Raw genomic sequence first — 56,924 nt, forward strand, 5'->3', positions numbered from 1 at the left:
CCCCCCCTGACGCGATAACGCCCCGCTTGGTTTGACCGAGCGGGGCGTTATGTTTTTTGATTTTTGATCGTAAGAGAGTTTTGGATTTTTTCTAGGTTTGGCGGTGACCTACTCTCCCACGTCTTGAGACGCAGTACCATTGGCGCGCCGGCACTTAACGGCCGAGTTCGGGATGGGATCGGGTGTTTTGCTCGTGCTATGACCACCAAACCGAGGAAAAATCCGTGGCGCGGAGTTTTATGTCCGCGCCGCACATCAGGGGTTTGTCCAAGTCGTTTTGTGTGACTTCTGATTTTTCCAGTCTTGCTTTTACTGGATCGTATCAAGCCTATCGGGCCATTAGTACCGGTCAGCTGAGCGTGTTGCCACGCTTACACCTCCGGCCTATCGACGTGGTGGTCTACCACGGCCCTCAGGGATACCTTGTTTTGAGGGGGGCTTCCCGCTTAGATGCCTTCAGCGGTTATCCTTTCCGGACATAGCTACCCTGCACTGCGGCTGGCGCCACAACAGGTCCACCAGTGGTCCGTTCACCCCGGTCCTCTCGTACTAGGGGCAACTCCTCTCAAGTATCCTACACCCACGGCAGATAGGGACCGAACTGTCTCACGACGTTCTAAACCCAGCTCACGTACCTCTTTAAACGGCGAACAGCCGTACCCTTGGGACCTGCTCCAGCCCCAGGATGAGATGAGCCGACATCGAGGTGCCAAACGGTGCCGTCGATATGGACTCTTGGGCACCATCAGCCTGTTATCCCCGGCGTACCTTTTATCCGTTGAGCGATGGCCCTTCCACTCGGGACCACCGGATCACTATGGCCGTCTTTCGACTCTGCTCGACTTGTCAGTCTTGCAGTCAGGCTGGCTTCTGCCATTGCACTCAACGAGCGATTTCCGACCGCTCTGAGCCAACCTTCGCGCGCCTCCGTTACGCTTTAGGAGGCGACCGCCCCAGTCAAACTACCCGCCACACAGGGTCCCGGATCCGGATAACGGACCGCGGTTAGACATCAAGCAGAGCAAGGGTGGTATCTCAAGGGAGGCTCCACAGGGACTGGCGTCCCTGCTTCGAAGCCTACCACCTATCCTGCACATGCTCGGCCTAATGCCAGTGTGAAGCTGTAGTAAAGGTGCACGGGGTCTTTCCGTCTAACCGCGGGAAGCCTGCATCTTGACAGGCAATTCAATTTCGCTGAGTCGATGTTGGAGACAGCGGGGAAGTCGTTACGCCATTCGTGCAGGTCGGAACTTACCCGACAAGGAATTTCGCTACCTTAGGACCGTTATAGTTACGGCCGCCGTTTACCTGGGCTTCAATTCGGAGCTCTCACTCCTCCTTTTAACCTTCAGGCACCGGGCAGGCGTCAGACCCTATACGTCGTCTTGCGACTTCGCAGAGCCCTGTGTTTTTAGTAAACAGTCGCCACCCCCTGGTTTGTGCCCCCGGATCCAAGTTGCCTTGAACCCGGGCCTCCTTCTCGCGAACTTACGGAGGTATTTTGCCGAGTTCCTTCAACATCGTTCTCTCAAGCGCCTTGGTATGCTCTACCAGTCCACCTGTGTCGGTTTAGGGTACGGTCTGATGGAGGGCTATTTCCAGGAACTGGGTGGCTGCCCGACCAATCCGATAAGGTCGAACAACGTCTCCAATCCGTCACATCCTCCTGGCTCAGGAATATTAACCTGATTCCCATCGTCTACGCATTTCTGCCTCGACTTAGGGGCCGGCTTACCCTGCTCAGATTAGCTTTAAGCAGGAACCCTTGGACTTTCGGCGTGAGGGTCTCTCACCCTCATTGTCGCTACTCATGTCATCATTCTCGCTGGTGATCACTCCACCGGATCGCTCACGCGCCGGCTTCACAGTAAACACCCTATCCTCCAATGATCCCGAAGGATCTAAGGAGGATTGGTGTTATATCACACCACGCTCCGCTACCACTGCATACGCAGTCCTCAGCTTCGGCTCATGGCTTGAGCCCCGTTACATCTTCGCCGCAGGACAACTTGATTAGACCAGTGAGCTGTTACGCTATCTTTAAAGGATGGCTGCTTCTAAGCCAACCTCCTGGTTGTTTTGGTCGTCCCACCTGCTTTCCCACTTAGCCATGAATTGGGGGCCTTAGCTGGAGGTCAGGGTTGTTTCCCTCTCCACTACGGACGTTAGCATCCGCAGTGTGTCTGCCATCTAGTACTCCCGGGTATTCGGAGTTTGGTTAGGATCAGTAAGCCTGTGGGGCCCCATTACCCATCCAGTGCTCTACCCCCCGGGGTATTCGGATGACGCTCTACCTAAATAGATTTCGCGGAGAACCAGCTATCTCCGAGTTTGATTGGCCTTTCACCCCTAGGCACAACTCATCCCGACCTTTTTCAACAGGTGTGGGTTCGGACCTCCAGTAAGTGTTACCTTACCTTCATCCTGGTCATGCCTAGATCACTCGGTTTCGGGTCTGATCCCACATACTCGACGCCCTATTCAGACTCGCTTTCGCTACGCCTACACCTAACGGCTTAAGCTTGCATGTGAGACCAAGTCGATGACCCATTATACAAAAGGTACGCCGTCAGGGCTCGAGGCCCCTCCGACTGCTTGTAGGCGTCCGGTTTCAGAAACTGTTTCACTCCCCTCGTCGGGGTGCTTTTCACCTTTCCCTCACGGTACTGGTTCGCTATCGGTCAGCAAGGAGTACTTAGCCTTCGAGGGTGGTCCCCCGATCTTCAGACAGGATTTCACGTGTCCCGCCCTACTTAATGCGTCCTTCACGTTTCCCATACGGGGCTGTCACCCGCTATGGCCTGGCTTTCCATCCAGTTCTGGTCACGTTTACGGCTCGGCTGGTCCCCGTTCGCTCGCCGCTACTAGGGGAGTATCAATTGATTTCCTTTCCTCCGGGTACTTAGATGTTTCAGTTCCCCGGGTTTGCTCTTTGAACCCTATGTATTCAGGTCCAAAGTACCTGTCTTACCCAATTAGTGTGCGCTACCGCTTCGCTACTTGAGCGCATTTGCTCTCATAGCTCGACCGTCTCACACAATAACCGAGTATCAGGTGGGTTGCCCCATTCGGAGATTCCTGGATCAAAGCTTATTCTCAGCTCCCCAGGACTTATCGCAGAGTATCACGTCCTTCATCGCCTCTTGCTGCCAAGGCATCCACCAAACGCCCTTCTCGCGCTTGATCCGATCCAGAAAGAGCAAGACTGACGTCTCTCGGCGCCAGGCTGGTTCGACCAGCGCCTCTCTTTCGGATCAGAAGTCGTACATTTCCCGTATGATCCCGAAGGACCATACTGTTTGGTTAGTGTACTTGACTTGGACAAAATTGCCGTTTCTGAACCGGCTGCAGTTTCGGAGGCAAATCCGAAGACTGCGCCATCTCATGGCTCAGAGATCATCCCCCACTGGGGCGATCAGCAATTCTGATGTTAACTCTCTTTACGATGTCAATGTGCGTCCGGTTGGACGGTAAAACACTCGGCAGTGCTTTACGATCAAACCGTGCGGTCGTGGTGGAGCGTGTCGCGCCAATGGCGCGCAAAACAGGGACTCGATACGGGGAACCAAGCGGAGCTTGGTGGAGCGTATCGGGATCGAACCGATGACCCCCTGCTTGCAAAGCAGGTGCTCTCCCAGCTGAGCTAACGCCCCATGCGCCCCGAAGGGAATGGTGGGTCGAGGAGGACTTGAACCTCCGACCTCACGCTTATCAGGCGTGCGCTCTAACCACCTGAGCTACCGACCCAAGATACGGGCGGTAGCCCGCGTGACTGGACTGAAGAGATATGTGGACGGCCTGGCCCATGATGTTTTGACATGCAAAGGACATGTCAGTGCTAAGTGATGCACGATCGGGAGCGAACTCCGTGATGCTAGCATCATCCTTAGAAAGGAGGTGATCCAGCCGCAGGTTCCCCTACGGCTACCTTGTTACGACTTCACCCCAGTCGCTGAGCCTACCGTGGCCAGCTGCCCCCTTCGAAAAGGTTGGCGCACCGTCTTCGGGTAGACCCAACTCCCATGGTGTGACGGGCGGTGTGTACAAGGCCCGGGAACGTATTCACCGCGTCATGCTGTTACGCGATTACTAGCGATTCCGACTTCATGCCGTCGAGTTGCAGACGACAATCCGAACTGAGATAGCTTTTTGGGATTAACCCATTGTCACTACCATTGTAGCACGTGTGTAGCCCAACCCGTAAGGGCCATGAGGACTTGACGTCATCCACACCTTCCTCCGGCTTATCACCGGCAGTTTCCTTAGAGTGCCCAGCCGAACTGCTGGCAACTAAGGACGTGGGTTGCGCTCGTTGCCGGACTTAACCGAACATCTCACGACACGAGCTGACGACAGCCATGCAGCACCTGTCTTGGATCCAGCCGAACTGAAGGAATTCCTCTCGGAAAACCGCGATCCAGATGTCAAGGGTTGGTAAGGTTCTGCGCGTTGCTTCGAATTAAACCACATGCTCCACCGCTTGTGCGGGCCCCCGTCAATTCCTTTGAGTTTTAATCTTGCGACCGTACTCCCCAGGCGGAATGCTTAATCCGTTAGGTGTGTCACCGACACGCATGCGCGCCGACGACTGGCATTCATCGTTTACGGTGTGGACTACCAGGGTATCTAATCCTGTTTGCTCCCCACACTTTCGCACCTCAGCGTCAGTATCGAGCCAGTGAGCCGCCTTCGCCACTGGTGTTCCTCCGAATATCTACGAATTTCACCTCTACACTCGGAATTCCACTCACCTCTCTCGAACTCAAGACTACCAGTATCAAGGGCAGTTCCGGGGTTGAGCCCCGGGATTTCACCCCTGACTTAATAGTCCGCCTACGTGCGCTTTACGCCCAGTAATTCCGAACAACGCTAACCCCCTCCGTATTACCGCGGCTGCTGGCACGGAGTTAGCCGGGGTTTCTTTACCTGCTACCGTCATTATCTTCACAGGCGAAAGAGCTTTACGACCCTAGGGCCTTCATCACTCACGCGGCATGGCTAGATCAGGGTTGCCCCCATTGTCTAAGATTCCCCACTGCTGCCTCCCGTAGGAGTCTGGGCCGTGTCTCAGTCCCAGTGTTGCTGATCATCCTCTCAAACCAGCTATGGATCGTCGGCTTGGTAGGCCATTACCCCACCAACTACCTAATCCAACGCGGGCCGATCCAAAGGCGATAAATCTTTCCCCCGAAGGGCACATACGGTATTAAACCCAGTTTCCCGGGACTATTCCGTACCTTTGGGCACGTTCCCACGCGTTACTAACCCGTTCGCCGCTAGACCCGAAGGTCTCGCTCGACTTGCATGTGTTAGGCCTGCCGCCAGCGTTCGTTCTGAGCCAGGATCAAACTCTCAAGTTGAAACGCCGTTGCCAGCGTATCCTTGACGTTCGAACCTCTGCACATCGTTTCCTGACCGGCTAAGATCAGGAACCGTCTCTGTTTGATGTGCTCCAGGTCTCCTTAGAAACCAGAAGCCGCCAAACAGTGAAGCTGACACTCCATTATCGGCAAAAAGCCTAAGAGCGTTGATCTATGTGCAGTTTCGTCCATCGAACGAACCAAACCGCCCACAAATCTCTTCAGTCACCAGCAATGTCAAAGAGCCAGAGAGAACAAAACCAACCGAAGCGCCCAATCCCTTAGGCGCGCCAGCCTGCCCATCCTCTCGATATTGTGTCGAACCGACCGCCCTTCAAGACCCCCGATCCGCCCCGCCAGCGCCCTCAGCGCCGCCGGTGAAGGGGGTTCTACGGATACTGGCAGAGACCCGCAAGCGCTTTTCTTCACCTCCCCCCACTTTTTTCGCAGAAACATGTCAAAGCACTGATACAAAACGCTTATTTCTTGACCGCCCGATACAATTTCCCCGCCGCAGCCCAACCTTACCCGGCGTAAGATCGGGGAATCGGGGGCGGAATCGGTACCGCTATCAGGATCGCCCCAGCCTCCCCCCTCTCCCCTACGTACGCGTACATACGCGCGCGCGTACCGGCGGATAGGGAGCCCCAGCGCCCGCGACGGCAGCCATGCGTCCAAGACACCTTTTACCGATGGGCCGCCCCTGCTAAGAGGCCGCGACGTTAACCAAGGAGGTGTCCGATGGGCTATCGGGTCGTCGTTGTGGGTGCCACGGGCAATGTGGGCCGCGAAATGTTGAACATCCTGGCGGAGCGCCAGTTCCCGGTGGACGAGATCGCTGCGCTCGCCAGCCGAAAATCGCTCGGCACCGAGGTCAGCTTTGGCGACACGACCCTGAAGACCCAGGATCTGGACACCTTCGACTTCGAAGGTTGGGACATGGCGCTCTTCGCCGTCGGCTCCGACGCGACGAAGACCTTCGCGCCCAAGGCGGCCGATGCCGGCTGTGTCGTCATCGACAACTCGTCGCTCTACCGCTACGAGCCGGACATCCCGCTGATCGTGCCCGAAGTGAACCCGGACGCGATCGAGCACTACCGGAACCGCAACATCATCGCGAACCCGAACTGCTCGACCGCCCAGATGGTTGTCGCGCTCAAGCCGCTGCACGACCGGGCGCGGATCAAGCGCGTCGTCGTCTCCACCTACCAGTCCGTGTCCGGCGCCGGCAAGGAAGGCATCGACGAGCTGTGGGATCAGACCAAGGGCATGTACGTGCCCGGGCAGGAGGTCGCGCCCTCCAAGTTCCAGAAGCAGATCGCCTTCAACGTGATCCCGCACATCGACGTCTTCATGGAGGACGGCTCCACCAAGGAAGAGTGGAAGATGGTGGCCGAGACCAAGAAGATCGTCGATCCGTCGATCCGGGTCACGGCGACCTGCGTGCGAGTGCCGGTCTTCGTCGGCCACGCCGAGGCCGTGAACATCGAGTTCGAGGACTTCCTCGATGAAGACGAGGCGCGCGACATTCTCCGCGAGGCCCCCGGCATCATGGTCGTCGACAAGCGCGAGGCCGGCGGCTACGTGACCCCGGTGGAATGCGTGGGCGACTACGCCACCTACATCAGCCGCATCCGCCAGGATTCGACCATCGAGAACGGCCTGAACCTCTGGTGCGTCTCCGACAACCTCCGCAAGGGCGCCGCGCTGAACGCGGTGCAGATCGCGGAACTGCTGGGGAACCGGGTTCTTAAGAAGGGCTGAGGCCTATGGCGCGGCGGTGATTAGCCGCCGCGCCATGATTCTCGGCCGCCACCGCCGCTCTTGCAGCCGAACTGACTTTTCGAGACTTTTTTCGAGCGAGAGCGCTTTTCCAGCGGGTAAGCCACTCACTAGTACGTCAGGAACCGGTCCGTCGCCGTATAGGCCACGATCGGCAGCTCACATTTGGATGCGGATTCGCAGAAACTAGAGGCACGCTCGGATTCCCCTTGCCTTTAAGAAATCTTACATCGTATGATGTGGAAAATCTTAAAGGGGCTGAGCATTGCCGTCATTCAAAACCGTGATCGTCTCCACGTTGGTGGACGTTGAAACCCGCCTCGAGGACTTTGGCGTTACGCGCGAAGAGATCGTGGCTATCGGGCACACTGCGCGCGCTTATGCGGATGACGCCAGCCCTTCTATGCCGTTGAACGCGGCTGGCATGTTGTCCTACATTCACGGTGTAGGCGAACTCCGCCAACAGCTTGTGGGGACCGACTACATCCCCGACCGTGCCTGCGGCGTCGAATCCGTCATACGCCGGGACCGAAGCGTTCGCATCGCATTCCAGAACGTTGATAAAAGCTGCGCCGACATGCCGCCGCTGCCCCGGACCGAGAAGGGCAGCGGTGCCGCTGCCCTTTCCTCCCCATCGCTATTCGAACACGCTGGCATCGAAGCCGGTCCCTTGACCGGCGTTCACGACGGCGTGCGGACGTACTATGTCATGGTCGGCCTTGATGGCAGTGTCGAACTCTCATGCCCGGTGATCGAAAAGGGCAAGTACGTCGATTGGATCGAGCGCATCTACATCTATTCGCCGGAGGGAGATTGGGAGGCTGAGCCTCACACCGATACCGGCCCAATCGAAGACTTCGACATTAGCGTCTCTTTCAAAGACACCTGATGTTTAACGCGGACCGTCTCAGAACAGCCCGCGAAAGGCGGATGCTGACCTCGAAGGGACTCGCGGAGCTTGTAGGCCTGTCTGCGGTGACCTTGTCGAAATATGAAAACGGGCATCCGCCTGATGAGGCTACAGCAAAGCGAATTGCACTGGCGCTTTCTTACCCCATCGATTTTTTCTACCGAGATGCGCCCGAGCGTCTTGATACAGACGCCGTTAGTTTCCGAAGTCTGGCTCGCATGAAGGCGAAGGAGCGCCGAGCCGCGGAAGCGGCTGGGGCGCTCGGCATCGAACTATACGAGTGGATTGACTCACGCTTCAACTTACCCGCTGCCGATCTTATCGATCTGAGCAAAGAGCGCCGCCGCCCGTATGTCGCTGCGCGCCTCCTGCGCCAGCATTGGGGCTTAGGCGACCGGCCCATCGGCAACGTTCTCAAATTGATCGAGGCTAAGGGTATTCGTGTCCTATCACTATCGGAGGCTACCAAGAATGTTGATGCTTATTCGTTTTGGCGTGGCGACCACCCCTATGTTTTTTTGAACCAAGAAAAGACGGCGGAACGGTCTATCTTCGACACCGCTCACGAGCTTGGACACCTTGTCTTGCATCATCATGCGGACTCGAAAACTGACAAGGAAGCTGAAACGCAGGCAGACAGATTTGCCTCCGCATTTCTGATGCCCGAAAACGATGTGATGGACTATGCCCACCTATTCACGGCAGGACAGATTATCGCAGCTAAGAAGCGGTGGAAAGTCTCTGCCATGGCTTTGGCCTACCGGCTTAACTCGCTGGGCTATATTAGTGAATGGAACTATCGTTCTTTGCTTATTGAGCTTGGGAAACGCGGGTATCGCAGTGGCGAACCGGAGGGAATTGAGCGCGAAGTTTCGACCGTTCTCGCAAAGGTTTTAGCCGCTCTTTGGTCCAAGGGCATGACTAAGGATGATATTTCGAGGGATCTGGGGATTCCTTTGGAGGAAATCGAAGCTCTGATTTTTCGGCTGTCGCCAGATAAATTGACCGTCAGCGAACCCGGCAAACCGGCTTTGAGAATTGTAAAATAGATTTGCTACTATGCTGCCTTATAGTCTTAGCAATCGTTCGGTTATGCACTTCCATGTCTGCTGGCAGCGGCCGTCGGCAGATTGCCATTTGTGTGAGAAACCAAACCTTAAAACGGCCATTTCCCCTTGATAAGCCCTCCAGCGCCTTGCTGCTTCGATGGATGGACGAAAAGATGAAACACACCGCATGACCCAATGACCGATCAGGCTGCGGCCGCTCCAGCTGGCCCAATCGGTTAACATTTGGTAAAATCCCGCAAGCTCCCCCAACAATATCAACACCTTAAAAAGCGTCCCACGCGTGGGACGCCCCGTCCCTCAGACCGTGACGAAGCGGCCTTCCTCGGGCAGGTAGTGTTGCAGCGTGCCGGCCCCGATGTCGAAGATCAGCCCGTGGAGCGACAGCCGCTCCGCCTCGACGGCCTCCCGGACGAAGGGGAATTCCCAGAGGTTTTCCAGCGAGACGACCACCGTTTCCCTTTCGAGGGCGCGGAGCTGTTCCGTCTCGTCCGAGATCCCCGCCACCCGCTCGTAGCCCGGCCGCAGGATGTCCAGCCACCTCCCCACGAAGCTCTCCTTCGTCTCCAGTTCCGGCGCCTTCCCCGAGCACATGTGCTGGCAGCCCTGCACCCCGCCGCATTCCGTGTGCCCGATCACGATCACATGCGCCACCCGCAGCACCTTCACCGCGTATTCCAGCGCCGCCGAGGTGCCGTGCGGGTCCCCGTCCGGCAGGTAGGGCGGCACCACGTTGGCGATGTTCCGGTGCAGGAAGATGTCGCCCGTCTCCGCGCTGAAGACCCCGTTCACGTTCACCCGGCTGTCGCAGCAGGCGATGGCCATGATCCGCGGGTTCTGCCCTTCATCCGCCAGCTTCCGGTACCAGATCTTGTTCTCCGCATAGGTCGTCGCCCGCCAGCCCCGGTATCTCGGCACCAGGTACGGCGGCAGCGGCATCGCGTGGATCTTCGTGTCACGGTCGGGCATGGGCGGGCTCCGGCAGTATTTTCAGGTCGTCCAGACAGAGTCTTAGTGCGCGATTTGATGAAATTCGAGGGTATTCTTCCCGCCCGGCCTAACGCTTTGTTCAACGCCTCCGCCCGATACTCCGCCCGCGAGGTATCGGAACATCCAGGACGGCGGGGGTGACAGTGTCTGCAATCTTATCGCTCAAATATTCGGACTCCATCGGGCTGGATGCCGACGTACTCGAGGCACTCTACGATCAACTTGGCCCGTTCAGCGCCGACACCATCGTCAGCGGCGCGGTGGAGGAGCTCGCGGTGCGTCTGTCCGACATCGCGCCGCTCTACCGCGCCGGCCGGATGACGGACCTCGCGCGGCTTGCCCAGAGCATGGTCGCCATCTCGACGCAGATCGGCCTCCGCACGCTCGCCCGCGTCGCCGAAGACGTCTGCCACTGTGCCACGGCCGAAGACGGGACAGCGCTTGCGGCGACGCTGTGCAGGCTCGAACGGATCGGCGATCGGTCCCTAACGGCCATCTGGGATCTCCAGGACATCACGGTCTGAGCCCGGATCGCCACGCATTCCGCCCCTTGCGGCCCCGGCGGGACCGAATACTCTGCGCCCGACTTTGGCAAGACGAATTGAAACCGGACGGACCTATGACGCTCTCCTTCGCCGATACCGATGCCCCCTCCACCGCGTTGCACCTGCTGACGCCGGATGACCTGCCCGCGTGGCGACAGCGGCACTCGGCCGAAGTGTCCTCTTGGATGGAGCGGATCGGCTTTACCGGGGCACTGGGGCAGGCCGCCCTCGTACCTGATGGCGAGGGTGCCATTGCCGTGGCCGGGTACGGCACCCCGGAGAAGCGGGCGCGAGGTCGCTTTCACCTCGCTTCCGCCGCCAAGTCACTTCCCGACGGCGTTTATCATCTGGAAACCGACCTGCCGGCGAACGAATTGGTCGAGGCCGTGTTGGGGTGGCTTCTGGCGGCCTACACGTATGATCGTTACAAACCCACCACCCGGTCCGGAGGCGCACGCCTGAAGGCGCCGGATGGTCTCGACACAAAGCGCATCCTCACCGTCGCGGAGAGCGAGGCCTTCACCCGGGACCTCATCAACACGCCCGCAAACGACATGGGTCCGGAAGAGTTGGAGGAAGCGGCCTGCGCCCTGTTCGACGAATACGGCGGCACACACGAAGTCACCCGGGGTGACGACCTGCTCGCCGCCAAATTCCCGCTCATTCATGCCGTCGGCCGCGCATCGCCCCGCGCGCCCCGCCTGGTGGACCTACGCTGGGGGGAGACGGGACCCGCGCTGACCCTTGTCGGCAAAGGGGTCTGCTTCGACACCGGCGGCCTCAATCTGAAGCCCGGCGGCTCCATGGGCCTGATGAAAAAAGACATGGGCGGCGCGGCAACCGTGCTCGGACTGGCGCGCTCTATCATGGCCCTCAAGTTGCCGCTCCGCTTGCGCGTCCTGATCCCGGCCGTGGAGAACGCCGTCTCCGGCGCCGCCTTCCGCCCGCAAGATGTTCTGACATCGCGCAAGGGCCTGACGGTAGAAGTCAACAACACCGACGCCGAAGGCCGCCTGGTTCTGGCCGACGCCCTGGCGCTGGCCGCGGAGGAGGCACCCGACTGCTTGATCTCCATGGCGACGCTCACGGGTGCCGCTCGGGTTGCAGTTGGGCCGGACCTTGCGCCGTTCTTCACCGACGACGAGAGCATTGCTTCAGCCCTCTCCCAGTCCGGCGCACGTGTGGCCGATCCGGTCTGGCGGCTTCCGTTCCATACGCCCTACGAAGCCCTCGTCGAACCCGCCATTGCGGACCTCGACAATGCGCCGAAGGGGGGTATGGCGGGCGCAATCACCGCGGCCTTGTTCCTGCGTCGCTTCGCGGAAGGCGCGCCAAGCTACACCCATTTCGACATCTACGGCTGGCAGCCCACCGCAGCCCCCGCCCGCCCCGTCGGCGGCGTGGGACAGGGCGCCAGGGCCATTCTGGACGCGCTGCCGGACGTGCTCGGCCTGTGACGGACGATCGCCGCCTTCGGCCAGCCAATGCGCGCGTGGCGGCCAGCGAACTCAGGGGCCACGTGGACGCCCCGACCTATGTCGACGGCACCTGGCACCGCATCATTTCGCCCGTGGCGGACATACTCGATGCGCCGGGCGGGCGGCGAGACCGCCAGTTGCTCTGGGGCGAACGGGTCCGCGTGCTGGAGCGCACTGCGGACCACGCCTTTCTTCAGGCGGCCCGCGACGGTTACGTCGGCTATGTACGAAAGACGTCGCTTGGACCCGACGCGGCGGCGACCCACCGGGTCTCGGCCGCCGCCACGCACCTATATCCGGCGCCGGACATGAAACGCAGGGAGCATTGCGCACTGTCCCACGGATCACGCCTCACGGTTCGCGCGGCGTTCGGGGCGTTCCTCGAAACGGATTGCGGGCATTATGTTCCTGCGTGCCACGTCGCGCCGGTGGCAACTGTGGAGCCGGACCCTGTCGCGGTCGCGGACCTCTATCTTGGCACGCCCTATCTCTGGGGCGGCAACTCGCGCATGGGGATCGACTGCTCCGGGCTCGTCCAAGCCGCGCTTCTTGCATGCGGCTTCCCCTGCCCGGGTGACAGCGACCAGCAGCAGCAGAGGGTTGGAATGGCCTTGCCCGAGGGATCGGAGGCGCGCCGGGGAGACCTGTTCTTCTGGCGAGGTCATGTGGCGCTTGCGGCCAACGCAGAGACCCTGATTCACGCCACCGCGCATGGGATGGCCGTCGTCCGCGAGCCGTTGACGGAGGCCCTTGCCCGCATCGCGGCCTCAGACGCCGGACCCGTCTCTGCGCACAAGCGTTTTCTGACGAACGAGGTCACTCCACCGCGCGGATGAGTTTGCGCTCCAGCACGCGCAGGACGACCTTGAGGTCGTGCCCCCGCTTGAGGATCTGCCCGTCCATGCCGATGACGGAGTACATTCCCTGCTTCTGGCGCAACCTCGGCCGCTTCTCGATCCGGTAGATCGGCGTCTCGGCGGTGCGGCGGAAGATGGAGAAGATCGCGACCTCGCGCAGGCAGGAAATGCCGTAGTCGCGCCATTCGCCCGCGGCCACCATCCGCCCGTAGAGCCCCAGAATCACACTGAGTTCCGTCCGATGAAAGGCCACCTGCTGGGGCAGGTGGCCGGTGATCAATGGCGTCGGTGTTTCCACGTTCATAGGGCAACTCTGGGCCGCGGGCTCACTCAAATCAACGCAGAAATGCGCCACGCCCCATTTCGACCGCAAAATGACCCCGGCCGTTGCACACGGCGCTCACACGCCCGCCACCGTGCTCACGTTAATCTGAACCTGTAGCGAGCGAATGCTCATCCGGTGCCGCGGTCAAATTGCCCCCACCCAGCCGCGGCACCGGAGCTACGTGCACCCCATCCCTCCGATACCTCGATGCACCGGATGCGTGTAGTAGCGGCCGCCGTCTGCAACCCGTCCGACCTGTCCCGCCGCACCCGTTGCACGGGCATTGACGTGCCGTCCGCGGCAGGCTACGCCGCCGCCCTCACCGACCGAGGGGAAACCATGGGACGCAAGCGCAAGGGACGTGACATTTCCGGTTGGGTCATCGTGGACAAACCCGCGGGCCCCACGTCAACGGCTGTCGTCAACAAGGTCCGCTGGGCGTTCGAGGCGAAAAAGGCCGGCCATGCCGGCACGCTCGACCCGGCGGCCACGGGCGTTCTGGCGGTGGCGCTCGGGGAGGCGACCAAGACCGTGCCCTACGTGACCGACGCGCTAAAAGCCTACCGTTTCACCGTGCGGTTCGGGCAGGCCACCAACACGGACGATGCCGAGGGCGAGGTGGTCGCCACCAGCGACGCACGCCCGTCGGACAGCGAGATCGAGGCGGCCCTCTCACCCTTCGTGGGGGACATCCTCCAGGTCCCGCCTAAATACTCCGCCGTCAAGATCGACGGCGAGCGCGCCTACGCGCTTGCCCGCGACGACGAGGAGTTCGAGATTGCCGCCCGGCCGCTCTACGTGGACAGCCTGACCCTGCTTTCCCGTCCCGACGCAGACCACGCGGAGTTGGAAATGGTCTGCGGCAAGGGCGGCTACGTCCGCGCGATTGCCCGCGACCTCGGCGCCGCGCTCGGCTGTCATGGCCACGTGACCTCCCTGCGTCGCATCTGGTCCGGCCCGTTCGATACCGAGGGCGCCCTGGACTGGGCGACGTTGGAAGCACAGGCGAGAACACCGGACATCGACGCCTGGCTGCGCCCCCTTCAGGAGGGCCTCGTGGACCTGCCCGAACTGCCCTGCACCCCCGAAGGCGCGTCCCGTTTGCGCAACGGCAACCCCGGCATGGTCCTGTCCGCGGCAGACGTCGAATACGGCGACACGGTGTGGGCCTCCTACCAGGGTAAACCCGTCGCCATCGGCATCTACCGCAGCGGCGAACTGCACCCCGACCGGGTCTTCAATCTTCCCGCCGACGCATGATCCTCCGCACGCATGTGAAAGGCGACGCGCCGTCGGAGGCGCTCTATTCGCCGTGTGAAGGATACCGGTATACCCTTACCCGCAGATGGACCCAACGCGGCCAGCACCTGCTCTACATCATGCTGAACCCGTCGACCGCCACGGAGGCGGCCAACGACCCGACCATAGAACGCTGCGAGCGCCGCGCCCGGGCCATGGGCTTCGGCGGCTTCACGGTCTGCAACATATTTGCCTGGCGCGAAACCAGCCCGCAGGCCCTCCGCAAGGCCCCCGACCCGGTAGGACCGCAGAACGATGCCGTCCTGCTGGAGCAATGCACGGCCGCGGAAACGATCCTCTGCGCCTGGGGTGCGCATGGCGATCACATGGGTCGCGGCCGAGCGGTGGAGCGCCTGCTTCGCCAGACCGGACGGCCGCTCTGTTGTTTGGGCCTCACGCGAGACGGCCACCCCCGCCACCCGCTCTACATCAGCTACGGCACCCGGCCCGAACCGTGGCCGGAGCAAGCCGGGGCGGCCTGAACGGCAGAACCCTCTTCCTCCCGCCCGGATTTTCCTCTATACGCCCGCATCCGCGCTTCGAATCCGGACGCGGACACCTCCAAGGGCCCTGCTGGACGACATCCCGGCTTGTGCCATGACCCCAAACCCGAAGGAGACCCCGATGTCGATCACTGTTGAAGAAAAAGAAAAGGTCATCAAGGAATTCGCCACCAAGCAGGGCGACACCGGCTCTCCGGAAGTCCAGGTTGCGATCCTGACCTCGCGGATCAACACGCTGACCGAGCACTTCAAGACCCACAAGAAGGACAACCACTCCCGTCGCGGTCTTCTGAAGCTCGTTGCTCAGCGTCGGAAGCTGCTGGACTACCTGCGTGGCAAGGAAGAGGCGCGCTATCAGGACCTCATCAAACGCCTGAACATCCGCCGCTGATCCGGCCACACACGCTTCCACACGACGAACGCCCGCTGCCACAGCGGGCGTTTTGCGTTTCGGGCAGGACCCCGTCGACCTTTCGCCGCCGCAGGGCGTGAAGAGACCAACCCGGTCCTTCTTGTGTCCCGAAATATCCCGGGGTCAGGGGCAGCGCCCCGGTCGCGCCGCCACCAGCCGAGGCGGCGGGCGAACCCCGCCCAACCGGCCGGGTCGGTACCACGACCTGCTTTCCAACTGCCCCAAACTCCTGTATGGCGTCGCAATCTGAGACGTGGTGCGAGCGACCCCGGCACCGTGAAGAAGGATATCAGGGGTCGGCGGCAATGGGGCCGCCATGCAAACGGGAGACCCGGGATACGCCCGGGAGGGCTCCCTATCAGGATACGCTAGATGTTCAAAGAAGTAAGAAAATCAATGCAGTGGGGGCCGGAAACGCTCACGCTGGAAACCGGAAAGATTGCCCGCCAGGCAGATGGCACCGTCATCGCGACGCTGGGCGAGACCTCGGTCATGGCGAACGTGACCTTCGCCAAGGAACCCAAACCGGGTCAGGATTTCTTCCCGCTGACGGTTCACTACCAGGAAAAATACTACGCGGCCGGCAAGATTCCCGGCGGCTTCTTCAAGCGCGAGGCGCGCCCGACCGAGAAGGAGACGCTGACCGCGCGCCTGATCGACCGCCCGTGCCGTCCGCTTTTCGCCCCGGGCTTCAAGCACGAAGTTCTGGTGATGTGCACCGTGCTCAGCCATGACCTCGTCAATGATCCCGACATCGTCGCCATGATCGCGGCCTCCGCGGCGCTGACGATCTCGGGCGTGCCCTTCATGGGCCCGATCGCTGCTGCGCGGGTCGGCTTCGTGGACGGCGAGTATGTGCTGAACCCCGAAGTGGCGGACATGGACCAGCTGCGCAACAACCCCGAGCAACGGCTCGACCTGGTTGTCGCCGGCACCAAAGACGCAGTGATGATGGTGGAATCGGAAGCCTACGAGCTTTCCGAGGACGAAATGCTGGGCGCGGTCGTCTTCGCGCACGAGCAGATCCAGCCGGTGATCGACCTGATCATCTCGCTGGCTGAAGAGGCCGCCAAGGAACCGTTCACCTACACGCCGCCGGATTACTCCGACCTCTACGCCGCCGTGAAGGCCGCGGGCGAGGAAGACATGCGCGCGGCGTACGCAATCCGCGACAAGCAGGAGCGGACCAACACCGTGTCTGCCGTCCGCGAAAAGATCCGCGGCGCCCTGACCGAGGAACAGCAGGAGGATCCGAACCTAGGCTCCGCCCTGAAAAAACTCGAGTCGAGCATCCTGCGCGGCGACGTCGTCAGGAACGGCAACCGGATCGACGGCCGGTCCACCACCACCGTTCGCCCGATCACGGCGGAGGTCGGCCTGCTGCCGCGCACGCACGGCTCGTCGCTGTTCACCCGCGGCGAGACCCAGGCGCTGGTCGTCACCACGCTGGGCACCGGCGAGGATGAGCAGATCATCGACGCCCTGCACGGCAACTTCCGCTCGAACTTCCTGCTGCACTACAATTTCCCGCCGTATTCGGTCGGCGAAGTTGGCCGCGTGGGCTCGCCGGGCCGTCGCGAAATCGGCCACGGCAAGCTGGCGTGGCGGGCGCTTCAAGCGGTTCTGCCCTCGGCGACCGACTTCCCCTACACGATCCGACTGGTGTCCGAAATCACGGAATCCAACGGGTCGTCCTCCATGGCGTCGGTCTGTGGCGGGTCTCTGTCGATGATGGATGCCGGCGTGCCGCTCAAGGCGCCGGTGGCCGGTGTTGCCATGGGCCTCGTGCTGGAAGATGACGGCGCCTATGCGGTGCTGACCGATATCCTCGGCGACGAGGATCACCTTGGCGACATGGACTTCAAGGTCGCCGGCACCGAAAACGGCATCACCTCGCTGCAAATGGACATCAAGGTTCAGGGCATCACGCCCGAGATCATGAAGACCGCCCTGGCCCAGGCCAAGGACGGCCGGATGCACATCCTCGGCGAGATGGGCAAGGCGCTTTCGGAAGGCCGCTCGGAGTTTTCCGCCCATGCCCCGCGCATCGAGACGATGACCGTTCCCACCGACAAGATCCGCGAAGTGATCGGCTCGGGCGGCAAGGTCATCCGGGAGATCGTGGAAACCTCCGGCGCCAAGGTCGACATCAACGACGACGGTGTGATCAAGATCGCCTCCCCCAACGCGGAGGCCATCCAGAAGGCCTATGACATGATCTACTCGATCGTGGCGGAGCCGGAAGAGGGCAAAGTCTACAAGGGCAAGGTCGTGAAGATCGTCGATTTCGGCGCCTTCGTGAACTTCTTCGGCAAGCGGGACGGCCTCGTGCACGTCTCCCAGATCGAAAACCGCCGCCTGAACCACCCCTCCGACGTGCTGAAGGAAGGCCAGGAGGTCTGGGTGAAGCTGCTGGGCTTCGACGACCGCGGCAAGGTCCGCCTGTCCATGCGCGTTGTGGACCAGGAGACCGGCGAGGAAGTCAAGAAGGAGGCCAAGGCCGACGCGGAGTGATCCGCCCGGCTTGGTTATCGTTCAACGGACAGGGACCGCGCCTCGGCGCGGTCTTTTTTATTCCGGTCTGCTTGCGGGGATGGTGAAACGCCAAGTGGCCTTCGGCCGGACGGGGCGTGCCCAAGCCGCCAGCCATGCGCCCCGCGCGAAAGGCTCGCAAGGCGCCTCACGGCTTATCGATGGTCGATAACTGTTTCGGTGAGCTGCCCCGCGGGGTGCGATGGCGCTCAGCGCAGGTTGTCTTCCTCGTGGGCCACGTTGATCCCGAGCGCGTCCATTCCGTCTTCGAGGAAATTGGCAAGTTCGGGCATGCCGCCGAGGTAATCCTCGGTGGGCGCCGTGCGCTCCATCTGCGCTGTCTCCAGCGCCTCATCCAATTCGTCGGGACCGAAGGTCTCCCGGCCGATCCACATCAGAGCGACGAGGCTGATCTGCTCGTCCTCGTTGAGGCCGGAGATGTATCCGCGAAGATGCGGATTGTCCGGCCCGTATTCGCGCGCGAGGGCGATCACCCTGACCACTTTTCCAGTGCTGATATTGATCATCGCTCTTTCCTCCTGCGTGATCCATTTTTCGCCCCGGGCATCGAAAGCGCAAGAAGAACCGTCGCCGCGCCGGGCATTATGCGGCGCAATCACGCAACCAGGCGATAATAGAGGGCGTCCGGGAGGAACTGGGCGAGACGAAACAGCCAGGAGAACGGTCTGGGGAAACTGCAGGAGAATCCGCCGGTCTCCATGTGAGAAAGAACACGGCGCGCGGCGGCGTCGGGTTCCATAAGGAACGGCATGGAAAAGTCGTTCTTGTCGGTCAGCCGGGTACGGATGAAGCCGGGGTTGGCGAGTTGAACCTTGATGCCAGTGCCGCGTAAGTCCGCGTGCAGGCTTTCGGCCAGCCCCATGATCCCGGCCTTCGCCGCAGCGTAACCGACCGCACCAGGCAGACCCCGGTATCCGGCGAGCGATCCGACAAAGACAATGTGGCCGGCCCCCCGCTCTACCATCTCCGGCAGAACCGGGCCGAGAACCCGCGCCGCGCCGGTCAGGTTGGTGTCGCACATCGCGGCGGCCTGCGCGCCGTTGTACTCCTGCGCGCGCATCGGCCAGTAGACCCCGGCGAGGTAGATCAGCCCGTCTACCGGACCGGCAGACTGAGCGGCAGCCGTGCATGCGTCAGCGTCCGTCACGTCCAGCGGCATGGTCTGGCTCGGGCCTGGCAACGATGCGGCAAGGCTTTCGAGCCTGTCGGCGCTGCGCGCGCTCAGCACGAGGTCGTACCCCTCCGCGCTCATCGCCTCCGCCAAGGCGCGCCCAAGGCCTTCGCTCGCGCCGATCAGCCAATACCGACCCTTCGGCGCAGTCATCGCGAAACTTCCTGCGTCGGCGGCTCAGGACGGACGCGATACGTTGCACCCTTTAGCTTGAGCCGCATCGCCTGCCAGTAAATTAGCGCCATCACCCGTACGGAGCCGAAGGGCCGTCGGACACAGGAGGCGAGGATGCCACGGTCTGTCAACGGTTGGCGCGGGCCAGTGAGCGTCGCCATTAGGCCGCCATCCGGGCGGCGATAGTCGATGCGGATGCCGATGCGGTCCGGCCGGATGTCGAACGTGAACCCATAGCCGCCGTCGACCGGCTGATAGGGCGAGACGTGCAACAGTTTGCGGGCCTCCAACGTGTCCTGCGGCCCAATCGGTTCCCGGTCCTCGCGGTGGCAGAGGTAGCTGTGCCGGTCCCCGAAGGTGTTCGTCACTTCGGCGATCACCGCCCGCAGCCTACCCTCCGCGTCATGGCAGAGCCAGAAGCTGACCGGGTTGAACACGTATCCAAGAATGCGTGGCTGCGTTAGCAGCAATATCCGCGCGGCTGCTTCGTCAAACCCATGCGCGCCCAGAACGTCCCGCGCCCAAGCCACTCCACGCCCCTTCCCCGGCGGGCCGCCATGGTCGCGGTCGTGGAGTGCGGCGAGGTTGAAACGGTTGCGGGAAAACAGTCGCGTCGGGGGCGGCTTGGCGTTCGGGTCGATCAGCACGTAATCGACCCCGTAGCGGAAGGAGTTGCTCACCGCTCCGCGGCGGCCATGCCAGGTATGGCCCGCGATATGGTCCGCACCAGTCATTGCGCGGCGGTCTCGAACACCGATTGAGACAGGATCGAGTCCGCCACGTCCGCAGCGCTTGCAAGCCCGTCTTCGTGAAAGCCGTTCTTCATCCAGGCGCCACAGAACCACGTCCGCGCCGTACCGTTGCGCTTGGCCAGAACCTCCTGCGCTGCGAAGGCGCCGAGATCGTAGACCGGGTGCCGTAGCACCGTCTGGTCGTAGATCAGCTCCTCGCGGATGGGCCGGGTGCTGTTGAGGGTGACGAACAGGGGATCGTCCGCCGGAATGGGTTGAAGCGTGTTCATCCAGTACGTCAGGTCGATCCGGTCGCATCGCTTGTCGGGCGCTTCGGCATAATTCCAGGCCGACCAACACGCCCGTCGGTTCGGCATGACCGACGGGTCCGCGTGCAGCGTCACTTCGTTGGGCTGATACGCAATGGCCGAAAGGGCGGCGCGTTCGGCCGGCGCAGGGTCGGCCAGAAGCCGCAACGTGTCGTCGGAATGGGTGGCGAAGATCACGTCGTCGAACCGCTCCCACTCGCCGTGGCGGTCTTTAACCTCTACGCCGCCCGGTATCCGACGTACGGCGGCAACGGGGCTGGACAGCCGCATCTCCGCGCCTCTCTGGCGCAGGTCGCTTTCGAGCCGTTGGACGTACTGCTCCGACCCGCCCCGCACGGTGTACCATTGATGCTGCCCGGAATGGTGGAGAAGCGCGTGGTTCCGAAAGAAGTCGACCATGGCGCGGGCCGGGAAATCCAGGATCCGCGTGACCGGGGTCGACCAGATCGCGCCGGAGAGCGGGGAGAGGTAGTAGTCCCGAAACCATGGCCCGGTGCGAAGGGACTGCAGCAAGCTTCCGATCGTGGCTGAGGGGCCGAGCGTGTCGGCCACAGCCTCGGCACGGCCATTGAAACGAAATATGTCGCGGATCATGCGAAGAAACGCAGGCCGTGCAATGTTGCGCCGTTGCGCGAAGACCGTTCCGATATCTCGTAGGCCATACTCGATGCGGCCCCCTTGAATCGACGCACCGAATGTCATCGTCGAGGGAGCGACCGGAACGTCGAGTTGTTGGAACAGGGTGTTGAGGCGGGGGTAGTTCGGACGGTTGAACACGATGAAACCGGTATCCACCGGCTGATCGCCGCGTTTGCCCGCAATCCGCGTCCGCGCATGGCCGCCCAGCCGAGGGCCGGCTTCGATGAGCACGACGCGGTGATGGCCGGTCAGGAAGTGCGCCGCTCCCATGCCCGAGATGCCGCCGCCGATGATGGCGATCTTTCTTCGGGCCAGCCCGGCGTGATCGAATGGCATGAACGCGTCTCCCATTTAACAGTCTAATTTCACTACGCCCGGGCGACCATCACGGATCATTCGGAATTTTTTCCGCCCTGCCATTGATCCACTCAAAGGGATGCTCCGTAGACAGGACATGTTGGCTGATACACAAACCTTGCCAGTTGCGCCTTCAACGTGGCCCGCCAAGCCCTATAGTCAACGCAAGACGACGTGCGTTGGGCGGAGGGGGCCGTTGCCGGGAAGTGTCGCAGAACAGGCTGATTGGACGGGCCATGTCGCCCGGATCCGCGACGCTGCCGATCAGGCGGCGTTTGCAGAGCTGTTCCTGCATTTTGCGCCCCGGGTAAAGGCCTTCTTGATGCGATCCGGTGCGAACGAAACTTTGGCGGAAGAGTGTGCCCAGGAGGTAATGGCGACACTCTGGCACAAGGCGCACATGTTCGACCCGACCCGCGCCAGCGTTGCCACATGGGTCTTTACGATCGCCCGCAACCGCAAGGTGGACATGCTCCGGAAACAGAGGCGGCCGGAACCCGAAGACCTGCCCTGGGGCCCGGAGCCGGAACCCGAGCAGGCCGAAGTGATGGCGCGCCAGCAGGAGAGCGAGCGGCTGGCCGGAGCGCTGGCGACTTTGCCGGAGAAACAACGAGCCTTGGTGGAGGCCGCCTATTTTGGCGATCTGTCTCACAGCGAGATTGCCGCCACGACCGGGCTGCCCCTTGGAACAATCAAATCGAGACTGAGGCTGGCGCTGGATCGCCTGCGCCATGAAATGAAGGGTGTGACGAGATGAGTGTCCGTCATCGTATTCCTGATGAGATTCTGGCCGAGTATGCGGCCGGGGACCTTGCCGAAGCCTTCGGGCTGGTCGTGGCAAGCCATGTCTCGCTCTGCACCGAAAGCCGCGAACGGCTGGAAGAGATCGAAGCTGTGGGTGGCGCGATCCTGGAGGACGTCGAGGCCGAGCCGATGGGCGCGGGAAGCCTTGAGGCGACCTTGGCCAAAATCGCTGACGGGCCGCCGCCCGAAGCTCCGTTGACATTCAGTTCGACCGACGCCGGGACGTACATCCTGCCGAAACCGATCCGCGATTACATCGGCGGCGATGTCGAGAGCGTGAAATGGCGTTCAGTCGGTATGGGCGTGAAACAGGCAATATTGCCGACCTCCCCGGAAGCCACGGCGCGCCTTCTCTACATTCCGGCCGGATGCGAGATGCCCGACCATGGCCATCGTGGCATGGAGATGACTGTGGTCCTGCAAGGCGCCTTTCTTGATGGCGAGGATCGCTTCGGGCGTGGAGACGTCGAGGTTGCCGACGAGGATCTGGCGCACATGCCGGTCGCGGATGTCGGCGAGGACTGCATTTGCCTTGCCGCGGCCGATGCGCCGCTTCGATTTTCAGGCCTGCTGCCGCGCCTGTTCCAGCCTTTTCTGAAGATCTGAGCGCCCGCGCCTTGATTGGGGACTGCCTCAGGTTTCCTGCCGAACGATCTGTACCGGCGTCCGCGCCTGGGCCTCGGTGATCGGCGCCGGGTCGCCGGGCAAGTCGTCGAAATCGAAACTGTCCAGGCGACGGGCGCGTTTGCCTGCCTTCTCGGCGCTGATCCGAATTTCCGCGATATCCTTGCTGGCCTGCGTGAAGTGCTTGTCGAGGTTTCCCACGCGCGCGCCAAGGCGCTCGACGTCTCCATGTAGAAGACCGAGTTCGCGCCGGATCGCGCCGGCCTGCTCGCGCATCCGGGCGTCCTTGAGTACTGCGCGCATGGTGTTGAGTGTGGCCATGCAGGTGGTGGGCGAGACGATCCAGACACGCGCCGCGAACCCCTCCCGCACGATCTCGGGGAAGTTTGCGTGGAGTTCGGCGTAGACAGCTTCCGAGGGCAGGAACATGAGCGCACCGTCGGCGGTCTCCCCCTCGATCAGGTATTTCTCCGAGATGGCTCGGATGTGCGCCCGAACGGCCGTTCGCATCGCTTTCACGGCCTCGTTCTGCTCCCACGGCGTGCCGGCATTACGGAGCTTTTCGTAGGCCTCCAGCGGGAACTTGCTGTCGATGACGATCGGTCCGGGCGGGTTGGGCAGGCGGATCAGGCAATCGGCGCGGCGACCGTTGGAGAGCGTCGCCTGCCATTCGTAACTGTCCTTCGGCAGCGCCTTCGCCACGATCTCGCGCAGCTGGATTTCGCCGAACGCCCCGCGAGTCTGCTTGTTAGACAGGATGTCCTGAAGGCTCAGCACGTCGCCGGAGAGCTTCTCGATCTTGGCCTGAGCGCGGTCGATGGTCTCCAACCGCTGCTGCAACTCCCCGAGCGAACGTGCGGTGCGGGTGGAGGAGCCCTGCAGGCTTTCGCCCATCCGGGCAGTGACCTCCGCCAGCCTTGCTTCCATGAGCTGCAGCATCTGTGCCTGCGCTTGCGTCTGCGCCTCCGACACGTGGGTCAGCCCACCGGCGAGTTGCTGTTGGCCATCCGAGATCGCCTGCACCCGCGCCCCGAGCGCCGAGACCTGGGTGAGCATCGGTTCCGCGAGCCGCGCGGCGGCCCCGGCCCGGCGCACTGTCATTATCAGGAGGATCACCAGCAGCAGGCCGACCGCAAGCGCCACGAGGGCGGCCAGCGGCGCGGGATCGTTCAGGGAGATAGTGGTGTCGCCAATGCGGATCATGTGCGCCCGAAGAGCCTTTCGATATCGGACAGTTTCAACTCGACGTATGTCGGCCGCCCGTGGTTGCACTGGCCGGAACTGGGAGTGGCCTCCATCTCGCGCAGCAGCGCGTTCATTTCCTCAGCGCGCATCCGGCGGCCGGAGCGGACGGATCCGTGGCAGGCCACCCGCGACAGGACCGCGTCGATGCGGGAACCGAGGGTTGTGCTGTCTCCAAGGTCTGCGATTTCGTCGAGGATGTCGGCCAAAAGGCGCGCCGCGTCGATCTCCCCCAGGATCGCGGGCGTCTCCCGCACCGCGACGGCGCCACCGCCGAAGGGCTCGATGGTCAGGCCCAGTCGGCGCAGATCCTCGCTCACCCCCATCAGCCGGTCGCAATCGCCCTCGGACAGTTCCACGATCTCCGGGATCAGAAGCGCTTGCGCCGCGACACCGGCCTCCGCCATCTGGCGTTTCAGTCTCTCGTAAACCAGCCGCTCATGGGCGGCATGCTGGTCCACAATGACGATGCCGTCGCGGGTCTGGGCGAGGATGTAGTTTTCGTGCACCTGCGCCCGGGCCGCGCCGAGCGGCAGGCGGTCGGCCTCCTCCGGCGCGGCATCGGGTTCGATCCGGGCCGAAGGTGCTGCGGCTTCGGCAAAGCCGGTCGGCTCGCCAGACACGGGCGGCGGCTCCTGAAAACGGTAAGCCGCACCGAGCGCACCCTGGCTGGGACGGTCCATCTGATACACGCGCGGCTGGGACGCGGGCTCAGGGCGCATCGCGCCGAGCGTCGCAGTGGCAACCGTGCTGGAGGCACGATGCCCAGCCTCGGCCAGCGCATGACGCAGGCCGGAGACGATCAGCCCGCGCGCCGTTCCACGCTCGCGAAAGCGGACCTCCGCCTTGGCGGGGTGCACGTTCACGTCGACCAGTTGCGGATCGCAGTCGATGAAGAGGACCGCGGCGGGGTGCCTGTCCCGCGACAGGACGTCCATGTAGGCCGCCCGCAGCGCACCGATCAGCAGGCGGTCGTGCACGGGGCGGCCGTTGACGAAAAGGTACTGCGCCACCGCGGAGCCGCGCGAGTAAGTGGGCAGCGCCGCCAGGCCAGTCAGCCGCAGCCCCTCCCGGTCCGCATCGAGCGGGATTGCGTTCTCCACGAAGTCGCTGCCAAGGACCCGACCGACGCGGCCGCGAAGGGCATGAAACAGATCGCCCGTCTCCGGATCGGCGCGAAAACTGACCCGGCCCTCGCCGTCGCCGGTCACATCGCGCAGCGTGAAACCCACGGACGGCTCCGCCAGAGCAAGGCGCTTCACCACATCCCCGATCGCCTGGCCTTCGGCACGGTCGGTGCGCATGAATTTCAGGCGTGCCGGCGTGGCGTAGAACAGGTCGCGCAACTCAACCACCGTGCCGCGCGTGAGAGCGGCCGGCGTGACGGCCCCCATGACGCCCCCGGTGACGGATACCTGCGCTGCCTCCCCGGCACCTCTGGCACGGCTGGTCACCGTCAGCCGCCCGACAGCACCCAGCGAGGCGAGGGCTTCGCCGCGGAAGCCGAATGACCGAATGTCGAGCAGGTCCGACCCGTCGATCTTGGACGTCGCATGGCGGGCCAATGCCAGCGGCAGATCGGCCGCGGGGATGCCGCAGCCGTCGTCCGTCACCCGGATCAGGCCCTTGCCGCCGTCGGAAATGGCAATGTCCACCCGCCGTGCCCCGGCGTCGATGGCGTTCTCGACCAGTTCCTTGACGGCAGACGCCGGACGCTCCACCACCTCGCCGGCCGCGATACGGTTGATCACCGTCTCGTCGAGTTGCCGGATGACCGGTGAATGCGCCATATCAGCGCTCATATTGGGGTGTGCCAAGGACATGCCACAAGGGCTAGCATGTCCCGGCAGATTCTGCCAACCGGTTAATTGCTGGCGTCGAGCCCTTCGGGCTGGCCCACCACGACGAAACGCAACTGCTCCGGGTCGACCAGTTCTGCGGCAACGCGGCGAATATCATCCAGCGTTACGGCGCGGATCTTGTCGTTTCGGGTCGTCACGTAGTCCGGCGTGAGCCCGTCCATCTGCATACCAACGAGGATGTTGGCGATTGGGCCATTGCCATCGAACCGAAGCGGATAGGCGCCGGTGAGATAGGTCTTGGCGCTCTCGAGTTCCTCCTCCGTCACGCCGGTCTCGGCGAGCTTGCGCCATTCCGCCTTCACAAGGTCCAATGTCTCGGCAACACGGCCGTTGGCGGTGGAGACGTACCCCAGCATCATCTCCGACAGGTCCATCGGGTAGAGATAGACACCGATTCCATAGGTCAGCCCGCGCTTTTCGCGAACCTCCTCCATCAGGCGGGAAGAGAACCCTCCGCCGCCGAGGATATGGGTCATCACGTAGGCGGGGAAGAAGTCCGGGTCGTGGCGGGTCAGGCCGCGCTGGCCGAAGGTGACCACCGATTGCGGGGTGTCGAAGTCCACCACAGTCGTGCCGCCCGGAAGCGCATAGTCGATGCGCTCCGGCATCGGCGCCCCGGTCTCGGGCAGGTCACCCAGCAGGTCGTCGAGAAGCACACCCAACTCCTCGGCGGTGATGTCGCCCACGGCAGAGACATAGACCCGGTCGCGCGCCAGAACGCGGCTGTGGGCCGCCACGATGTCATCCCGGGTCAGGGCCGAAACACTGTCCGCCGTGCCTTCGAGCTTGGTGCCGTAGGGATGATCGCCGAAGGCGAGATGGGCGAAAGTGTCCGACGAGATCTCCTGCGGGTCCTTCGCGTCGGAGGCGATCCCGGCCAGCACCTGACCGCGGACGCGCTCCAGAGCATCTTCGTCGAACCGGGGGGCCACCAGCGCGCTGCGGAAGAGCGCCATCGCCTCGTCACGATTTTCCGTCAGCACCTTGGCTGACACCGAGACCGCGTCGTTGCGGGCATCGAAGCGGAAGTTGGCCGCGAGGCTCTCGGCCGCCACCGCGAAGCCTTGCGCATCCATCTCGCCCGCGCCTTCCTCCAACAGCCCCGTCATGAGGTTGATGGCCCCGCGCTTGCCGGGTGCATCGAGGCTTGCACCGCCGCGAAACCGCAGTTCCAACGCCACGAACGGGATAGAATGTTCCTCGACCAGCCAGGCGTCGATGCCGCCCGGCGAGGTCACTTCCTGAATGTCGATCTTGGCCTGCGCAGGCAGCCCAAGGACCACCGCGACGACGGCGGCAAGAACGGCACGTATCACTGGGTCACCTCCTCGGGCTCGGCGCTCGCGCCAGGCGTCGGTATTGTCACGTCGTCCACTGCGGCCGTCTCGGTCGGGCGGCTGAGATAGCCGGTCACCGAGCGGCGCTTGTCGAACAGCCGTTCGGCGGCGGCCATTACGTCTTCGGGGGTCACGGCGGCCAGCACCTCCGGCCAAGCCTGCACGTCGTCCACGGTGAGCCCGCTCGTCAGTGCCTCGCCGTAGGCTCGTGCAAGGCTCTGGAGGTTGTCCTTCCGATAGATCTGGTCGGCCTTGAGTTGTGTCTTCAGCCGTTCGAACGCGTCCTGGTCCACACCCTCTTCGAGGAAACGCGCGATCATGCGGTCCATATCGGCCTCGGTCTCCGCGAGGCTGCGGCCCGGAACCGGCATGACGATGAGGGAGAACGTGGTCTCGTCCAGCGAAACCCCGTCGTAGAACGCGCCGGTGTAAAGCGCGGTCTTTTCCTCGAATTGCAAGGTCCGGCCCATGAGGGAGGTCGCGCCGGAGCCGCCCAGAAGTTCCGACAAGAACACCAACGCAGCGGCGTCTTCCTGTGCGCCGGGGTCGCGCTCGGGCGCGAGATAGCTGCGCATCACGTAGGGCTGGGCCACCCGTGGGTCCTCGAAGGTCACCCGCCGCTCGGCGAGCTGCGGCGGTTCCTCCGGGCGGACACGCTCGGGCAGGTCCGCGTTGGCGGGGATCTCGCCGAAGTTTTCCTCCGCCAGATCACGCACCGCCTGCGGGTCCACGTCGCCCGCCACGATCAGGACGGCGTTGTTAGGGGCGTAGTACCTTGAATAGTGATCCAGCGCGTCCTGCTGCGTGAGGCCTGCCATCTCGTGCCGCCAGCCGATGATTGGAATGCCATAGGGATGATTGAGGTACTGCGCGGCGACGTATTGCTCCCGGAAAAGTGCGCCGGGGTCGTTTTCGATCCGTTGGTTGCGTTCCTCAAGGATCACGTCGCGCTCCGGATTGACCACGTCTTCCGTCAGGATGAGGTCCGTCATACGGTCGGCTTCCATGTGCATCATCAGCCCGAGCCTGTCGGCCGCGACGCGCTGGAAATAGGCGGTGTAGTCCTGACTGGTGAAGGCGTTGTCGGAGCCGCCGTTCAGCGCGACCGTCTCCGAAAACTCGCCCGGCGCCATCTCGTCGGTCCCCTTGAACATCAGGTGTTCGAGGAAGTGGGCGATGCCGGATTTTCCCAGCGGCTCGTCCGCCGCGCCCACGCGATACCAGACCATGTTCACCGCGACGGGTGCGCGGTGGTCCTCAATCACGACCACCTGCATGCCGTTGTCGAGCGCGAAACTGCTGACCGTCTCCGCCAGTGCCGGCGCGGACCACGCCACGCTCGCGGCAAGAACCGCACCCATTTGTCGAAACATGAACGTCTCCCCGTCAAAAGGCCTGCCGCAGAATATAGGGGGCCGTGACGCGATCAACAGGCCATACGGGGATGTGAGCAGTGAGTGATCGCCTATCGGGTCTCCGGGTCCGGCGGGGCCGCGGGAGTCGGGGCGCCACCGGCGCGCCAACGCTCCAGCGTGTTGTACTGGTTCAGCTCCTGCGGGCGGTAGGCGCGATAGTAGGTTGGCACCCTGAACCAGCGTTCCAGCAACCGGCCGCGGTGCTGGCGCCGGAATTCCAGATCTTGCGCGGCTAGCTCGGTGCGGATGCCGGGCTGTACGCCATAGCGCGTCGTCTGCCGGATGAGCGCGCCGTCGGCCGAAAGCTGCCCGTCCGGGCGCATCCGCGCGGGGCTGCCGCCAAGGGCCGCCACCGCGTCCTCGATCGGCGTCGCGTCCGTGCGGTTCGTGCCGCCGGGCGTCGGCGCAGGCAGGGTGGACAGGTTCTGGGGGATTTCTATCGGCTTGCCGGGAAGGATCGCGAACTCGTCCGGCGCGACCTGACCGCGATTGGTGTGCATGAGCTGGGGCTCGCCACGGCTGCAGGCGGTCACGACGAGCAGGAGCGCAAGCGCCACGCCCGCCCGTGTCATCTTCGTCGCCAGCATAGCTCGCCTCCTGCCTCGGTCTTCGACCACTCTGTAACGCACCCGGAGGGCGGCGTCACGAGGGCTTGTTTCGCCGCTTCCGCTCGCCCCCGAACAGGACCAGCCCGATGGCGCCCGCGAAGATAAAAACATCCGCCACGTTGAAAACATAGGGGTTGTCGATACCGCAGCAGGACATGTTGAGAAAATCCCGCACTCCGGGATAGATCAGCCGGTCCAGCGCATTGCCGAGCGCACCGCCCAGGATCATCCCGGCGGACGCAAACTCGATCCAACGGGTGAAGCTCCGCCGCGCCCAGATCAGCAGCCCGGCACACAGCACCAGCGTGAGCCCGATCAGGAACCACCGCTGCCCGTCGGCGCTGCCGGCGAAGAGGCCGAAGTTGACGCCCGTGTTGAACCCCTTGCGGAACTCCAGCAGCGGGGGGATCACCGGAATGTGCTCCCGCACCGCCAGATCCAGCACGTGGTAGACGTGGAACTTGGACCACTGGTCGATGAGAAACGCCGCAACCGCGACCACCCAGAGCAAGCGCATGGATCAGTGCCGGAAGTGGCGCATGCCGGTAAAGACCATGGCAATGCCCGCCTCGTCGGCGGCGGCAATGACTTTGTCGTCGCGCATGGAGCCACCGGGTTGGATCACGGCCGTCGCCCCGGCCTCCGCCGCCGTCAGAAGGCCGTCGGGGAAGGGGAAGAACGCGTCGGAGGCCACGACGGAGCCTTGGGTCAACGGCGTGTCCAGCCCCAGATCGGCGGCCATGTCCTGTGCCTTGCGGGCGGCGATGCGGGTGGAATCGACCCGGCTCATCTGCCCCGCGCCGACGCCGACCGTTGCTGCGTCTTTCACATAGACAATGGCGTTGGACTTCACGTGCTTCGCGACTGTCCAGGCGAACAGCAGGTCCTTGATCTCCTCGTCGGTGGGCGCGCGTTTGGTGACCACCTTGAGATCCTCCGCACTGATGTGGCCGGTATCCTTGTCCTGCACCAGATAGCCGCCCGAGACCTGCCGGATGGTCGTTGCCACCGCGCGCGGATCGGGCAGGCCGCCGGTCTCCAGCAGGCGGAGGTTCTTCTTCCTCGCGAAGATCTCTGCCGCGGCCGGGTCGATCTGCGGGGCGATGACGACTTCGGTGAAGATCTCGGAGATCACTTTGGCCGTCTCGACGTCCAACGTCTGGTTCAGCGCGACAATGCCGCCGAAGGCCGAGGTGCGGTCGCAGTCGAAAGCCCGCGAATAGGCCTCCGTCAGCGTCTCCCCACGGGCCACGCCACAGGGGTTGGCGTGTTTGATGATAGCGCAGGCGGGGCCGTTGGCGGGGTCGAACTCGGCCACCAGTTCGAACGCCGCGTCCGTGTCGTTGATGTTGTTATAGCTCAGCTCCTTGCCCTGGAGCTGGCGTGCCGTGGCGACACCGGGGCGGGTGGAGCCGTCCTTGTAGAAGGCCGCCTTCTGGTGCGGGTTCTCACCGTAGCGCATGGTTTGCGCCAACATGCCTGCCACGGCCCGGCGGCGGGGCGTCTCCACCCCGATCGCCTCGGCCATCCAGGTCGAGACGGCTGCATCGTAGGCGGCCGTGCGGGCGTAGGCGATCTGCGACAGCTTCTTGCGGAACTTGGCACAGGTCGCGCCGTCGTGCTGGTCCATGTCGCCCAGCAGCTTCTCGTAATCCTGCACGTCCACGACGACGGTCACGAACGCATGGTTCTTGGCCGCCGCGCGGATCATCGCCGGGCCGCCGATGTCGATGTTCTCGATACAGGTGTCGTAGTCCGCGCCCTTTGCCACGGTTGCCTCGAAGGGGTAAAGGTTCACTACCAGCAGGTCGATTTCCCCGATGCCGTGCTCGGTCATGGCGGCAACGTGCGCATCATTGTCCCGCAGTGCGAGCAACCCGCCGTGGACCCTCGGGTGCAGGGTTTTCACGCGGCCGTCCATCATCTCCGGAAAGCCGGTCACCTCGGCGACGTCGATCACCTCCAACCCTGCCTGCCGCAGGGTATGGGCCGTTCCGCCGGTCGACAGCAGCTCGACGCCACGGGAGGCCAACGCGCGGCCGAGGTCGACGAGGCCCTCCTTGTCGGAAACGGACAAAAGGGCACGGCGGATGGGGCGGGGCTCGGACATTGGCAGCGTTCCTCGGTCGGTCTACAGGTCATCGTCGGCGAATTGCACGACGTCTCTGATGGCCTGCGGGGTATCCTGAGCCTTCGCCAAGGTCCAGTTCATCTGACAGGCAGATTCCACGACCCGCCCCGAAAGAACGATTTGCCGGGTCGCACGCGGCTTCAGCCGGCCCGGTTCGAGGTAAACGCTCGGCTCCAGAGCCAGCCGCCCCGGGCCGCCATGGCGGAACACCCAGATCTCGCCGCTCTTCAGCGTGAGAGACACCGCGTGCCCGCCCATGTCGAGGGTCGCGTCGACGTCTGGGTGGAGGTGGAAGCGAATCGAGAAGGCGACACCGTGGAACTGCGCCCCGGCCATGCGCCGTTGCAACGTCTTGCGGTCCACCTCGGTCAGCGCGCCCAGCGTATCCTCGCCGGTCAGCTCCCGCCCGTCGCGGGAGAGCGTCAGTTGCCGCACATGCGTGAGGCCATGCGTGGCTGCGTATCCGTCATGACCCACCAGCAGGCGCACGGCGCGCGGGCCGGATGACGGCTGGGCGCGGACGTCGCGCGGAATGTCGTACAGAACTTCGCCCCGCCGGCCGCGCCCGAGCCCGACCACACCGAGGCGCGAAGAGGAGAAGCCGTCGATGCCAAGGGTCGAATGGCTGGGCGTCGCACGCCCCGCCCGCCGCCACGTCTCGCCGAAGGTCGCGCCAGGGCCGCAGTTCACCACAACCGGGCGGCGCCCTGAGGTCAGCTCGAAGGCGAGCGTCGAAGCGTGGGCGTTGATCGACGCGTCGCCGGAGGGCGGCAGGGCCGCGTCCACGATCACCGTTGTGCGCCCGCCCGCCAGGCGGGCAAAGCCCATCGCCAGTCCGTTCTGGTGCTCCGGACGGATTCCCGACGCCCCGAGCGCATGGTCGAGCCAGCCGTCCACGCCCCGCCCCCCGCCGTGGAAGCGCGCCAGCCCACCGTCGGCATGGCGGAGCGCACGAAGCGTTGGCGCGATGCGCACGATCGCATCCTCGTGCTCGGGTTCTGGGTCATGGCCCGTCTCGATCAGCGCCTGGGCGGCCCAGATCAGCAAGGTGAAGACTTCCAGCAATTCCTCCGGGTTCCGGGTGGGTAACCCGCCCCCGGCGTCAATCTCCCTCACGCATTCCCGCGCCAGCGCCTTGACCGCCGGCTCGACGTGCCCTTCCATGCCGGTCAGCGCGAGACCGGCATAAATCAGCCCGGTCAGCGCCTCGAACCGCGCCATTCCCGGCGGTGCGTTCTGCCAGCGGCGCCCGAGATAAATTGTCTGCGCGCCGAGGGACGAGAAAAACGCCTGCGAGGATGCGCTGTCCCGTCCATGGAGCAGAAAGATCGCGTGGTTGATCCAGCGGATCAGCCTGCGTCCGGTGAGCCCGGGCTGCCAGCCTGCGCCGGTGCCGCGGCCGAACCGGTCGATCCAGCCCCAGGTCCACGCCTGCGCCCGTTGCCGCGCGGCGGTAGTGCCGACCGCGGCGAGGTCATCCAGCCAGCGAAAGCCATGCACCTCCTCCTCGAACCGGGGCGAGGGCATCGCGATGTCCCAGATCATGGTGTCGGGCGCTTCGACGAGGTGCCCCGCAAACAGGAAATTGCCCGCCACAAACTGCCGCCCGCGCGACAGGGTGCCGATGGTGCGCGGTTCCGGACGCGAAACGAAGCCCGTCGCGGGCCGCGCATGCGCCGCCCGCCGTGCGTGCCAGCGGTTCATCAGCCGCACGCGCCGTTCCTGCCAGCTCGGTGTCCCTTCGACCTGTATCATCGGTTCGGGATCGGCCCCCATTTCGCGAATTGCGCCACCGCGAGTGATTCTATGGCCCCGCCGGGGCGGTGTCAGGCCTTGCGCAAGGCCGCGATGAAAAACCCATCCAGACCGCCGCGTTCCGGCCACATGTCTGGCGTCAGACGAAGCGCGCCCGGACCGGCGATCCACGCCTCCTCCAGCCCCGGCAGCCGCGCAACGGCTTCCGGGTCCGGGTGCAGGTCATCCCGGCGCTGTAGGAGCCCCTCAAGCTGACCCTCCCCCTCCTCCGGCAACAGCGAGCAGGTACAGAACACGAGACGTCCGCCACTGACCAGCATGTCGGCCGCACGGTCGATCATCGCGGACTGAAGGTCCACCATGGACCGAATATCGGCGGCATCCTTCACGAAGGGGAGGTCCGGGTGCCGCCGGATCGTGCCGGTGGCCGTGCAGGGCCCATCGAGCAGGATCGCATCGAACGGCGCGGGCGGCTTCCATTCCAGTGCATCGGCGACTACGACCTCGGCCCGCAGGCCCGTGCGGGTAAGGTTGTCACGCAGCCGTTCCAGCCGGCTCTCCGACACATCGAGCGCCGTCACCTCCGCCCCTTCCGCTGCGAGCTGCAGCGTCTTGCCCCCGGGCGCGGCGCACAGGTCCAGCACCCGTTCCCCCGGCTTTGCCGCCAATACGCGCGCCGGAAGCGCCGCTGCCGCGTCCTGCACCCACCAGTCGCCGGAGGCATAGCCGGGCAGCGCCGAAACCTGCCCCGCCCGTTCCAGACGGATCGAGCCGGTGGGCAGAGGGGTGCCGCGGAGTGCCTCGGCCAATGCCGGGTCGGCCAACCGGGGCGTGATGTCGAGCGGGGACGTTCCTTCGAACACCGCTTCCATCCGTGCCACACGGGCATTGCCATAGGCGCCAGACAGCCGACCGCGCAGCCAGTTCGGCAACCGCTGCGGGTGCGCCGCCTCCCAGGCCTCTCTGCCGTCCTCCGCGACACGGCGCAGGACGGCGTTCACCATGGGAGCGGACGGCGCGTGCTCCTCTCGCGCGAGGGTCACCGCGGCATTGACCACGCCGTGGGCGGCGGCTCCGTCGGACATCAGTTCCACCGTCGCGAGCCGAAGCAGAGCCCGCACCGCCGGTTTGGGACTGCGCTTCAACCAGGGTTTCATCGCCGCATCGGCCCGCCCGGCCTGCCGCAGCGTGGCGCGCGCAAGCCGCCCGGCCCGCGCCCGCACCTCGGCCGGCGCGCCGGCAAAATGCGGGTGCGCCTCCATCTCGGCCAACGTCAGCCTGTCCTGCCAGACCCCCTCGACCAACTGCAGCGCCAGTCGACGCGCCGCCGTTCCACCGGTCTGGCCCTGGCCCATATGGACGCCCCTCTCCATTGTCTTTCGGTTCGCAGGGCGTATATCAAGCGGTGGTCAACGACAAGGAAGAGACCATGTCAGACGAGACGCCCGAAGCCCGCGAGGATCTGCCGCCCGCCGCACGGCGCGCCCTGGCAGAAGCTGCCGAACGACGTGCGAAGGCCGAGGCCGAGGCGCGGAACACGCCAGCCGAACTCGGCGGGCGCCGCGAGGGGCTGGAACCGGTCCGCTACGGCGACTGGGAGAAGAAGGGGTTGGCGATCGATTTCTGATCCGCCTGCGCGGCCCGCACATTCTCTGCGGCCAGACGATTACAGATTATTCCCGCGCCGTTTTGCCCGGCGCTTTCTCTTTTGACAGGAAGATCCATGTTCAATCCCTCTGCCTTTAACAAGGCCATGCAGACCTGGCAGCAGACCCAGCTTGCCTATACCCGGATGTGGCTTTCGGCCGCCGAGGTGATCTGGACGCGCAGCATGATGATGTCGCTTGGTACCATGTCCTCCACGGAGGCCGCGCGAATGGTCTTCGAGAAGCCGGCGGCCTTCGCCAAGGCAGCGGAAAGGGCGGCTGTGGCCGCCGCCGGGACGAACGGCGCGGCCGCCGCGGCGCTTGCCTCCATCCGGCCCTATGAAAGCAAGACCCGCAGCAACGCGCGCCGCCTGCGGAAGCGCCGCCGCTGAGGCAACGCGTGGGTCAGAGGCCCAGAACGTCCAGCATGGAATAGTGACCGGGCATCCTGTCCTGCCCCCAGAGCGCAGCCTTGAGCGCGCCCCGGGCAAAGATCGCCCGGTCGCTCGCCACGTGCCGCAGCACGATCCGCTCGCCTGCGCCGGCAAAAATCACGTCGTGCTCGCCGACGATGTCGCCGCCACGGATGGCCGAGAAGCCAATGGTTCCGGGCGCTCGTGCGCCGGTGATACCGTCCCGAGCGGCGACGTAGGCCTCCCGGAAGTCCAAGCCGCGGCCCGCGGCTGCCGCCTCTCCCAACATCAGCGCGGTGCCGGAGGGGGCGTCGACCTTGTGGCGGTGATGCGCCTCCACCACCTCGATATCGAAGTCCGCATCCAGCGCCGCCGCGACCTGCCGGGTCAGCTGCGTGAGAAGGTTCACGCCGAGGCTCATGTTCCCCGCCCGCACGATCACCGCATGGCGAGCGGCGGCGTCGAGCTTTTCAATGTCCGCGTCGGAAAGGCCCGTCGTCCCGATCACGTGGACCGCCCGCGCCTGTGCGGTCAGCGTCGAGAGTTCCACCGTCGTCTCCGGCGTGGTGAAGTCGATCACGCCTTGTGCGTGAGCAATGGCCTCCAGCGGGTCGTCGGTCACACGCAGGCCGGTGGCCGGCCCGTTCATTGCCGTTCCGAGGTCCTGCCCGATCCAGTCATGACCCGGCCGCTCCACCGCGCCCACCAGCCGCATTCGCGGATGCGCCTGCACCTCGCGCACCAACATCTGGCCCATCCGGCCCGATGCCCCCATGACCACGATCCCCGGTGTCTCGCTCATCCGCCTGTCTCCGCTTTCTTTGCCCCCTCCTACCCGAGGCCGCCGGCGCAGGCAAAGCCCCGCTTGCGCATTCCCCGCCGTCGCCCTAGGTGAAAGTCATGGCAAAGAACAAGTTTCATACCGGTCCCGGCCCGTCTCAGCGGCAGTTGCGCGTGGGCGAACTGATCCGCCGCCGCCTGTCCGATGTGCTGATGCATGGTGACGTGCACGACCCCGACCTCAACCGGATGTCGATCACGGTGGGTGAGGTGCGCACATCGCCCGATCTCAAGGTCGCGACCGCCTATGTTCTGCCGCTCGGCGGGGACAAGGCGGAGGAGGCGCTCGAGGCGCTCAACCGCAACCGGGCGGAACTGCGCCGGATGGTGGCCAAGGGTCTGGCGCTCAAGTATTCCCCGCAGTTGCGGTTCGTGCTGGACGACACCTTCGACCGGATGGACGCGACGCGCAGGCTGTTCTCTGAAGAACGCGTCCAGCGGGATATCGCGACCACGCATGAGGACGACGATGAACTCTGACTTTGGGGCCCTTGTGGGGGGCTTGCGCGCGGCCGCGTGGCTAAGGGCGCCGGTGCTCGCGCTGCTGTCGCTGCTCCTGCCACTGGCGGCGGCGGCCGCCCCCGAGTGCCGCCAGATGTCCCACGCGGGCGATGCCTACACCGTCTGCACGCTGCGCGCGGACCGCGACGATATCCGTCTCTGGCACAGCGATCCGGACGATCGCCTCTACGGTGGGTTCACCGCGATCGATTCCGCTCTTGGCGCGGAGGGCAAGCGTCTCGCCTTCGCGATGAACGGCGGCATGTACCACGAGGACCGCCGTCCGGTGGGCCTCTATCTCGAGAACGGCAAACAGCGCGGCCCGCTCGTTACCAGCGACGGTCCGGGCAACTTCGGCCTTCTGCCCAACGGCGTCTTTTGCATCGGCGACGGCACGGCCGCGGTGATCGAGAGCCGCCGCTACGCTGAGTCCCCGCCCAAATGCCGCTACGCCACCCAGTCGGGCCCGATGCTCGTGATCGACGGCAAGCTGCATCCGCGTTTCCTGGTGCACAGCGACAGCCGCTACATTCGCAATGGCGTTGGCGTCGCCCCGGACGGCGTGACGGTGCATTTCGTCATTTCGGAGAACCGGGTGAACTTCCACAGTTTCGGCAGTTTCTTCCGGGACGTCCTGAAAACGCCGAACGCGCTCTACTTCGATGGAAAGGTCTCGCGCCTCTACGCTCCATCGCTTGGACGGTCGGATGCGGGGTTCCCGCTCGGGCCCATCGTTGGCGCAGCAGAGCCGGCCGACCAGATGTAGCCGCTTCAGCCGTCTGCCCTCGGCTGGCGGCGCATCACCCAGTAGTCACGGTCCGTCAAGGGTTCGCGGAAACAACCCGACGCTTCGTATCCCAGGCGGGCGTAGAAGGACATGTTCGCCGGGGTGAAGGTCTCCAGATAGGTGGCGACGCTCGCCCGGTCGGCGTCCTCCAGAACCGGCCGTATCAGGTCGGCCCCCCGTCCCTGCCCCTGGAATTTTGGCCGAAGGCCGACGATGGACAGGTACCAATCTCGCTCGGAAACCAGCGGTCCTGTTGCGTCCGCCATGAAGTCGCACATGGTTTCATAGGCCTGCAGGCAAGCCTCGCCCATCTCCCGCCCGATGGCCTCGTGCTTGCATAGGGACTTCTGCCGCGCCCGGGCCGAGTCGAGCGGGACAGACCATACCGAGGCGCCGAACGTCCCGTCTTGCGGAAGGACGAGCCGTCCATAGGTCTCCGCCTCCAAAATCGAGTGGTCGTAATAGGCGAGCATGGTGTCGCGTGAGGTTTCCGGGTCCGGAGCGCGACGTTCGAGGGTCGCGTAGAAGGGATCTTCCCGCAGCGCGTCGTACAGCGCCTCGGAATAGCGCCTATAGGTGTGGGAATCTGCGCCACAGGGCATTGTCTCGGGCTCCAGTCGCCTTGGGAACGGTCGGCACCGCCACTCATCGCGGGCGGAGAGTTGACCAGTGGCGCCCGGGGAGCAAGGGGGATGTTGCGAGCCATGTCACGCAAAACGCCCGTGGCAGAACCATCCCGCCGACAGCGCCGCCCCATGGGCGTAAAAGAGCCACAGCCGCTCGCCGCCCTCCACCTCCACGCGCCAGTAGTCGCGGACACCGGAGCGCCATTCCGGCTCTTCCAGCCACCATTCCGGCGCGATCCGTTCCGGGCCTGTAGCGCCGCTCACCACCAGCTCCCGCCGCCGCCAACGGAATCGCGCAGGCGGACGCGGCGGCATCGCGGCCTCCCCCTCCACGTGGACCGGTTCCGGGCGGAAGAGCAGCAGAGGCCGCGGCGAGGCCGAATGCGTGGGCCAGTCCTGCGCCGGCTCCGACCAGGCGGCGGCCAGCACCTTGGTTGCCTTCTCCGGGATATGGCTGTCGGCCGGATGCAGCCGGGTGATCGCCTCCAGCCCGACCCGCGCACCGAGCTTGCCGATCAGGTCGTCCAGCGCCGCGCCACCGCCCCGCTGCATCCGTGTCGCCCCGTCGGCGGCAGCGCCCAGGTGGCCCCGGTGCTGTGTGGCGTGAACCGGTTCGGTCACATGCGCCTCCAGCCGCAGCACGTCGATGCCGGGACCGGCATCGATCTCGTCGAGCTTCATCAGCAGCAGCGGCCGGAGCCGGTCCGTCTGCGCGGAGGGCCGCGCCAGCCCGACCTCCACCTGCTGCATCGTGTGATCGCAGCGGAACACCTGCAACCGCACCCGCCGCGCGCCCCGCCCCTTCTCCCTCAGCCGCTGCGCGAGCGCCGGCAACAGCCGGTCCAGACCGGCACGGATGTCGTCCAACAGGCCGATGGGCTCGGGCAGGGTCAGGCGCACGGCAAAATGCGCCAACGGCTTCGCCGGCGAAACCGGTTCCGGCACCAGTCCCAACGCCTGGTCGAGCCGCAGCACCAGCTCCGTGCCGAACCGTCGCGCCAGCGCCCCACGCGGCTGCCCGGCCAACTCGTCGATCCGCCTCAGCCCCAGCCGCCCGAGCTGCGCCACCATCTCGGGCGGAAGCCGGAGCGCCGCCACCGGCAGCGGCGCGAGCGCGCTGTGCATCTGGCCCGGTGCCGCGATCCGTCCCGCCGCACCCCCGCCCGGGTGAACGGGGGCCGCGCCGCCGCGCTCCCAATGGCGCCGCTTTCCCGCCCGCGAGCGCGTCGCCCGCGCCTCCTGATCGATCGCATCGCCGGACCGGACCGCCTCCGCCCCCTGCCCGGCATACCGCGCCAACGCCCAGGCCGCGCCGACCGTATCGGCGATCCCGGCGCACACGCTCAGGCCAAGCGCCGCGCACTCCCCTTCGATCTGCTCCAGCAACGCCGCCTCCCCCCCGAAGAGATGCGCACACCCCGTCAGGTCCGCCATCAACCCGTCCGGCGGCAGCTCCGACACCCAGGGCGAGAACTTCCCCGCCCAGCGTCGCAGAACCGTCAGGAACGCCGCCTCCGACTGAGGGTTGGAAAACCGCGTCACCAGTTCCGGACACATCGCCCGCGCATCGCGCAACGGCTGCCCCGGCCTCAGCCCGGCCCGCGAGGCCGCTATATCCAGCGATACAAGAACCTGCATGTTGCCGCTGTTGCGAACCACGGCAAAGGGTCCACTGGGGGCACTCCCCTCGGCCCGCAAGATCCCCTCCGCACACAGACGTGGAAACCACAGCGACAGAATGCGCCGGACGGACGACATGGAGCACCCCGGGAATCAAATTCAATGTTCTATTTTTGTTCTGCATACTCTACCGCACATCCCCCCGGAGTCGAGTCACCCCCCGATCTTCTTGTTGGTCCAAATACCCCCGCCGGAGGCCCGAATTTTCGCCCGAAAATTCGCCGCCGCGCAGCGGCGCCTCCGCCGTTCGGGCTCTGCCCGACGGCTCCCCTCCTTTCCACAGGTGACAGCCCCCGGTCCCCATGCTACCTCGCGCTCATGGCAGAGCTTCCCACCAAGGCTCAGGTGCTCGACTGGATCGTCGAACACCCGACGCAAACCTCCAAGCGTGACATTGCGAAGGCCTTCGGGGTCAAGGGCGCGGCGCGGATCGATCTCAAGCGCCTGCTGAAGGAGCTGGAAGCGGAAGGGCATCTGCAGAAGGAACGCAGACACTACCGGGACCCGGAAAAACTGCCGCCCGTTACCGTGCTGCAAGTGTTGGCCCCCGATGCCAATGGCGATCTGTTCGCCAAGCCGTTGGAATGGCATGGCGAGGGGCCGGAGCCGCGCGTCCTCTATGTCCCACGCGAGGCCGACCCGGCCATTGGCGACGGCGATCGTATTCTGGGCCGCATGACCGAGGTACGTGCCGACACCCACCAGTACGAAGCCCGCCTGATCCGCCGCATCGGTCACAACCCGCACAAGATCCTCGGCGTCTTCCGCAAGCGCACGGAAGGCGGGCGAATCACGCCGATCGACAAGGGGGCAGACAGGGAGTGGCATGTGCCCGCCGGCGCCACGCACGGGGCGAAGGACGGTGAACTCGTGGAGGCCGAACAGGCCAGTCCGCGCGGCAAGCTCGGCCTGCCGACGGCACGGATCATCGAGCGGCTTGGCGACCCCTCCGCACCGAAGGCCGTTTCGCTCATCGCGATCCACCAACATGGCATCCCCGACGATTTCCCCGACCGGGTGATCGCGGAGGCCGACCGGATGAAGCCCGCCGGCCTCAAGGGCCGCGAGGATCTGCGCAATCTGCCGCTGGTGACCATCGACCCGGCGGACGCGCGCGATCACGACGACGCCGTCTATGCCCACGCCGACGACGACCCGAAGAACCCGGGCGGCCACGTCGTCTGGGTCGCCATCGCCGACGTTGCCCACTACGTCACACCCGGCTCGGCCCTGGATGCCGAAGCGCGGCTGCGCGGCAACTCCACCTATTTCCCCGACCGGGTGGTCCCGATGCTGCCTGACCGACTCTCCGGCGATCTCTGCTCGCTGCACGAAGGCGTTCCGCGCGCCTGCATTGCCGTGCGCATGCGCCTGAACGAACGCGGAGACAAGATCGGTCACAGCTTCCACCGCGGCCTAATGCGCTCCATCGCCTCGCTGAACTACGAGGAGGTACAGCAGGCGCTCGACGGCAATCCCAACGACAAATGCGGACCGCTTCTCGAGGACGTGCTGAAGCCGCTGCACGCCGCCTACCTCTCCGCCGCCCGCGCACGCGAGCTCCGGCAGCCGCTCGATCTGGACCTGCCGGAGCGCAGGATCGTTCTCTCCGACAAGGGTGAGGTGCTCTCGGTCAACTTCCGGGACCGCCTGACGACACACCGGCTGATCGAAGAGTTCATGGTTCTGGCCAACGTTGCCGCCGGGGAGACGCTGAGCCACAAACGCACGCCCCTCGTCTTCCGCGTGCACGAGGAGCCGAGCCCGGAAAAGCTGGACGCCCTGCGGGAGACGGCCGCCGCGAGCGGGTTCACCCTCGCCAAGGGGCAGGTGCTGCACACGCGCCACCTCAACAAGCTGTTGAGCGACGCCGCGGGGTCGGACCTGGCGGAGATGATTAACCTCACGACGCTGCGGTCGATGACGCAGGCCTATTACAACCCGGAGAACTTCGGTCACTTCGGTCTTGCGCTGAAGACCTATGCCCATTTCACCTCCCCGATCCGCCGCTATTCGGACCTCATCGTCCACCGGGGGCTGATCTCGGCCCATGGCTGGGGCAAGGATGGCCTCTCTCCCGACGATATCGAAAGTCTGGAGGCCACCGCGGAGCACATCTCGGAAACCGAGCGCCGCTCCATGTCTGCCGAGCGGGACACCACGGACCGCTACCTGGCCGCCTACCTGTCCGAGCGGGTCGGCAACGAGTTCGCGGGCCGGATTTCCGGCATCGCCCGGTTCGGCGTGTTCGTGAAACTCGACGAGACCGGCGCCGACGGCCTGATCCCCATCAGGTCGCTCGGCAACGAGTTCTTCCACTACGACCGCGAGGCGCAGACCCTGATGGGGTCCGACAGCGGTCGCGTGATCTCGCTCGGCCAGCGGGTGCGGGTCCGGCTCTCCGAAGCCGTGCCGGTCACCGGCGGCCTGATGCTGGAGCTGCTGGAAATCGAGGGCGAGCAGATCGCGCCCGCCAACGCGCCGCGCAGCCGCGGGAAACCCGTCCGGCGGATGCCCGGGAAGGCCAAGGAACGGTCGCGGGCGGTGGAGAAAAAGGCCAGCCGCAAGGCGTCCAGCGGTGGCGGCCCGTCCCGGAGCAAGCGCAAGGTCACCCGCAAGCGCCGTTAGCGCCCGCTCAAGACAATTCAACCGACGCATCGAAATTCCTTTGTCGGGAGCCGATGCGCGGTTACACTCCTGCAAAACAAGAGGCTGACGAGCAGGAGCCACGACATGAAGGGCTATGTCAGTTTGCTGGCAGCGGCGGTCGCCGTTGCTGCACCTGCGGTTTGTGCGGGAGAAGACAGTGCCGTAAAACGATCCCTCCGGCCGGAGGCGCGCCCGGCCGTGGCAATGGCGGTCGCCACATCGACGGAGGTGCGGGTGTCCAACATCGGGTTTGCGGAATGGATCACCGGGTTCCGGGCGCGGGCCGCCTACGCGGGGATATCCGCCGAGACCCTGGACCGCGCGTTTGCGAGCATCACGTACGACGCCGACGTGATTGCGCGGGACAGCAACCAATCCGAGTTTACCCGCACGATCTGGGACTACCTCGACCGGGCCGCCTCGGACGAACGGGTGGCCCATGGACAGACGGCGCTCATGGAGAACGCCGCGCTATTGAGCCGGATCGAGGACACCTATCACGTTCCCGCCGAGATCGTCACAGCCATCTGGGGGATGGAAAGCGCCTATGGCGGCTTCCGAGGAACGGAGAACGTGATCCAGGCGCTGGCGACGTTGGCCTACGACGGTCGGCGCGGCGCGTTCTTCGAAGGCCAGCTTATCGCGGCGCTCCAGATCCTTGAAAGCGGCGACGTGGCGCCGGAGAAAATGACCGGAAGCTGGGCCGGCGCCATGGGCCACACACAGTTCATCCCCACATCCTACCTCGCCCATGCAGTCGATTTCGACGGCGACGGCCGGCGGGACATCTGGTCGGACGATCCGACGGACGCGCTCGCCTCCACCGCCGCCTACCTCGCGGAGGCTGGATGGGTCGAAGGCCAGCCCTGGGGCATGGAGGTGATCCTGCCGGATGAGTTCGACGTCGCGCTGACCGGGCGTTCGGTGAAGAAGGGGGCGGATGACTGGAATGCGCTCGGGGTGAGGGACGTTCACGGCGCGGCCGTGTCGGACCACGGCGAGGCCTCCATCATCCTGCCAGCGGGCGCCGGTGGCGCCGCGTTCATGGTCTTCCGCAATTTCAAGGTCCTGGAGCGGTACAACGCGGCCGATGCCTATGTCATCGGCGTTGGCCATCTGGCGGACCGGATCCGCGGAGGGCCGGCAATCCGCAGCGAATGGCCACGTGACCTGAGGGCGCTCGTGCGCGACGAGCGGGTCGAGATGCAGGAGCGGCTGACGGCCGCGGGCTACGACACGCAAGGCATCGACGGCCGCATCGGCCCGAACACAATCGCAGCCATCCGCGGCTTCCAACGCTCGGTCGGAATGCTGCCGGACGGCTACGCCTCCACCCTGGTCCTCGACAGACTGCGCTAGTCAGACCAGACCGCGCTCTGGGCGGGCCAGCCCTAAACTCAGGCCCGGGCCGCCGGAACGATGCGGCCCCAGCCTGCCGGGTACACCGTCAGCCGCAGGAGATGCGATCCACCGTGCCGCCGGTGTTCAGGAAGAAATTCACGCGGGTCGGATTGTACTCCTGCGTGACGATGTCCGACGGGCCGATCACGCGATAGGGCATGCCGAGCCCCGCGCCCTCGACCGCGGCCGCGCTCTGGCCCTGGTATTGCTGCACCTGATCCAGCCGACAGGTATCGGGTAGACGCTCCGTCAGCCCACCCGCGCCTTCGCGAACCTCGTTGTAGGGATCGACCTCCACCATCTCCAGCGCCGGATCGACGCCCCCCTCGGTCAGGGGCGTCACGGCGACGGGGGCCGACGGCTGGATCGGCTCGACCGTGGGGGCTGGCGGTGGCGGCGCGTAGCCCGGGTCCACGATCGGATCGCTCATCTCCGCGGCGCACCCGGCCAGCATCAGAACCCCGACTGTCAGCGCTGTAATTTTCAAACCCATGTCGTCCTCTCAGGTTGCAATATCCGGGCACATCGCCCACGGTTTGGCCGCAGTCTAACGGGAGGGAGCGCCGATGAAAACGCGTGCCGCAGTAGCCATAGAAGCAGGCAAGCCGCTGGAGATCATGGACGTCAACCTCGAAGGCCCCAAGGCGGGCGAGGTTCTGGTCGAGATCAAGGCCACCGGGATTTGCCACACCGACGAATTCACCCTCTCCGGCGCCGACCCCGAGGGGCTCTTCCCGGCGATCCTCGGCCACGAGGGCGCGGGCGTGGTGCTGGAGGTCGGTGAGGGCGTGACGAGCGTGAAGGCGGGCGACCACGTGATCCCTCTCTACACGCCCGAGTGCCGGGAATGCGAGTACTGCCTGAACCCCAAAACCAACCTGTGTCAGGCAATCCGCTCGACGCAGGGCCAGGGCCTGATGCCCGACGGCACGTCGCGCTTCACCACGCTCGATGGCGATCCGATCCTGCATTACATGGGCTGCTCGACCTTTTCCAACCATACGGTGCTGCCGGAAATCGCGCTGGCCAAGGTTCACCCCGACGCGCCGTTCGACAAGATCTGCTACATTGGCTGCGGTGTGACGACTGGCATCGGCGCGGTCATCAACACGGCCAAGGTCGAGATCGGCGCACGCGCCATCGTCTTCGGGTTGGGCGGCATTGGTCTCAATGTGATCCAGGGGCTGCGACTCGCCGGGGCCGACCAGATCGTCGGAGTTGATCTCAACCCCGACAAGAAGGCGATGGCCGAGCACTTCGGCATGACCGACTTCGTTAACCCCGCGGAGGTCGAGGGGGACCTGGTCCCCTACCTCGTGGATCTGACGAAGGGCGGCGCCGATTATACTTTCGACGCCACGGGCAATGTGAACGTCATGCGCACGGCGCTGGAATCGGCCCACAAGGGGTGGGGCGAGTCGGTCATCATCGGCGTCGCGCCCGCCGGCGCCGAGATCTCCACCCGCCCGTTCCAGCTCGTGACGGGGCGGGTTTGGCGCGGCACGGCCTTCGGCGGCGCGCGCGGCCGGACCGATGTGCCAAAGATCGTGGACTGGTACATGCAGGGTAAAATCGAGATCGACCCGATGATCACGCACACCCTGTCCCTTGACGAAATCAACCAGGGTTTCGACCTGATGCACGCGGGCGAGTCGATTCGCTCGGTTGTCGTGTACTGAAGGTTGAAATCGGGGCCTTGCGCCCTTTTTCCCGTGAATGAAGAAAGCGAGAGGGCAGATCGGCCCACCCGCATGACGAGGCCGACAGGCCGAAAGGAATCAATGCCCGAGCAACGTCCCCTGCTTGCCGTCCTGATAGACGCCGACAATACCTCTCCCCAGTTCGCCCAGGCGATCTTCGACGAAATCGCGGCTTTCGGGGAGGCATCCGTCCGCCGGGTCTACGGTGACTTCTCATCGTCCCAGATGAAGGGCTGGTCCAAGGTGCAAGCGGAGTTCGGCCTCGTTCCCCACCACCAGCCGGCAAACACCGTTGGCAAGAATGCCTCCGACATCGCACTGGTGATCGATGCGATGGACCTGCTCCATACCGGCCGTTTCGACGGTTTCATGCTCGTCTCCTCCGACAGCGATTTCACCCGGCTCGCCAGCCGTATCCGCGAACAGGGGCTGGACGTTTACGGGATCGGCCAGCGGAAGACGCCGGAAGCGTTCCGGAAAGCGTGCAAACGCTTCATCTACCTTGAGAACATCGACACCCGCGCGGCCGGCGATGAGGCCAAGAGTACGGACAAGAAACCGGACACGAAGTCGAAGCCGCTGAACGAGGCACGCGACCTGATCGTAAAGGCGATGGATGGCATCGAACAGGACGACGACTGGTACCCGCTGGGCCAGCTCGGCCAGTTTGTCGTTGCCGCGAATCCGGACTTCGACACCCGCACCTACGGCAAGAAAAAGCTGTCGGACCTCGTCCAGTCGATAAAACTTTTCGAAACGCGCCGTGGCCCCGGGAACCAATTGCAGGTCCGCCGACTTGATTGACACTGGGCGTCGGCGGAAACCCGCGGCTGTTTCCGGATTGCGAACATAAAGTGTCCAAAATTTGGCATGAATGTGATCGGGGAATCGTTCGAGACCACTCCACGGATGCACGGGATTTTGATAGATTGCGGTCTTGTTGGCATGATCGCCGCAGGACACGAGTATCCGGACAGCGCTGTGCTTCCGGTCAAACTGGGAAGAGACAATGGCACTAGTGAGATTTACCAAGGCGCATGACCGGCACTTCGGTTATACGGAATTCGAGAATTATGACATGGCGCGCTTCGACGTCAAAGCCGGCGTGATGGTTCTCAGACACGAAGACGGCAAAAGCGCCGGCAGCAATTTTCCTTTGAGAATAAAAATTACCTTCTCCGACGACCTCAAGACGACGAAAATCGGCGGCGATCAGGTCATCACTTCCGGCGAGATCGAATCAATCAAATGGTATGGTAAGGACGGCGACCTCGAAGTTGCGATGACCAACGTGGGCATCGACGCGGCGACGTTCCAACGTTTCTTTACTGATTTCTCGGCTCGAACCTTCGACAACCTCGTGGCTGGAGGGTCCACATTCAATGCGGCCGGGACGAGCGACATTCGCACCGGCAGTGGCGACGACGTCGTCAATTGTGCTACTGGGTACAGCTATAACGAAATTTTCGACAACGGCGGGTCGGATACCTACAACGGCGGCCTTGGGACGGACGTTCTCCTCTACACCAACTGGAGCTATTTCCGGCAAGTCGCGCCTACGGGGATCTTGGCCGACCTCGGCGCCGGCACGGTGATCGGTCCGGACGGAGGAACTGACACTGTCGTATCCATCGATAAAATTTTTGCGACTAACTACAATGATGTTCTCCGAGGCAGCGCTAACGCCGACGAGTTCGGCGGCCTCGGCGGGAACGACATTATTAACGGTCGCAAGGGCATCGATACGGTAAACTACCAGCGTGACACGCAGAACGGTGGCGACTACGGCATCAACGCCAACTTGAAAAAGGGCGTGGTCCGAGACGGGTTCGGCTCAACTGACACGGTGCGAAACATCGAAAACGTGATCGGCACCAGCAAGCGGGACTTGTTCATCGGCGACAACGCCGACAACACCTTCACGGGCAACGCGGCTCGCGATAAGTTTGTCTTCATCGGCGCAAACTTTGGTAGCGACACCATCACGGACTTCGATCAGAGCCGGAACGAAAAGATTGTCATGAGGGCCGCCGACGGCTTCGGCGATCTGACGATCGATTACCGTGCGAACGGGGCGCTCATCGAGCTGAACGACGATTCCTCGGTCTTCCTCAAGGGGTTTGACGGAACGTTGGACTCCGGCGACTTCATCTTCTGATAATCGCCATGCTCATTGCCGCTCCCGTGTCGAATGACATGGGGGCGGTTCACGTGCCGTACCTAGCCAGGAACATGTCCACCGCGCCCGTCGCGATACGTTTCTGATCGGCGGCGGAATAGTCCCGCTCCAGCCCCATGACGAGCCGCGGGAACAGGTCCACCTTACACAGCTCCAGGAACTGATCGGCTGCGAGATCCAGATCTGCGATCACCAGCTCGCCGCGGTCGATGGCGTTTTGGAAGTATCCGATCAGCACCGCGCGGGCCCGCGCTGGACCATTCTGCCAGTATTCCCTTCCGAGTTCGGGGAAGCGCTCACTCTCCGCGACAACCACCCGATAGATCGCGCGCCCGAAATCCGACAGGAAGAAGCACATGAGGTCCATAGCGGCGGCGTAGAGAACCTCCGCGGGAGGCCGGTCGCCATTGATTTCCTGTACCGCGTCGTAGGCCTGCCTGCAGCAGCCCGCCGTCGCGACCTCCAGAAACAGTAACCGCTTATCGGGGAAGTAGCTGTAGAGCGTCGCCTTGGAGACACCGGCGGCCTTGGCGATATCGTCGACGCTGGCGCCTTCGAACCCGTCGTGAAGGAAGATCTGTCGGGCCCCGGCGATCACCTGATCGTACTTGCGCCCGCGCTTTATCTGGTCGGAAATAGCATGCATCGACAGCCCTCCAAGCGTCGCGCAGCATAAACCGTCCAGTTCAGTTACGGCAAGCCGACAATGCCCATCGACCATCCTGCGCCCGCTGGTGGTGCCGTGCTGCCGCGCCCTTGCAGATTTGGCGGATCGCCCCGGCGCTTGTGGCCGATGACGTCGAGACCATGGCGTGCTAGGGGCGAGGGATGCTGCCGATCTTTCTGAAAACCTTGCCGTTCTTCGGCCTGATTGCCTTGGGCTATGGCGCCGGGCGGACGCGGTTCTTTCCGGAAGAGGCCACCGCCTGGCTGACGAAATTCGTCTTCTTCTTCGCGCTCTCGGCCATGCTCTTCCGCTTTTCCGCCAACCTGTCGCTTGGGGATGTGCTGGATTGGAATTTCATCCAAGCGTACCTCGCGGGGAGCCTTGTCGTTTACACCTTGGTGACCGTGGTCGCCATGGTCCGCCGCCTTCCCACGGCAGAGGGCGCTGTGGAGGCACAATGCGCGGTGATCGGGAATACGGGGTTTCTCGGCGTACCGATGTTGACCCTTCTGCTGGGCAAGGCGGCCATCGGCCCGGTGATGCTCGTGCTGGCGGTGGACCTGATGGTGTTCTCCAGCCTGATCGTCATCATCATCAATGGAAGCCGCGACGGCCGGATCGCGCCAGGCGTGCTGCTCACGGTGGGGCGTGGACTGCTGGCCAACCCGATGATCGTGTCCATCGTGGCAGGGTTTGCTTGGGCGGCGCTGAAGCTGCCGATCCCGGCGCCGATGGAAGAGTTCCTGACGCTCCTCGGGTCCGCGGCCACGCCAGGCGCCTTGTTCGCCATCGGTGCCTCGCTGGCCTCAAAGACGGCGGAACGGCTCACGGTCGCCACCTGGCTCGCCGTGTGCAAGCTCATCCTGCACCCCCTTGCGGTGGCCGTCGCGGCGCTGCTGATCTTCAATGTGGAGCGGTTCTCGGCGGGCGTCATGATCTCGGCCGCCTCCCTCCCCGTTGCCGGCAATGTCTACATGCTCGCGCAGCACTACCGCGTCGCGCCTCACAGGGCCTCCACCGCCATCCTCGTGTCAACGGCGGCATCGATCCTGACCCTGCCCGCCATCATCGCCCTCGTCGGCGGCTGACCTGCCCCCCTTGTCCGTCCCAGTCGCCGCGGCTAGGCCTTGTCAAAACGGAGATGGAGGCGGCACGATGGAAATGATTTCCGAGAACCGGTGTTTCGGCGGGGTGCAGGGGGTCTACAGTCACGAATCGGCGTGCTGCAGCACGACCATGACATTCGGCCTCTACCTTCCACCCCAAGCCGCGCATGGCCCGGTGCCCGTGCTGTGGTACCTCTCCGGCCTGACCTGCACCCACGAGAATGCCATGGTGAAGGCCGGTGCGCAGGCCCATGCCGCGCACGCAGGCCTCGCGCTGGTCTTCCCGGACACGTCGCCGCGCGGCGAAGGGGTGGCAGATGATGAGGCCTATGACCTCGGGCAGGGCGCGGGCTTCTACGTCAACGCCACCCGGTCGCCGTGGGAGCCGCATTTCCGCATGTGGGACTACGTGGCTGAGGAGCTTCCTGCCCTCGTCGTGTCCGAATTTCCGCTGGACGCCGACAGGCAGGCGATCACGGGCCACTCCATGGGCGGGCACGGCGCGCTGACGCTCGCCATTGGCTTGCCCGGCCGATTCGCCTCTGCGTCCGCCTTCGCTCCGATCGCGCATCCGAGCCAGTCCGACTGGGGCCGCAAACAGCTCTCGGCTTATCTCGGTGAGCAGGAAAGCACCTGGGCCGCCCATGATTCCGTGCTGCTGATGCAGGACAGGGGTTTTGACGGCCCGCTGCTCGTGGATCAGGGCAGCGACGACCAGTTCCTCGACCTGCTGAAGCCGGAGGTGCTTGCCGAGGCCATGGCCGCACGGCGGCAGGAGGGCGCGTTCCGCATCCAGAAGGGCTACGATCACTCCTACTTCTTCATATCGACCTTTATGGGCGATCACGTCGCCTTCCACGCAGACGCTTTGGCCCTGTCGTGACCACGATCTACGTCGATGCCGATGCCTGCCCGGTGAAGGTCGAAACGGAGCGAACCGCTACGCGCCACGGTGTGCCTATGGTTCTGGTCTGCAACGGCGGGTTGCGGGCGCCGGACAATCCGCTGGTTCGCGTCGTCTACGTCGAGGAGGGGCTGGACGTGGCGGACCGCTGGATCGCCGAACATGCGAGCGACGGCGACATCGTGGTGACGGCGGACATCCCGCTGGCCGCCGATTGCGTGACCGCCGGGGCCCTGGTGTTGAAGCCGGACGGCGAGGAACTGACGGACCGGAACATCGGAAACGCTCTGGCGACCCGGAACCTGATGACCGACCTTCGCAGCGCCGATCCGTTGCGCCCCGGTGGCGGACGGCCGTTCTCCAAGGCGGACCGCGCCCGGTTCGCGCAGGCGCTGGACCGGGCGTTGACACGCGCCCGCAAACGCGGTGGGTAGGCCGCAACCCCCTGACGGAGATGGCCTCATGCCCGTGGACCTTGTGATTTTCGACATCGGCAACGTTCTGATCGAATGGCAACCCGAACGCTACTACGACGGCGTGATCGGCCCGGAGCGCCGGGAGGCGATGTTCGCTCAGGTGGACCTCCACGGCATGAATGACGAGGTCGACCGGGGCGGCGACTTCCGCGAAACGATCTACGCCACCGCAGAGCGCTATCCCGAGTGGCGAGATGAGATCCGTTTGTGGCATGATCGGTGGATCGACATTGCCGCGCCGGCCATCGACCACTCCGTTCGGCTCCTCCGGGCACTGCGGTCGAAGGGCGTGCCGGTACATGCGTTGACCAATTTCGGAATCGGCAGCTTCGAGGTCGCCGCGTCGGCCTACGACTTTCTGAACGAGTTTGACGCCCGCCATATCTCGGGTCATCTCGGCGTGATCAAGCCCGCCCCCCGCATCTACGAGATCGTCGAGGAACAGGGTGGTACCGCCCCGGAGCGGATCCTGTTCACCGACGATCGACCGGACAATATCGCGACAGCACAGGCCAGAGGCTGGCAGACGCACCTGTTCGAGGACCCGCAGGGATGGGCCGACCGGCTTGTGCAGGCGGGGCTGCTCACAGCGGAGGACGCCGCCTGATCAAAGGCCGATGGCGGGCAGTATCCGCCGTGAAGCGCCCGGCCCTGCTCCGTGCTTTCCAATCCCCCCCACCACGCCTAAAACCGCTGCGATGACCCGCACGATGATCGATATTTACAACGCCCGTGCCGCCGAGGGGCTGCTGACGCCCGACCCGGCTCAAGCCGCCGCGCTGCCGGAGCTTGAGCGCGTCCGCTACGAGCTTGCCCATCGCCAACCGACGCGACCTCGCGGCGGCTTGCGAGGTCTGCTGTCGCGGTCCGCGGAACCGGAACCGGTGCGCGGGTTGTACCTCTGGGGTGGCGTCGGACGCGGAAAGTCGATGCTAATGGACCTGTTCTTCGAAGCTGTGCGCACGGAGCGCAAGCGGCGGGTCCACTTCCACGCCTTCATGCAGGAAATCCACGCAGGCCTGCACGAGGCACGAAAGAAGGGTGTCGAGGACGCGATTCTGCCCGTCGCCGACGAGGTGATCGCGCACGTGGATCTGCTCTGCTTCGACGAGATGCAAATCACGGACATCACTGATGCGATGATCGTCGGGCGCCTGTTCGAGCGGTTGTTTGCTGCGGGCGTGGTCGTTGTGACCACATCTAACCGGGTGCCGGACGATCTTTACAAGGATGGGCTCAACCGCCAACTCTTCCTGCCGTTCATCGAGATGATCAAACGGCGGATGGTGGTGCACGAACTGGCGTCGGACAAGGACTATCGCCAGGACAGGCTCGCGGGGTCGCCGGTCTATTTCACGCCGAATGACCACGCCGCGCGGGCGGCGATCCAGGAGATCTGGAACGACCTATCGGGCGGCGACGCACCGCCCCTGGTTCTGACGGTGAAGGCGCGACCGGTCGAAATACCGGCGTTTCGGAACGGCGTCGCGAGGGCCGGGTTTTTCGACCTGTGCGGCCATCCGCTTGGGCCCGCGGACTACCTCGCCATCGCGGACGTGGCAAAAGTTCTGGTGCTGACGGACATCCCATGCCTCGGCCGGTCGAACTTCAACGAGGCCCGCCGCTTCGTGACCCTGATCGATGCGCTCTACGAGGCGAAGGTCCGGCTGATCTGTTCCGCGGCGGCAGAGCCGGAGTTGCTTTACCTTGAAGGCGAGGGCACGTTCGAGTTCGAACGCACGGCCAGCCGCCTGCGGGAAATGCAATCGGCCGACTGGGGGCGCGCCACCGCCGAGGCCTGAGCGCAACCGCGCGCCGAAAGCGCCCCCCCCAAAACCGGACGAGGTGCGGCAGCACCGGGCCCGGGCGGGAGCCCTCCCGCCAGGCTTTGACACATCGAAGATGTGCCAGTTGGGCCGGGCCGCGCGCTCACGCACGCGGTACCTCCGGCGGGGATATTTCCGGACGCAAGAAATTGCGGGACGGACCGCCCTAGGTGTTGGTCGCCAAGACGTGGCCCGCGAGATAGAGGGAGCCGCAGATGACGATGCGGGCGTTCGGGCATTCGGCCACGATGGATTCGAGCGCGGTACCGACATCAGGTGCCGTGCCTGCGGCGATGCCGGACGACGCGGCGGCGGCCGCAAGGGTTCGGGGGTCGGCCGCTCCCGCCTCGCCGGGGATCGGAACAGCCGTCAGGCGTGCGGCGTGTGGAGCGAGCGGTGCCAGCACGTCCACAGGGTCGCGGTTGGCGAGCAAGGCGAAGACGAGGTGGGTGGGACGGTGTGGCAGGGTGGCGAGGGTTGCGGCCACGGCGTATGTCGCGTGAGCATTATGGCCGCCGTCCAGCCAGATCTCCGCTCCCGGCGCGGCCGCCACGAGCGGTCCCCGGCGGAGGCGTTGCATCCGGGCGGGCCAACGCGCGTGCGTCATCGCTGCTTCGCAGGCGTCTTCGCCCCGGCCCAGCAACCGGAGCACCGCGAGCGCCGCGCCGGCATTGTCGATCTGGTGCGGGCCAGCAAGTGCGGGCAAAGGCAAATCAAGAAGGCCGCTGTCGTCCTGAAACACCAGCCGGCCGTGTTCTTCCCAAGCGTGCCAGTGCTGCCCCTGGGCAACCAGCGGCGCGCCGAGCCGGGCTGCCTGTGCCTCTATCACATCCAGCGCCGCCTCTTCCTGACGGCCGACCACGCAGGGCACACCGCGCTTCAAGATCCCTGCTTTCTCCGCAGCTATCTCAGCCAGGGAGTCACCGAGGAAGGCCTGATGGTCCAGGGCGACGGGCGTGATTACGGTCAGCCGGGGTCGGTCGATGACGTTCGTGGTGTCCATCCGCCCACCCATACCGACTTCCAGCAACAGCATGTCGGCGGGGGTTTCGGCGAAGGCGAGAAACGCCGCGCAGGTGGTCGCCTCGAAGAACGTCACCGGTTGCCCCCCGTTCGCCTCCAGCGTGCGCTCGAGGATATCGCAGAGCGCAGACTCGGAAACCTCCCGCCCCGCCAGCAGGATGCGTTCGTGGAACCGGACGAGATGTGGCGAGGTGCAGGCGTGGATGCTGAGACCGGCGTGTTCGAGCCCGGCCCGGATCATCGCCAGCGTCGATCCCTTGCCGTTCGTCCCTGCGATATGAACCACGGGGGGCAAGCTTGTCTGCGGATTGCCGAGCGCGCCCAGCAGCCGCCAGGTGCGGTCGAGCGAGAGGTCGATCTCGGACGAATGGAGCTGTGTCAGCCGGTCAAGCAGCACGTCGCTGCCGGTCGTGGTCACTGCTGGGCGCCCGTCTCCGCCGGGGTTGGGCCCGCGCCATCACGGGCGTCGGCCTTCGCCTTTGGGGCGGCCGGTGCGGCGATTGCAATATCGGCCGGCGGCGGCAGGTCTCCCTTTACCGCCGGGGGCAGGCCAAGCAGCAGCCGGGTGATTGTGATCAGTTCTTCCCGCAGGGCGCGGCGGTCGACGACACGGTCGAGCATGCCGTGATCCAACAGGTACTCGGAGCGTTGAAACCCCTCGGGCAGCTTCTCGCGGATGGTTTGTTCAATCACCCGCGGCCCCGCGAAACAGATCAGCGCGTTGGGCTCGGCGATGTGGATGTCGCCCAGCATGGCGTAGCTGGCGGTGACACCGCCGGTGGTGGGGTCGGTCAGCACGACGATGTAGGGCAGGCCCTTCTCGCGCAACATCTCCACCGCGACCGTGGTGCGGGGCATCTGCATCAGGCTCAGGATGCCCTCCTGCATCCGGGCGCCACCGGCAGCGGAGAACAGGATCAACGGCCGTTCCAGCTTCACCGCACGCTCGGCGGCGGCGATGATCGCGTTGCCGACGTACATCCCCATGGAACCGCCCATGAAGGTGAAGTCCTGGGCTGCGGCCACGATCGGCGTGCGGCCCATTTCGCCTTCGGCCACCAGCATCGCCTCGTGCTCGCCGGTTTTCTTCTGCGCTGCCTTCAACCGATCCGGATAGCGTTTCTGATCCCGGAACTGCAGCGGATCCGAAACCGGTTCGGGGACGGGGACGATGGTATAGACGCCCGCATCGAACAGATTGGCGAAGCGCTCCCGCGGGGTCAGCGCCATGTGGTGATCGCAGTTGCTGCAGACGTTCAGGTTTTCCTTCAGCTCCCGGTGAAACAGCATGGTTCCGCATTCGGGGCACTTGGTCCACAAGTTCTCCGGCACCTCGCGGCGCGAAAACAGCGAGTTGATCTTGGGCCGAACGTAGTTGGAGATCCAGTTCATGGAGGGTCCTTCACGCCTGTTGCGGGGCCTGAGATATTCGCGTTGCAGAGCAATTGCAATTACTGCGCTCGGCGGGTCAGCCGGCGCCGCGTCAGCCACCAGACGAGCACCAGCACCGCGACCGATATCCCTATCGACAGGCCTTGCGCGGCAGCGCGGCCCTCTGGCGCGGGCGTAACGTAGAGCGCCAGTCCGGTGATCGTGTCGGCCGTCGCGAGCCCGAGGATCCCGGCGAGGTTGTTGCCGAAATGCAGGCCCATCGCGGCGCCGAGGCTGCCCGTCTGCTCCGTCAGGTCGGCGGCCAGGAGCCCGAAAATCAGGGCCGAGATCAAGACGATGATCAGGTTCGCCTCCGCGACCGGGGAGATGTGCAGGCTGGCAAAGATCAGCGCGGGTATGCCCATCCAGATCCAACGGGCATTGAACCGGGCGGCAAGCTGTTGCTGGAGGTAGCCCCGGAAGACCAGTTCCTCGGCAGCGATCTGCACGAAGATCAGGGGCAGCGCGAGCGGCAGGAGCATCAGCCAGCGGTCGAGCGGAAGGTTCGGCGTCGGCGTCTCCAGCCATACGCCGAGCGCGATCATCACGCCGTAGACAGGCACCAGGACCGCCAGCGCGGTGAAGAACCCTTCGGCCCAGTCGGCGGCATCGCCGAAGAGCGATCCCGGACCGCGAAAGTGAAAGGCCGCCGCCGCGAGCATCGGTCCAACGAACAGTCCGGCGAACGTCGTCAGAAGGAGGAGCACGGCCAGTGGTGAGTCCACCCCGCCAAAGCCCTGCGCTGCGGCCCGCATCCGGTTGAGCGCCGCAACCACATGGGTTGTGTAGGTGGGGTCGATCATTCCGGCCACCGCCACCGCGCCGCCGACCAGCATCGCTGCCATGGAGAGGAACATGAAAAAAATGAAGATGAGACCGAGCAGCAGCCGCCAAAGCTGCGGATAGTCTCGGGCGTCCTCCAGCGAGGCTTCGAAGGCGGGTGCGCGCATGAATGGGGCTCCTGTCCCGATGGTGTTAGCTTGGCGTGAGCGGCGGGGCAATCAGACCTTGAGCGCCAGCCGCGCCGCCAGCCAACTGCAAAGCGTAAGGGCAAGCTCCGGCAGGATGAGCGCACCGATGCGCGGATCGCCGAGCTGCATGGGGATGTGGTAGAGCGCCAGCCCGGACCCGGCCCCGCTCAGCGAGACCAGCAGCACGGCGGCGATGTTGTTGACGACGTGAAGGCCGAGCGCCGCGCCGATGGCCCCGGTGCGCGCAGTCAGGTCCGCTGCGGCGAGGCCGAAGGCGGTGGCCCAGACGGCGTAGACAAATGCGTTGGCACCGGCTTCGCCGGGGATCATGTGCATCAGGCCGAAGGCGAGCGACGGCACGACCAGCCAAACGGGCACGCTCGGAAACCGGGCGGCGAGTTGCTGCTGCAGATAGCCGCGAAAGAACAGCTCCTCTGTCCCCGCCTGCACGAGGATGGCGGCGAGGGAGACAGGAAGAAGCGCGATCCAGTGGCCGCGGGTCATCCCCTCGTTGCGCACCAGATCGTAGTCCTGCGGCAGCACGACCATCAGAGCCACCGTCAAGCCGCCGACAGCCAGGAAGACCCGCAAGAAGTCCGACACCACAGCCTCCCAGGGCCCGAAGAGCGTCGCCGGACTGCGCGAATGGAGGCCGTGCACGGCCATCGCAAGCCCGACCGCAAAGAAACCGAAGGTGAAAAGTGCGTAGAGCGCCGCGAACGCCGTGTCCTTGTCGAAGCTGCTCGCATCGATCAGAGCCTGTGTCTTCTCCGGGCCGATCACGTTCGAGGTGATCGCGAAGACGAGTTGGTAAAGCGCGATCCCCGCCACCAGGGTC

The 56,924-nt window shown here is 64.5% G+C and carries 50 protein-coding genes, 2 tRNA genes and 3 rRNA genes (1 of these 55 running past the window's edge); 26 read left to right on the plus strand and 29 right to left on the minus strand.

Going from position 1 to position 56,924, the window contains the following annotated elements; translation table 11 throughout:
* Positions 1–95 precede the first annotated feature (95 nt).
* From rrf to BM075_RS18005, 5 genes are all read right to left on the minus strand, one after another.
* Positions 96–210, minus strand: a 5S ribosomal RNA gene (gene rrf / locus BM075_RS17985).
* A 108-nt stretch (positions 211–318) separates the two neighbouring features.
* Positions 319–3,186: ribosomal RNA gene (locus tag BM075_RS17990) — 23S ribosomal RNA — on the minus strand.
* A 391-nt stretch (positions 3,187–3,577) separates the two neighbouring features.
* Positions 3,578–3,653: transfer RNA gene (locus BM075_RS17995), tRNA-Ala, on the minus strand.
* A gap of 17 nt (positions 3,654–3,670) precedes the next feature.
* Positions 3,671–3,747 (minus strand) — tRNA-Ile (locus tag BM075_RS18000).
* Between the two features lie 143 nt (positions 3,748–3,890).
* A 16S ribosomal RNA gene (locus BM075_RS18005) occupies positions 3,891–5,360 on the minus strand.
* The 16S, 23S and 5S rRNA genes sit together here with 2 tRNA genes alongside, the layout of an rRNA operon.
* A 741-nt stretch (positions 5,361–6,101) precedes the next feature.
* On the opposite strand from BM075_RS18005, the gene BM075_RS18010 reads away from it, so the two are divergent.
* From BM075_RS18010 to BM075_RS18020, 3 genes are all read left to right on the plus strand, one after another.
* Positions 6,102–7,124 (plus strand): aspartate-semialdehyde dehydrogenase, encoded by a 1,023-nt coding sequence (locus tag BM075_RS18010; protein WP_093362091.1) that lies wholly within the window; start codon positions 6,102–6,104, stop codon positions 7,122–7,124.
* A 283-nt stretch (positions 7,125–7,407) separates the two neighbouring features.
* Positions 7,408–8,031 carry a hypothetical protein gene (locus BM075_RS18015; RefSeq protein ID WP_093362092.1) on the plus strand — a complete coding sequence of 208 codons (624 nt, stop codon included), beginning with the start codon at positions 7,408–7,410 and terminating at the stop codon, positions 8,029–8,031.
* Positions 8,031–9,101 (plus strand): helix-turn-helix domain-containing protein, encoded by a 1,071-nt coding sequence (locus BM075_RS18020; RefSeq protein WP_093362093.1) that lies wholly within the window; start codon positions 8,031–8,033, stop codon positions 9,099–9,101. Before BM075_RS18015 ends, BM075_RS18020 begins: the two co-directional genes overlap by 1 nt.
* A 318-nt stretch (positions 9,102–9,419) precedes the next feature.
* On the opposite strand, the gene BM075_RS18025 is transcribed toward BM075_RS18020, so the two are convergent.
* The gene (locus tag BM075_RS18025; protein WP_093362094.1) at positions 9,420–10,088 is read right to left on the minus strand and encodes a carbonic anhydrase; all 669 of its coding nucleotides are present in this window, start codon (positions 10,086–10,088) and stop codon (positions 9,420–9,422) included.
* A 164-nt stretch (positions 10,089–10,252) separates the two neighbouring features.
* Between BM075_RS18025 and BM075_RS18030 the strand changes: the two genes are divergently transcribed.
* From BM075_RS18030 to BM075_RS18040, 3 genes are all read left to right on the plus strand, one after another.
* A complete protein-coding gene (locus tag BM075_RS18030) occupies positions 10,253–10,633 on the plus strand; it encodes a hypothetical protein (RefSeq protein WP_093362218.1) in 381 nt (126 codons plus the stop codon).
* A 95-nt stretch (positions 10,634–10,728) separates the two neighbouring features.
* On the plus strand, positions 10,729–12,111 hold the full coding sequence (locus BM075_RS18035) for a leucyl aminopeptidase family protein (protein WP_093362095.1): 1,383 nt from the start codon (positions 10,729–10,731) through the stop codon (positions 12,109–12,111).
* Positions 12,108–12,968, plus strand: coding sequence for a C40 family peptidase (locus tag BM075_RS18040; protein ID WP_093362096.1), 861 nt, complete (start codon positions 12,108–12,110; stop codon positions 12,966–12,968). The genes BM075_RS18035 and BM075_RS18040 overlap by 4 nt, the downstream gene beginning before the upstream one ends.
* On the opposite strand, the gene BM075_RS18045 is transcribed toward BM075_RS18040, so the two are convergent.
* Complete coding sequence (locus tag BM075_RS18045; protein WP_093362097.1) at positions 12,949–13,293, minus strand: DUF2794 domain-containing protein; 345 nt, start codon at positions 13,291–13,293, stop codon at positions 12,949–12,951. The two genes, BM075_RS18040 and BM075_RS18045, sit on opposite strands and share 20 nt — an antisense overlap.
* Positions 13,294–13,653: 360 nt before the next feature.
* Here BM075_RS18045 and truB point away from each other — a divergent pair, with 360 nt between their 5' ends.
* From truB to pnp, 4 genes are all read left to right on the plus strand, one after another.
* Positions 13,654–14,574 (plus strand): tRNA pseudouridine(55) synthase TruB, encoded by a 921-nt coding sequence (gene truB, locus BM075_RS18050; protein WP_093362219.1) that lies wholly within the window; start codon positions 13,654–13,656, stop codon positions 14,572–14,574.
* Complete coding sequence (locus BM075_RS18055; protein ID WP_093362098.1) at positions 14,571–15,095, plus strand: DUF1643 domain-containing protein; 525 nt, start codon at positions 14,571–14,573, stop codon at positions 15,093–15,095. The genes truB and BM075_RS18055 overlap by 4 nt, the downstream gene beginning before the upstream one ends.
* 142 nt (positions 15,096–15,237) lie before the next feature.
* The gene (gene rpsO, locus BM075_RS18060; RefSeq protein ID WP_093362099.1) at positions 15,238–15,507 is read left to right on the plus strand and encodes a 30S ribosomal protein S15; all 270 of its coding nucleotides are present in this window, start codon (positions 15,238–15,240) and stop codon (positions 15,505–15,507) included.
* Positions 15,508–15,900: 393 nt separating this feature from the next.
* Entirely contained in the window at positions 15,901–18,042 is a 2,142-nt protein-coding gene (gene pnp, locus BM075_RS18065; RefSeq protein ID WP_093362100.1) for a polyribonucleotide nucleotidyltransferase, read from the plus strand.
* Between the two features lie 227 nt (positions 18,043–18,269).
* Here the strand turns inward: pnp and BM075_RS18070 are convergent, their stop codons facing one another.
* The 4 genes from BM075_RS18070 to BM075_RS18085 form a co-directional block, all read right to left on the minus strand.
* Positions 18,270–18,587: a DUF3775 domain-containing protein gene (locus BM075_RS18070; protein WP_093362101.1), complete on the minus strand. Its 318-nt coding sequence runs from the start codon at positions 18,585–18,587 to the stop codon at positions 18,270–18,272.
* 89 nt (positions 18,588–18,676) lie between these two features.
* Positions 18,677–19,405: an SDR family NAD(P)-dependent oxidoreductase gene (locus BM075_RS18075; protein WP_093362102.1), complete on the minus strand. Its 729-nt coding sequence runs from the start codon at positions 19,403–19,405 to the stop codon at positions 18,677–18,679.
* Positions 19,402–20,160 carry a DUF1365 domain-containing protein gene (locus BM075_RS18080; protein ID WP_093362103.1) on the minus strand — a complete coding sequence of 253 codons (759 nt, stop codon included), beginning with the start codon at positions 20,158–20,160 and terminating at the stop codon, positions 19,402–19,404. The genes BM075_RS18075 and BM075_RS18080 overlap by 4 nt, the downstream gene beginning before the upstream one ends.
* Positions 20,157–21,461 carry an NAD(P)/FAD-dependent oxidoreductase gene (locus BM075_RS18085; protein WP_093362104.1) on the minus strand — a complete coding sequence of 435 codons (1,305 nt, stop codon included), beginning with the start codon at positions 21,459–21,461 and terminating at the stop codon, positions 20,157–20,159. Before BM075_RS18085 ends, BM075_RS18080 begins: the two co-directional genes overlap by 4 nt.
* 118 nt (positions 21,462–21,579) lie before the next feature.
* On the opposite strand from BM075_RS18085, the gene BM075_RS18090 reads away from it, so the two are divergent.
* Both BM075_RS18090 and BM075_RS18095 read left to right on the plus strand, forming a co-directional pair.
* The gene (locus BM075_RS18090; protein WP_177208406.1) at positions 21,580–22,239 is read left to right on the plus strand and encodes a sigma-70 family RNA polymerase sigma factor; all 660 of its coding nucleotides are present in this window, start codon (positions 21,580–21,582) and stop codon (positions 22,237–22,239) included.
* Positions 22,236–22,892, plus strand: a complete 657-nt coding sequence (locus BM075_RS18095) for a ChrR family anti-sigma-E factor (protein WP_093362106.1) — start codon at positions 22,236–22,238, stop codon at positions 22,890–22,892. Before BM075_RS18090 ends, BM075_RS18095 begins: the two co-directional genes overlap by 4 nt.
* A gap of 27 nt (positions 22,893–22,919) precedes the next feature.
* Here BM075_RS18095 and BM075_RS18100 read toward each other — a convergent pair whose 3' ends face one another.
* From BM075_RS18100 to BM075_RS18140, 9 genes are all read right to left on the minus strand, one after another.
* The gene (locus tag BM075_RS18100) at positions 22,920–24,113 is read right to left on the minus strand and encodes a DNA recombination protein RmuC (RefSeq protein ID WP_093362107.1); all 1,194 of its coding nucleotides are present in this window, start codon (positions 24,111–24,113) and stop codon (positions 22,920–22,922) included.
* Positions 24,110–25,975, minus strand: coding sequence for a DNA mismatch repair endonuclease MutL (gene mutL / locus BM075_RS18105; RefSeq protein ID WP_093362108.1), 1,866 nt, complete (start codon positions 25,973–25,975; stop codon positions 24,110–24,112). Before mutL ends, BM075_RS18100 begins: the two co-directional genes overlap by 4 nt.
* A gap of 41 nt (positions 25,976–26,016) precedes the next feature.
* A complete protein-coding gene (locus BM075_RS18110; RefSeq protein ID WP_093362220.1) occupies positions 26,017–27,327 on the minus strand; it encodes a M16 family metallopeptidase in 1,311 nt (436 codons plus the stop codon).
* Positions 27,327–28,724, minus strand: coding sequence for a M16 family metallopeptidase (locus BM075_RS18115; RefSeq protein ID WP_093362109.1), 1,398 nt, complete (start codon positions 28,722–28,724; stop codon positions 27,327–27,329). Before BM075_RS18115 ends, BM075_RS18110 begins: the two co-directional genes overlap by 1 nt.
* A 92-nt stretch (positions 28,725–28,816) precedes the next feature.
* Complete coding sequence (locus tag BM075_RS18120; RefSeq protein WP_093362110.1) at positions 28,817–29,353, minus strand: DUF3035 domain-containing protein; 537 nt, start codon at positions 29,351–29,353, stop codon at positions 28,817–28,819.
* A gap of 55 nt (positions 29,354–29,408) precedes the next feature.
* Entirely contained in the window at positions 29,409–29,891 is a 483-nt protein-coding gene (lspA, locus tag BM075_RS18125) for a signal peptidase II (protein WP_093362111.1), read from the minus strand.
* Positions 29,892–29,894: 3 nt separating this feature from the next.
* Positions 29,895–31,484 carry a bifunctional phosphoribosylaminoimidazolecarboxamide formyltransferase/IMP cyclohydrolase gene (gene purH / locus BM075_RS18130; RefSeq protein WP_093362112.1) on the minus strand — a complete coding sequence of 530 codons (1,590 nt, stop codon included), beginning with the start codon at positions 31,482–31,484 and terminating at the stop codon, positions 29,895–29,897.
* A gap of 21 nt (positions 31,485–31,505) precedes the next feature.
* Positions 31,506–33,260: a heparinase II/III family protein gene (locus tag BM075_RS18135; RefSeq protein ID WP_245758902.1), complete on the minus strand. Its 1,755-nt coding sequence runs from the start codon at positions 33,258–33,260 to the stop codon at positions 31,506–31,508.
* Positions 33,261–33,331: 71 nt separating this feature from the next.
* Positions 33,332–34,615, minus strand: a complete 1,284-nt coding sequence (locus BM075_RS18140) for an RsmB/NOP family class I SAM-dependent RNA methyltransferase (protein ID WP_093362113.1) — start codon at positions 34,613–34,615, stop codon at positions 33,332–33,334.
* A gap of 74 nt (positions 34,616–34,689) precedes the next feature.
* Here BM075_RS18140 and BM075_RS18145 point away from each other — a divergent pair, with 74 nt between their 5' ends.
* Together BM075_RS18145 and BM075_RS18150 are read left to right on the plus strand one after the other, a co-directional pair.
* Complete coding sequence (locus BM075_RS18145) at positions 34,690–34,887, plus strand: DUF1674 domain-containing protein (protein WP_093362222.1); 198 nt, start codon at positions 34,690–34,692, stop codon at positions 34,885–34,887.
* A gap of 96 nt (positions 34,888–34,983) precedes the next feature.
* A complete protein-coding gene (locus tag BM075_RS18150; RefSeq protein WP_093362114.1) occupies positions 34,984–35,298 on the plus strand; it encodes a hypothetical protein in 315 nt (104 codons plus the stop codon).
* Positions 35,299–35,311: 13 nt separating this feature from the next.
* On the opposite strand, the gene dapB is transcribed toward BM075_RS18150, so the two are convergent.
* Positions 35,312–36,121: a 4-hydroxy-tetrahydrodipicolinate reductase gene (dapB, locus tag BM075_RS18155; RefSeq protein WP_093362115.1), complete on the minus strand. Its 810-nt coding sequence runs from the start codon at positions 36,119–36,121 to the stop codon at positions 35,312–35,314.
* Between the two features lie 98 nt (positions 36,122–36,219).
* On the opposite strand from dapB, the gene rbfA reads away from it, so the two are divergent.
* Together rbfA and BM075_RS18165 are read left to right on the plus strand one after the other, a co-directional pair.
* Positions 36,220–36,639, plus strand: coding sequence for a 30S ribosome-binding factor RbfA (rbfA, locus tag BM075_RS18160; protein WP_093362116.1), 420 nt, complete (start codon positions 36,220–36,222; stop codon positions 36,637–36,639).
* Positions 36,629–37,426 carry a phosphodiester glycosidase family protein gene (locus BM075_RS18165; protein ID WP_093362117.1) on the plus strand — a complete coding sequence of 266 codons (798 nt, stop codon included), beginning with the start codon at positions 36,629–36,631 and terminating at the stop codon, positions 37,424–37,426. The genes rbfA and BM075_RS18165 overlap by 11 nt, the downstream gene beginning before the upstream one ends.
* Positions 37,427–37,431: 5 nt before the next feature.
* Here BM075_RS18165 and BM075_RS18170 read toward each other — a convergent pair whose 3' ends face one another.
* Together BM075_RS18170 and BM075_RS18175 are read right to left on the minus strand one after the other, a co-directional pair.
* A complete protein-coding gene (locus BM075_RS18170; RefSeq protein ID WP_093362118.1) occupies positions 37,432–38,049 on the minus strand; it encodes a GNAT family N-acetyltransferase in 618 nt (205 codons plus the stop codon).
* 105 nt (positions 38,050–38,154) lie between these two features.
* The gene (locus BM075_RS18175; protein WP_093362119.1) at positions 38,155–39,831 is read right to left on the minus strand and encodes a Y-family DNA polymerase; all 1,677 of its coding nucleotides are present in this window, start codon (positions 39,829–39,831) and stop codon (positions 38,155–38,157) included.
* Positions 39,832–40,071: 240 nt separating this feature from the next.
* On the opposite strand from BM075_RS18175, the gene rnr reads away from it, so the two are divergent.
* Both rnr and BM075_RS18185 read left to right on the plus strand, forming a co-directional pair.
* Positions 40,072–42,381 carry a ribonuclease R gene (gene rnr, locus BM075_RS18180; RefSeq protein ID WP_093362120.1) on the plus strand — a complete coding sequence of 770 codons (2,310 nt, stop codon included), beginning with the start codon at positions 40,072–40,074 and terminating at the stop codon, positions 42,379–42,381.
* Between the two features lie 105 nt (positions 42,382–42,486).
* Entirely contained in the window at positions 42,487–43,761 is a 1,275-nt protein-coding gene (locus BM075_RS18185; RefSeq protein ID WP_093362121.1) for a lytic murein transglycosylase, read from the plus strand.
* Positions 43,762–43,849: 88 nt separating this feature from the next.
* On the opposite strand, the gene BM075_RS18190 is transcribed toward BM075_RS18185, so the two are convergent.
* The gene (locus tag BM075_RS18190; protein ID WP_093362122.1) at positions 43,850–44,296 is read right to left on the minus strand and encodes an I78 family peptidase inhibitor; all 447 of its coding nucleotides are present in this window, start codon (positions 44,294–44,296) and stop codon (positions 43,850–43,852) included.
* A gap of 73 nt (positions 44,297–44,369) precedes the next feature.
* Between BM075_RS18190 and BM075_RS18195 the strand changes: the two genes are divergently transcribed.
* From BM075_RS18195 to BM075_RS18205, 3 genes are all read left to right on the plus strand, one after another.
* Entirely contained in the window at positions 44,370–45,482 is a 1,113-nt protein-coding gene (locus tag BM075_RS18195) for an S-(hydroxymethyl)glutathione dehydrogenase/class III alcohol dehydrogenase (protein WP_093362123.1), read from the plus strand.
* A 102-nt stretch (positions 45,483–45,584) separates the two neighbouring features.
* The gene (locus BM075_RS18200; protein WP_093362124.1) at positions 45,585–46,307 is read left to right on the plus strand and encodes an NYN domain-containing protein; all 723 of its coding nucleotides are present in this window, start codon (positions 45,585–45,587) and stop codon (positions 46,305–46,307) included.
* A gap of 205 nt (positions 46,308–46,512) precedes the next feature.
* On the plus strand, positions 46,513–47,661 hold the full coding sequence (locus tag BM075_RS18205; RefSeq protein WP_093362125.1) for a calcium-binding protein: 1,149 nt from the start codon (positions 46,513–46,515) through the stop codon (positions 47,659–47,661).
* 49 nt (positions 47,662–47,710) lie between these two features.
* Here BM075_RS18205 and BM075_RS18210 read toward each other — a convergent pair whose 3' ends face one another.
* Positions 47,711–48,328 (minus strand): TetR/AcrR family transcriptional regulator, encoded by a 618-nt coding sequence (locus BM075_RS18210; protein ID WP_093362126.1) that lies wholly within the window; start codon positions 48,326–48,328, stop codon positions 47,711–47,713.
* A 182-nt stretch (positions 48,329–48,510) separates the two neighbouring features.
* Between BM075_RS18210 and BM075_RS18215 the strand changes: the two genes are divergently transcribed.
* The 5 genes from BM075_RS18215 to zapE all read left to right on the plus strand — a co-directional run bounded on the left by BM075_RS18215 (position 48,511) and on the right by zapE (position 52,637).
* A complete protein-coding gene (locus tag BM075_RS18215) occupies positions 48,511–49,437 on the plus strand; it encodes an AEC family transporter (RefSeq protein WP_093362127.1) in 927 nt (308 codons plus the stop codon).
* A 67-nt stretch (positions 49,438–49,504) separates the two neighbouring features.
* Positions 49,505–50,338, plus strand: coding sequence for an S-formylglutathione hydrolase (fghA, locus tag BM075_RS18220; protein ID WP_093362128.1), 834 nt, complete (start codon positions 49,505–49,507; stop codon positions 50,336–50,338).
* On the plus strand, positions 50,335–50,793 hold the full coding sequence (locus BM075_RS18225; protein WP_093362129.1) for a YaiI/YqxD family protein: 459 nt from the start codon (positions 50,335–50,337) through the stop codon (positions 50,791–50,793). Before fghA ends, BM075_RS18225 begins: the two co-directional genes overlap by 4 nt.
* Before the next feature lie 28 nt (positions 50,794–50,821).
* Positions 50,822–51,442, plus strand: a complete 621-nt coding sequence (locus BM075_RS18230; RefSeq protein WP_093362130.1) for an HAD family hydrolase — start codon at positions 50,822–50,824, stop codon at positions 51,440–51,442.
* A gap of 103 nt (positions 51,443–51,545) precedes the next feature.
* On the plus strand, positions 51,546–52,637 hold the full coding sequence (zapE, locus tag BM075_RS18235; RefSeq protein WP_093362223.1) for a cell division protein ZapE: 1,092 nt from the start codon (positions 51,546–51,548) through the stop codon (positions 52,635–52,637).
* 190 nt (positions 52,638–52,827) lie between these two features.
* Here zapE and BM075_RS18240 read toward each other — a convergent pair whose 3' ends face one another.
* The 4 genes in view from BM075_RS18240 to BM075_RS18255 are tightly spaced (at most 59 nt apart) and all read right to left on the minus strand, a layout consistent with a single transcriptional unit that may run on beyond the window.
* On the minus strand, positions 52,828–54,102 hold the full coding sequence (locus tag BM075_RS18240) for a bifunctional folylpolyglutamate synthase/dihydrofolate synthase (RefSeq protein WP_093362131.1): 1,275 nt from the start codon (positions 54,100–54,102) through the stop codon (positions 52,828–52,830).
* Positions 54,099–55,076 carry an acetyl-CoA carboxylase, carboxyltransferase subunit beta gene (accD, locus tag BM075_RS18245; protein WP_093362132.1) on the minus strand — a complete coding sequence of 326 codons (978 nt, stop codon included), beginning with the start codon at positions 55,074–55,076 and terminating at the stop codon, positions 54,099–54,101. The genes BM075_RS18240 and accD overlap by 4 nt, the downstream gene beginning before the upstream one ends.
* Before the next feature lie 59 nt (positions 55,077–55,135).
* Positions 55,136–56,065: a CPBP family intramembrane glutamic endopeptidase gene (locus BM075_RS18250; protein WP_093362133.1), complete on the minus strand. Its 930-nt coding sequence runs from the start codon at positions 56,063–56,065 to the stop codon at positions 55,136–55,138.
* Between the two features lie 51 nt (positions 56,066–56,116).
* Positions 56,117–56,924 carry the 3' portion of a CPBP family intramembrane glutamic endopeptidase gene (locus BM075_RS18255; protein ID WP_093362134.1) on the minus strand. It continues 83 nt past the right edge of the window, so only the last 808 of its 891 coding nucleotides appear in the window; its start codon lies off the right edge, out of view — the gene reads right to left on this strand; its stop codon occupies positions 56,117–56,119.

The sequence above is a fragment of the Tropicimonas isoalkanivorans genome (genome assembly GCF_900112335.1).
Classification (GTDB): domain Bacteria; phylum Pseudomonadota; class Alphaproteobacteria; order Rhodobacterales; family Rhodobacteraceae; genus Tropicimonas; species Tropicimonas isoalkanivorans.

Coding starts and splice junctions, on each gene's coding strand:
- BM075_RS18095 (WP_093362106.1), top strand. CDS start 22,236: ATGAGTGTCCGTCATCGTATTCCTGATGAGATTCTGGCCGAGTATGCG.
- BM075_RS18090 (WP_177208406.1), top strand. CDS start 21,580: ATGTTGGCTGATACACAAACCTTGCCAGTTGCGCCTTCAACGTGGCCC.
- lspA (WP_093362111.1), bottom strand. CDS start 29,891: ATGCGCTTGCTCTGGGTGGTCGCGGTTGCGGCGTTTCTCATCGACCAG.
- BM075_RS18085 (WP_093362104.1), bottom strand. CDS start 21,461: ATGCCATTCGATCACGCCGGGCTGGCCCGAAGAAAGATCGCCATCATC.
- mutL (WP_093362108.1), bottom strand. CDS start 25,975: ATGTCCTTGGCACACCCCAATATGAGCGCTGATATGGCGCATTCACCG.
- fghA (WP_093362128.1), top strand. CDS start 49,505: ATGGAAATGATTTCCGAGAACCGGTGTTTCGGCGGGGTGCAGGGGGTC.
- BM075_RS18210 (WP_093362126.1), bottom strand. CDS start 48,328: ATGCATGCTATTTCCGACCAGATAAAGCGCGGGCGCAAGTACGATCAG.
- zapE (WP_093362223.1), top strand. CDS start 51,546: ATGATCGATATTTACAACGCCCGTGCCGCCGAGGGGCTGCTGACGCCC.
- BM075_RS18025 (WP_093362094.1), bottom strand. CDS start 10,088: ATGCCCGACCGTGACACGAAGATCCACGCGATGCCGCTGCCGCCGTAC.
- dapB (WP_093362115.1), bottom strand. CDS start 36,121: ATGAGCGAGACACCGGGGATCGTGGTCATGGGGGCATCGGGCCGGATG.
- rnr (WP_093362120.1), top strand. CDS start 40,072: ATGGCAGAGCTTCCCACCAAGGCTCAGGTGCTCGACTGGATCGTCGAA.
- BM075_RS18250 (WP_093362133.1), bottom strand. CDS start 56,065: ATGCGCGCACCCGCCTTCGAAGCCTCGCTGGAGGACGCCCGAGACTAT.
- BM075_RS18020 (WP_093362093.1), top strand. CDS start 8,031: ATGTTTAACGCGGACCGTCTCAGAACAGCCCGCGAAAGGCGGATGCTG.
- BM075_RS18010 (WP_093362091.1), top strand. CDS start 6,102: ATGGGCTATCGGGTCGTCGTTGTGGGTGCCACGGGCAATGTGGGCCGC.
- BM075_RS18190 (WP_093362122.1), bottom strand. CDS start 44,296: ATGGGTTTGAAAATTACAGCGCTGACAGTCGGGGTTCTGATGCTGGCC.
- BM075_RS18175 (WP_093362119.1), bottom strand. CDS start 39,831: ATGTCGTCCGTCCGGCGCATTCTGTCGCTGTGGTTTCCACGTCTGTGT.
- BM075_RS18080 (WP_093362103.1), bottom strand. CDS start 20,160: ATGACTGGTGCGGACCATATCGCGGGCCATACCTGGCATGGCCGCCGC.
- BM075_RS18150 (WP_093362114.1), top strand. CDS start 34,984: ATGTTCAATCCCTCTGCCTTTAACAAGGCCATGCAGACCTGGCAGCAG.
- BM075_RS18035 (WP_093362095.1), top strand. CDS start 10,729: ATGACGCTCTCCTTCGCCGATACCGATGCCCCCTCCACCGCGTTGCAC.
- BM075_RS18100 (WP_093362107.1), bottom strand. CDS start 24,113: ATGATCCGCATTGGCGACACCACTATCTCCCTGAACGATCCCGCGCCG.
- BM075_RS18205 (WP_093362125.1), top strand. CDS start 46,513: ATGGCACTAGTGAGATTTACCAAGGCGCATGACCGGCACTTCGGTTAT.
- accD (WP_093362132.1), bottom strand. CDS start 55,076: ATGAACTGGATCTCCAACTACGTTCGGCCCAAGATCAACTCGCTGTTT.
- BM075_RS18195 (WP_093362123.1), top strand. CDS start 44,370: ATGAAAACGCGTGCCGCAGTAGCCATAGAAGCAGGCAAGCCGCTGGAG.
- BM075_RS18230 (WP_093362130.1), top strand. CDS start 50,822: ATGCCCGTGGACCTTGTGATTTTCGACATCGGCAACGTTCTGATCGAA.
- BM075_RS18135 (WP_245758902.1), bottom strand. CDS start 33,260: ATGATACAGGTCGAAGGGACACCGAGCTGGCAGGAACGGCGCGTGCGG.
- BM075_RS18185 (WP_093362121.1), top strand. CDS start 42,487: ATGAAGGGCTATGTCAGTTTGCTGGCAGCGGCGGTCGCCGTTGCTGCA.
- rpsO (WP_093362099.1), top strand. CDS start 15,238: ATGTCGATCACTGTTGAAGAAAAAGAAAAGGTCATCAAGGAATTCGCC.
- BM075_RS18055 (WP_093362098.1), top strand. CDS start 14,571: ATGATCCTCCGCACGCATGTGAAAGGCGACGCGCCGTCGGAGGCGCTC.
- BM075_RS18170 (WP_093362118.1), bottom strand. CDS start 38,049: ATGCCCTGTGGCGCAGATTCCCACACCTATAGGCGCTATTCCGAGGCG.
- truB (WP_093362219.1), top strand. CDS start 13,654: ATGGGACGCAAGCGCAAGGGACGTGACATTTCCGGTTGGGTCATCGTG.
- BM075_RS18215 (WP_093362127.1), top strand. CDS start 48,511: ATGCTGCCGATCTTTCTGAAAACCTTGCCGTTCTTCGGCCTGATTGCC.
- BM075_RS18120 (WP_093362110.1), bottom strand. CDS start 29,353: ATGCTGGCGACGAAGATGACACGGGCGGGCGTGGCGCTTGCGCTCCTG.
- pnp (WP_093362100.1), top strand. CDS start 15,901: ATGTTCAAAGAAGTAAGAAAATCAATGCAGTGGGGGCCGGAAACGCTC.
- rbfA (WP_093362116.1), top strand. CDS start 36,220: ATGGCAAAGAACAAGTTTCATACCGGTCCCGGCCCGTCTCAGCGGCAG.
- BM075_RS18145 (WP_093362222.1), top strand. CDS start 34,690: ATGTCAGACGAGACGCCCGAAGCCCGCGAGGATCTGCCGCCCGCCGCA.
- BM075_RS18070 (WP_093362101.1), bottom strand. CDS start 18,587: ATGATCAATATCAGCACTGGAAAAGTGGTCAGGGTGATCGCCCTCGCG.
- BM075_RS18165 (WP_093362117.1), top strand. CDS start 36,629: ATGAACTCTGACTTTGGGGCCCTTGTGGGGGGCTTGCGCGCGGCCGCG.
- BM075_RS18200 (WP_093362124.1), top strand. CDS start 45,585: ATGCCCGAGCAACGTCCCCTGCTTGCCGTCCTGATAGACGCCGACAAT.
- BM075_RS18075 (WP_093362102.1), bottom strand. CDS start 19,405: ATGACTGCGCCGAAGGGTCGGTATTGGCTGATCGGCGCGAGCGAAGGC.
- BM075_RS18115 (WP_093362109.1), bottom strand. CDS start 28,724: ATGTTTCGACAAATGGGTGCGGTTCTTGCCGCGAGCGTGGCGTGGTCC.
- BM075_RS18140 (WP_093362113.1), bottom strand. CDS start 34,615: ATGGGCCAGGGCCAGACCGGTGGAACGGCGGCGCGTCGACTGGCGCTG.
- purH (WP_093362112.1), bottom strand. CDS start 31,484: ATGTCCGAGCCCCGCCCCATCCGCCGTGCCCTTTTGTCCGTTTCCGAC.
- BM075_RS18045 (WP_093362097.1), bottom strand. CDS start 13,293: ATGAACGTGGAAACACCGACGCCATTGATCACCGGCCACCTGCCCCAG.